Annotated in this window: 20 protein-coding genes (2 of these 20 cut by a window edge); all 20 read left to right on the forward strand. The window is 43.0% G+C overall.

What is annotated here, in order from left to right; all coding sequences use genetic code 11:
* Tightly spaced (at most 56 nt apart), the 20 genes in view from UNH61_RS10550 to UNH61_RS10645 form a layout consistent with a single transcriptional unit that may run on beyond the window.
* Positions 1–3,203, forward strand: partial view of a non-ribosomal peptide synthetase gene (locus tag UNH61_RS10550; protein ID WP_326992068.1) — the 3' portion only. It extends 2,047 nt beyond the left edge of the window; 3,203 of the gene's 5,250 nt are visible here — the last part of the coding sequence; its start codon lies off the left edge, out of view; its stop codon occupies positions 3,201–3,203.
* Positions 3,204–3,225: 22 nt separating this feature from the next.
* Entirely contained in the window at positions 3,226–4,833 is a 1,608-nt protein-coding gene (locus UNH61_RS10555; RefSeq protein ID WP_326992069.1) for an MBL fold metallo-hydrolase, read from the forward strand.
* Between the two features lie 52 nt (positions 4,834–4,885).
* On the forward strand, positions 4,886–13,933 hold the full coding sequence (locus tag UNH61_RS10560; protein WP_326992070.1) for a non-ribosomal peptide synthetase: 9,048 nt from the start codon (positions 4,886–4,888) through the stop codon (positions 13,931–13,933).
* Positions 13,930–15,774, forward strand: a complete 1,845-nt coding sequence (locus UNH61_RS10565; protein WP_326992071.1) for an amino acid adenylation domain-containing protein — start codon at positions 13,930–13,932, stop codon at positions 15,772–15,774. The genes UNH61_RS10560 and UNH61_RS10565 overlap by 4 nt, the downstream gene beginning before the upstream one ends.
* A gap of 49 nt (positions 15,775–15,823) precedes the next feature.
* The gene (locus UNH61_RS10570) at positions 15,824–21,601 is read left to right on the forward strand and encodes a polyketide synthase (RefSeq protein WP_326992072.1); all 5,778 of its coding nucleotides are present in this window, start codon (positions 15,824–15,826) and stop codon (positions 21,599–21,601) included.
* A 21-nt stretch (positions 21,602–21,622) separates the two neighbouring features.
* Entirely contained in the window at positions 21,623–22,339 is a 717-nt protein-coding gene (locus tag UNH61_RS10575) for a methyltransferase domain-containing protein (protein ID WP_326992073.1), read from the forward strand.
* A gap of 18 nt (positions 22,340–22,357) precedes the next feature.
* Positions 22,358–29,530 carry a non-ribosomal peptide synthetase gene (locus tag UNH61_RS10580; protein ID WP_326992074.1) on the forward strand — a complete coding sequence of 2,391 codons (7,173 nt, stop codon included), beginning with the start codon at positions 22,358–22,360 and terminating at the stop codon, positions 29,528–29,530.
* 31 nt (positions 29,531–29,561) lie between these two features.
* Complete coding sequence (locus UNH61_RS10585) at positions 29,562–35,309, forward strand: SDR family NAD(P)-dependent oxidoreductase (RefSeq protein ID WP_326992075.1); 5,748 nt, start codon at positions 29,562–29,564, stop codon at positions 35,307–35,309.
* A 28-nt stretch (positions 35,310–35,337) separates the two neighbouring features.
* The gene (locus UNH61_RS10590) at positions 35,338–36,312 is read left to right on the forward strand and encodes a TauD/TfdA family dioxygenase (RefSeq protein WP_326992076.1); all 975 of its coding nucleotides are present in this window, start codon (positions 35,338–35,340) and stop codon (positions 36,310–36,312) included.
* A gap of 23 nt (positions 36,313–36,335) precedes the next feature.
* Positions 36,336–38,984 (forward strand): non-ribosomal peptide synthetase, encoded by a 2,649-nt coding sequence (locus tag UNH61_RS10595; protein ID WP_326992077.1) that lies wholly within the window; start codon positions 36,336–36,338, stop codon positions 38,982–38,984.
* A gap of 21 nt (positions 38,985–39,005) precedes the next feature.
* Positions 39,006–42,260, forward strand: coding sequence for an amino acid adenylation domain-containing protein (locus tag UNH61_RS10600; RefSeq protein WP_326992078.1), 3,255 nt, complete (start codon positions 39,006–39,008; stop codon positions 42,258–42,260).
* Positions 42,253–48,969 (forward strand): SDR family NAD(P)-dependent oxidoreductase, encoded by a 6,717-nt coding sequence (locus UNH61_RS10605; protein WP_326992079.1) that lies wholly within the window; start codon positions 42,253–42,255, stop codon positions 48,967–48,969. Before UNH61_RS10600 ends, UNH61_RS10605 begins: the two co-directional genes overlap by 8 nt.
* A 47-nt stretch (positions 48,970–49,016) precedes the next feature.
* Positions 49,017–50,795 carry a non-ribosomal peptide synthetase gene (locus UNH61_RS10610; protein ID WP_326992080.1) on the forward strand — a complete coding sequence of 593 codons (1,779 nt, stop codon included), beginning with the start codon at positions 49,017–49,019 and terminating at the stop codon, positions 50,793–50,795.
* Between the two features lie 56 nt (positions 50,796–50,851).
* Positions 50,852–51,967 (forward strand): 3-dehydroquinate synthase II, encoded by a 1,116-nt coding sequence (locus tag UNH61_RS10615; protein ID WP_326992081.1) that lies wholly within the window; start codon positions 50,852–50,854, stop codon positions 51,965–51,967.
* 31 nt (positions 51,968–51,998) lie between these two features.
* On the forward strand, positions 51,999–52,799 hold the full coding sequence (locus UNH61_RS10620) for a 2-amino-3,7-dideoxy-D-threo-hept-6-ulosonate synthase (RefSeq protein WP_326992082.1): 801 nt from the start codon (positions 51,999–52,001) through the stop codon (positions 52,797–52,799).
* Positions 52,796–55,879, forward strand: coding sequence for a cyclic peptide export ABC transporter (locus UNH61_RS10625; protein WP_326992083.1), 3,084 nt, complete (start codon positions 52,796–52,798; stop codon positions 55,877–55,879). The genes UNH61_RS10620 and UNH61_RS10625 overlap by 4 nt, the downstream gene beginning before the upstream one ends.
* A 25-nt stretch (positions 55,880–55,904) precedes the next feature.
* The gene (locus tag UNH61_RS10630) at positions 55,905–56,279 is read left to right on the forward strand and encodes a hypothetical protein (RefSeq protein ID WP_326992084.1); all 375 of its coding nucleotides are present in this window, start codon (positions 55,905–55,907) and stop codon (positions 56,277–56,279) included.
* A 50-nt stretch (positions 56,280–56,329) separates the two neighbouring features.
* Positions 56,330–56,608, forward strand: coding sequence for a hypothetical protein (locus tag UNH61_RS10635; protein ID WP_326992086.1), 279 nt, complete (start codon positions 56,330–56,332; stop codon positions 56,606–56,608).
* A 24-nt stretch (positions 56,609–56,632) separates the two neighbouring features.
* Entirely contained in the window at positions 56,633–56,971 is a 339-nt protein-coding gene (locus tag UNH61_RS10640; RefSeq protein WP_326992087.1) for a hypothetical protein, read from the forward strand.
* Positions 56,972–57,001: 30 nt separating this feature from the next.
* A protein-coding gene (locus UNH61_RS10645; RefSeq protein WP_326992088.1) for a thioesterase domain-containing protein crosses the window boundary here: on the forward strand, positions 57,002–57,671 show its 5' portion. Its footprint extends 44 nt past the window's final position; 670 of the gene's 714 nt are visible here — the first part of the coding sequence; its start codon is at positions 57,002–57,004; its stop codon lies beyond the right edge, outside the window.

The raw sequence follows: 57,671 nt of genomic DNA on the forward strand, positions 1-57,671 counted from the left end.
AGGTAGCCGTTGATAGAACACAATCCGGTACTGCCATTCTCCGTGCTTATTATATCGGAGATAGTACAATTGACGAAGGAGCCCTCAGCGATTTTCTGCTGACAGTTTTACCTGCCTACATGGTCCCGGTAAGTTTTACCCGGCTGGAAAGATTTCCCTTGACAATTAATGGAAAACTGGATCAACATGCGTTGCCATTGACCGATGATGAAGGAAGTAGAGCATTGGATGTAGCACCAGGCGAGAAAGAAAAGATTATAATAGGATTAATGTCAGAAATACTTGGTACTGGCACAATGGGAGTAAATGAGAACTTTTTCAGAAAAGGAGGTGACTCAATCAAAACCATACAGCTTTCGGCTAAGTTGTTGAAAGCGGGATTCAGGGTTAGTGTTAAAGATATATATTATCATCCTGTTCCTGCAGATCTGGCTTTGCTGTTGCAGCCAGTAGAAAAGCATGTCGGGCAGGGCAGGGTAGAAGGATATGCTGTGCTGAATGCAACGCAACATTGGTTCTTTGAAAATTTCACTATACAACACCATTATAATCAATCACTGCTGTTGCATATCCGGAATGGATGTGATGAATATACATTACAGACCGTATTTGCCGGTATACTGGAACATCATGATGCACTAAGAATGGTGGTGAAGTATAAATCAGGACAGCCTTTTTTGCATCAGCCCGCATTCGTGAAGAATATCGTACCAGGAGTAAGTGATCTGCGACAAATCGCTGATGCGGTTGAACAGATGGAAGAGCAGGCGATGGCACTACAGGCGGGTTTTAGTCTTACGGCAGGACCGCTGATAAAAATGCACCTCTTTAAAATGGATGACGGCGACCGCCTGCTGATCGTAATCCATCACTTGTTAGTGGATGGTATTTCGTGGCGTATATTGCTGGAGGACTTAGAGAGTGCTTACTTGCAAGCGATAAAAGGAGAAAGAATAATATTTCCACCCAAAACAAATGCTTTCCTTGTATGGAACAATGCATTATCGGATTATGCGGCAGGTAATGCAATGAAAAAAGAGCTGGAATACTGGCAGCGGCTGGATCTCAGTAAACTTATATCCATTGCACCGGATGTATTAGGGGATGCGATGCCTGTGAATAAGTATATAGCAACTTTTTCTCTCAATACTGTGCATACTCAGCAGTTGCTGACAACAGCCAATCGTGTCTATAGTACGGAGATTAACGATTTGCTATTATCCGCGCTTGCTATTTCTTTAGGAGAGCTGTTTGGCAGTGGCCAGTTTCCTGTCAATATGGAGGGCCATGGCCGGGAGAATATACCTGCAGACATTAATATCAGTCGTACCATAGGATGGTTTACCAGTATATATCCTGTCATATTGCGGAGTCATAACTCCTGTAATATCGGCAATGTAATACGGGAAATAAAGGAACAGTTGAGAAGTATCCCTTCGAAAGGGGTGGGATATGGGCTGTTGAAATATATGCAGGGAAAGGATAATCACCATCCTGTTTTTCAACTCCGCCCTCAGATAAGTTTTAATTACCTGGGAGGTTTTGACGATGTTGTACAAAATGAGCTGTTTGTTCCGGCTGCAGAGAGTAAGGGGGATAACAGCAGTGCTGAGAACCCAATGATTTATGACTTTGATGTCCAGGGAATGCATATTAAAGGGCAGCTTTCTTTTACCATTGTTGGTAATGGGAATCGCTTTAACCGGCAAACAGTTGAGAGTATGGCACTATCCTGCAAACAGGCACTTATAAATATTATTGACCATTGCATTGGAAAGACAACATCAGAAAGAACGCCTAGTGACTTTACATATAAGAAACTTACTGAAGAACAGCTTTCCTCATTGACTGAAAGATTTGTGTTCCGGGATATTTACCCGCTTACCCCCATGCAAAAGGCATTATTTTTTCATACACTGTCAAATCCTGATTCTTTTGCCTATAATACACAGTTTTCGTTTTCTATAAATGGAGATTTTCAACCTTCTGTATTTAAAAAATGCTTTTCATTAATATTGAAAAGATATGAGAATCTACGTGCGAATTTTGTCATGAGTGGGCTGTCTTCCCCACTACAGCTCATTGCAGAAGAAAAAGAGATGGTGTTTGAGGAAAAAGACATTTCCGGAATCGCAAATATAGCTGCGTTTATGGATGACTTTAAGAAAGACATGATTAGAAGTCCATATGATTTTGAGCAGGATTTGTTGATGCGTGTATTTGTTTTTAAAACCGGGATAGCGCAGTACGAAGTGATATGGTATTATCATCACCTATTGCTCGACGGCTGGTGCCTGAATATACTATTCCGCGAGATACTCGCTGCTTATTATCAGCTCGCCAATAACCAGCAGCCTGAGCTTCCTGAACCTCCTTCTTACCGGGATTATATACTATGGATGCAGGAGAAGGATTTCAGTGAGTCAGCAACATATTGGAAGAATTATATAAAAGGGTATACATCCGCGGAAACACTGCTAAAGAAAAGATTAGTTACGCCGGTTGCGGGTAATCCAAAGGATGTATCAGTTACCAGCCATTTCGATGAAACGGTAGTCAGAAAAATGACGGCTATCGCGCAAGAAGAACATTGTACGCTTTATACACTTATTCAGGCTGCCTGGAGTCTATTAATGTCGCGTATGAGCAACCAGAACGATATTATATTTGGGCAGGTGGTGTCCGGGAGACCAAATATATTGGACGTAGGTGATATGGTTGGGCTTTTTATTAATACAATCCCCAAAAGAGTAATCATAGATGAATCTCTCACACTTAGAGATTTAATCCACCAGTTACTGAATGATGATATAGCATCCATGGAACATCATACTTTTCCATTGGGAGATATTCGTTCGGGAAGGAGTGTATTGTTTGACCATGTTATTGTTTTTGAGAATCAGTACCAGCTAATGGAAATAGAAGAGGAAATGGCGGTTTTGGATTTTAAAATTACGCATACAGAAAGCTATGATCCAAATGAGTATGACCTTTCTGTGTTTATAGCATTAAAGAATAATGAATTGATTTTTGAAATCAGATATAACGGATCGGCTTATTTAACCAAAGATATAGAAGATCTGCAACATGATCTGCAACGTATCATTACTTTACTTACGACAGATATTAATTGCCGGATTGCCGGAATTTTTGTAGCCCTTGCAGCAAATAACCTGGTGCTGCCCGACATTTCTTTGAGCTGATATCTGCAAAATGATATTACATATGGATGTTTATCTAAAACCTAATACCGTCATGGAGCCCCTGTTTGATCAATGGTATGCCTGGCCACACCTGATCTCGCCAGCCACTGCTGCAATGAATGTAACCGGCAGGCACTTGAGGATTATGCAATCTTTTTTGAAAGCGCCTGAATTGCATGCTACAGCTGTCAGAACTCCTAAAATGAAGGGCGGCCCATTTATGGATGTGAAAATTGAACGAATGGAGGAAGTAAGGCAGTTAATGGAAGATACCTATCAGAAAAGAGAATACCAAATAGCTTTTTCAACGGCGATCAGGGAGTTGGATCAACTTTTGAAAAGCCATAAAAGTGGGTATAGCATGGAATATCTGTACGAATTAGTGCCGGAAATTCTGAAAGGATATGTAGAGTTGGTATATGATCTAAATAATCATCCGGCATACCGGCTTTTTGAGTCGTTATTGTATCGCAGCAGGCTATATGACCCGCTGGCGCAGAGTATAGCGCTATGGGTAACAAACAATGATGAACGCCCTTTTGTATTGAGTACCCCACGGCTAAAAAATGATACTGATACGCTGCACTTTCAGATTCCTTTCTCTCACGCGGTGATTGATGAACTTGGGAAAATGAAGCGACAGGCAGCAGATCCGGAAGGAATAAAGAAGATGTTGGGTGTTGCACCAGATGATGAAACACTTTTTGCTTCTTTCTTTACAACAGATCCACCACCTGTATATAAACATTACAAAGGAGATAAAATCAGAATACGATACTTCGGACATGCCTGTATACTGGCAGAAACAAAAGATGTAAGCCTGCTTATAGATCCACTAATCAGTTATTATGGCTATGATGTAGAACGAACGAGGTTTTCAGATGCAGATCTGCCAGATGTAATTGATTATGTACTGATCACCCATAATCATCAGGATCATATTTTATTTGAGACTTTGCTGCCAATCCGCCATAGAATAAGGAACCTGGTTGTACCTGCCACTACCGCAGGGTCGTTGCAGGATCCCAATCTGAAGTTGATGTTTAATCAGTTGGGATTTAGGAATGTACTGGAAATTCATGAATTAGAATCAATTCAGTTTGAAGATATTACAATAACCGGGATACCATTTATAGGTGAGCATGGCGACCTTAATATTCATGCAAAGATGTGTCATCATGTGAGGGCGGGGGAATTTTCAATGTTATTTGTTGCAGATGCCTGTAACATTGAACCCCGATTATATCAACATATCAGAGAAGTTATTGGGAAGGTAGATGTTGTTTTCCTGGGGATGGAGTGTGATGGAGCGCCGCTAACCTGGTTATATGGGCCACTGCTGACAACATCTATGAACATGATCAATGATCAGTCAAGGCGTCTTGCCGGTTCCAATTTTGAAAGGGGAAAGGCATTGATAGAAGCTTTCGATCCGAAGGAAGTATATGTTTACGCCATGGGTATGGAGCCCTGGCTTGAATTTATCAGCAGTATCAGATATACCGCCACATCAACGCCTATTATTGAATCTGATAAACTGGTTGCACATTGCCGCAGACAGGGAAAAGTAGCAGAAAGATTGTTCGGTGAAAAGGAACTTTTTTATGAAAAATTCAATGTAACACAATAAGCATTACCACGTTTTTGTATCAAGTGTTATATACACTATTAACTGTTACAGTATGAAATTTGAAGCGTCTTATCACCAGGAGAGACTGTGGTTCATCGATAGATTTGAAAGAGGGAATATCTATGATAACAGCCCGGTATATCATAATGTACCCATTATATTATACTTGCATGGAGTAGTGGATCACGGAATTATGGAGTTAGCAGTCCGGGAACTAATACAACGGCATGATGCGCTTAGGACTGTTTTTGAACAATCGGATAATTTGCCATATCAGCAGGTGGATGAGCATGTCGCTTTTCAGCTTGGTACCTGTGTAGTAGATAATGCGGATGAAGATCTGTTGACATATGCATTGTCGCTGGCATTGCAACCAATGTCTTTTTTAGGTGAACCCTTGATCCGCGGTTGGATGGTCACATCAGTTTCACAGCAACAGCTACTGGTGATCAGTATTCACCATAGTATCATAGACAAACCTTCTGTATATCTGCTTATAAGGGAACTGACAGTGTTATATCAAGCCAGGATCAATTGTACTGAAGCTCTCTTGCCGGCTCCGCTGTTACAATACAGTGCTTTTTCAAATTGGCAGAAGAACCTCGGAGTATCGGCCACGAATGCACTGTTATCCTATTGGAAAAGAAAACTGAAAGGAAAGCTACAGGTGGTTGAGCTACCTCTGGACCGGCCACGGTCTCTGATTCATACATACACAGCTGCAAGACAAACATTTCGCCTGGATCCGTTGTTCGAAGACGAAATGAAACAGGCTTGTCAGGCTACCGGTGTTACACCCCGCGTGTTTTTGCTGGCTGCATTTAAATTGCTGCTGAAAAACTATTCCGGTGTAGCAGAAATTGTAGTCGGTATTCCCGGCGTAAACAGAGTACAGCAGGCGCTGAAAGATACGATAGGTCCCATTTCAAATCTTCTTGTGCTACGCACTTTTGTGGAGGAGCAGCTTACATTTTCAGATCTTGCAACCACTATTACTGATACTGAACAAGAAGCAATGCAGTTTCAGAGTATGCCCTTTGACCAGCTCGTAAAAGAGCTGGCGCCCAAAATAGATATGGGACGTACGGCACTGTTTGATATATTATTTCAGTATGAAGAAGAGCATGCTATAATTTATGACACAGCATCTCTGCGCCTGGAGTACATAGAAACCAACCAGGGATGGGGTAAGTATGACCTGAATCTGCTGATACAAAAGCAAGCTGATGGTCATACCGGAATATTAACATATAACAGTGATTATTTTGATAATGATACAATCAACAGGATGATAAAGCATTATCTGAAACTGTTGAAAAATGCAGCTAATGAACCTGCTACTCAAATAGGCCGGTTGTCACTTTTGTCGATCGAAGAAAGCGAAGAAATAATCTCTGCTTTCAATACCACAGGTATTAATTACCCCGAGAGTTCCACCATCATTGATCTTTTTAATCTACAGGTAGATAGATACCCTGCAAAGATAGCCCTTACGGACGGGGACATACGTTTGACCTATGCAGAACTGGATGTACGCGCTAATCAGGTTGCCCATGCATTACGCAGAAGGGGAGTAGGCCCTGAAGACGTTGTTGCACTGGCATTGGAACATCGTATGGAGATGATTGTTGCTATTCTCGGAACGTTGAAGACGGGGGCTGCCTATCTGCCATTGGATCGTCACTACCCGGATGCAAGAACAAAATTTATGATAGAAGACAGTGGCTGCCGGATGATAGTGAGCACCAATAGATATAATTGTGCTGTAATTGACAAAGATGCTGCGCTTTTATTGGACCGGGATATTCGCGACGAGGATACCGGAAAGATAGAAAACACAGCGACACCCGATAGCCTGGCCTACATTATCTATACATCGGGAACAACTGGGAAGCCCAAGGGAGTAATGATTGAAAACAAGAATGTGGTTAGATTGTTTTTTAATAACCACGCCTTATTTGACTTCAATGAAAATGACGTTTGGAGCCTGTTCCATTCATGCTGCTTTGATTTTTCAGTTTGGGAAATGTACGGGGCATTGTTGTTTGGCGGAGAACTGGTAATTGTTCCAAAGGTAGTAGCAAGGGATACGCCTGCATTCCTCCAATTTCTCCGGGAACATCAGATAACAATATTAAATCAAACACCTACCGCTTTCTATAACCTGAGTGAAACTATTCCTGAAGGAGATCAATCCCTGAAGATCAGGTATGTTATTTTTGGTGGAGAAGCATTGGTACCTGCTAAACTTTCCAAGTGGAAGCGGATTTATCCGGCAACCCGCCTGATTAATATGTACGGGATTACAGAAACCACCGTCCATGTGACTTATAAGGAGATTACCGATCAGGAGATCCGGATCGGAAAAAGCAATATTGGAAAGCCAATTCCCACTACTACGGTATATATTCTGGATAGTCAGCAGCAGCTGGCACCTGTGGGTATAACAGGCGAGATATACGTCGGCGGAAAAGGCGTAGGTCGTGGATATAAAGGGAACACTGAACTCACTTCCAGCCGGTTTGTTGATAACCCGTTTTCTCCAGGGGAAAAATTGTATCGTTCCGGTGACAGTGGAAGATGGTTAAAAAACGGGGACATAGAATATTATGGCCGTATAGATCAACAGGTACAGTTGCATGGATTTCGTATCGAACCTGCAGAAATTGAATCGCGGCTTGCGGCCTATCAGGGCGTGAAAGACGCCGTAGTGGTTTTATGGAACCGGGAGGAACAGCAATCACTTTGTGCATATTATGTGGCGGAAGAAGAGGTTGATGTACCTGCACTGCGTTTATTCTTGTCGGCCTTCCTGCCGGACTATATGATACCCTCTTATTTTGTATGGTTGGAAAGTATACCATTAACAGTAAATGGAAAGGTAGATAGACAAGCATTGCCAGCACCTTCCATCACACTGGAGAAGGATAGGGCCGCCCCTGGAAATGAATTGGAGCGGCAATTGGTAAAGATATATGAAGAGGTGCTTGGTGTGGCGAATATTAGTATTAATGATAATTTTTTCTTTTTAGGCGGCGATTCGATTAAAACGATACAAGTATCATCCCGATTGCATAAGGAGGGTTATGAACTAAAAGTGCAGGATATCTTCAGGTACCCGGAAATAAAAGACTTGTCTGCCTGTATCCGCAAGAAAAGTAGCTCTTTAGATCAGCATATTGTTGCAGGAAGTGTTCTTTTGTCTCCCATACAACGCTGGTTTTTTACTGCTGATAATACAGACAGGCACTATTTTAACCAGGCTGTTGTATTGAAGTTTGATTATCACGTACATGAAGATACTGCAGTGGCTGTTTTTACAAAATTGACTGCACATCATGATGCCCTGCGAATGACCTTCCATACCCGAGGAGAGGAAATTATTCAGGAAACACAACGGGAAGGACGACCTTTTTCATTGGAAATATCAGATTTGTCAGCAGTAGCGGAAGGCAAACACGAAGCTACAATTACTGCAAAGGTGAATGAGGTACAAGGTAGCATTGATCTGGAGAACGGCCCCCTGGTTAAACTGGTTTTATGCTATACAGGCCATAGTACCCGGTTGTTTATCATCATTCATCACCTGGTGGTTGATGGTATTTCGTGGCGCATTCTACTGGAGGATATTGATACCCTTTTTCGACAGCAGCTGGAAAATAGAATAATGCAGCTGCCTGTTAAAACTACTGCTTTTAGTGAGTGGACAACACGTTTGCATGAGTATGTAACAACCCGGCAGTTTGAAAAAGCAAGGGAGTACTGGAGCAAAAAAGCATCAGGCAGGACAGAGATAGTTCCGCTGGATTTTGAAGGAACAGCATCGCGACTTGAAGATGGAATTGGGGCATATTTTATTTTGCCAACAGAACTTACTTCGAAGTTGTTAACTATTGCGAACCTGGCCTACCATACCAATGTGCAGGATTTATTGTTGACTGCATTTACAACAGCATTGGAAGCAGTATTTGGTATATCAGAAATCAGTATTGCTTTGGAGGGACATGGACGGGAGGGTATTGGTGTAGATGCAGATATAAGTCGCACCGTTGGATGGTTTACAACTATTTATCCCGTAAAGCTTTCGTCAGTTCCAGGTAATCTGGGACAGCAAATCAGGATAAATAAAGAATGCCTGCACAGGGTACCCAACGGCGGCATTGATTTCGGAATCTGTAAATATTTTATTAGTGACGCAGACTGTTTACAGCAAAAAGATCCGTCTGTCCGGTTTAATTACCTGGGGCAGTTTGACTCAGACACTTCTGCATTGTCATTTGATGTGAGCAGTGAGACTGGTACAACGGCGAGCTATAAACGAAAATGGCTATATGCGTTAGACGTATCAGCCATTGTAACAGGAGGGCGTTTGCACGTACGGACATCTTTCAGTAAAAAACAATATCAGCAAAGTACCATCGATAGTCTTATGGCTGCTTATGAAAAAGCGCTTAAAGATGTAATCAGCCATTGTATGGCGATTGAAAATCCCGTTTGTACACCGATTGATTTTACATACAGTGAGTTAAGTATTAGCGAGGTAGATACTCTTCAACAGCGATATGATCTGCAGGATATGTATCCTTTGTCACCAATGCAGGAAGGAATGCTTTTTCATTCGCTGCTGGATCCCGCATCTTACCTGGTCCAATTCTCTTATACATTAAAGGGGAGTATTGATATAGCAGCTATGAAGGAGGCATTTGGCCAGCTCGTGCAGCGCCATGATGTGTTACGTACTGTTTTTATCTATGAAGGGCTGGAAAGGCCGTTGCAACTGGTATTGAAACAGTTAAATGGAACTTGTGAATTTACTGATGTAAGGGAGGAAGTGCGCCTGCGTGGGAGACCGGAGGTAATAGACCTGTACCGTCAGCAGGAACGTGGTAAGCATTTCCGTCTTGACAAAGATCTGTTAATCCGTATTCATATTTTACGCACCGGCAGCGACGATTACGAATTCATTTGGTGTTATCATCATATACTGATGGACGGGTGGTGTACTAATATATTGATCCGTGAGTTTACAAAGCTCTATGAGGCAGCTACTACCGGTAGTAATGCCATACTTCCTACCCTTACGCCATATGTAAATTATATCGCCTGGCTGGAACAACAGAATACACAATTGTCAGGAAGCTATTGGGAAAAATACCTGTTTTCTTACGATGGCCCCACCGGTTTTCCGAAATCGGGGACAGCAGGGCAAACAGAAGGCAAGCGTCACGTGGAGGAAGAAGTGATGGTGCTTGGGATACCTTTGGTGAACAGGATGAAGACTATTGCCAATGAAACAGGCGTAACATTAAATACATTGATGCAAACCGCCTGGGGAATTTTGTTGTCAAGATATAATAATACCAATGATGTGGTATTTGGCGCGGTTGTGTCAGGAAGGGCTGCCGAGATAGGCGGTGTGGAAAGTATGATTGGTTTGTTCATTAACACAATTCCGGTGAGAATAGTGCTGGAGGAAGGCGGAACAGTGGCATCTCAGCTTCGGAGGGTACAGGAACGCGCCTTGGAGAGCCTCCGATATGAATATTATCCTCTTGTTACTATTCAGACAGAGCTATTTAATGGTAGAGAACTGATTAATCATATTATGGCATTTGAAAATTTTCCTGTGCTGGACCAGATAACTGGTTCGTCGAAAATAACAGCTACTACAGGATATCAGGTGACAGATGTGGAAGTTTTTGAACAAACTAATTACGACCTGACTATCGTCATTGTACCAGGGGAAGAGATAACGGTCAAATGTTGGTTTAACCCAGGTACTTACAACAGAGAATTAGTTGCTACAATATTACAGCAGTTGTCCAGGATTATAGTGCAGATGACCGGAGATACTCAACGGCAACTTAAAAGTATTTGCATACTGGATGATACGGAGTTGGACTTGTTGGTTTATGACTTCAATAATACTGCTAAAGATTACAATCGTCATATTACTATTCATGAATTATTTGAACAGCAGGTTATAAAAACACCCCATGCTGCTGCGCTTATTTACGAAGACCAATTGCTGACATATCGGGAACTAAACGCACGTGCCAACCGGATGGCAAGGCAGATAACAGCAAACAATACTGAAGCAGGAGAACTGGTGGCTATTCTCATGAACCGTTCGCCGGAAATGATCATCAGCCTTTTCGCAATCCTGAAATCAGGTGGAACTTACGTGCCTATAGAGCCACATCTTCCGGATGCCCGGATTATTCGATTGCTGGCTTCATTAGGATGCAGGAAACTGGTAATAGACAAGCAGCAAATCGAAAGATTAGCCGGTATCAGAAAAGCCGTCCCTAATCTGGAACAGGTATATTGCTTTGATTTGCCGCAAACGGATACCCATTGTGCTAATATTGAAGCAGATACCGGTAAGTATGGCAATGACAACCTCAATAGACCAGTAAGTGCGGATGATGTCGCATATGTTATTTTTACATCAGGTTCTTCCGGAATGCCGAAGGGAGTTGTTGTCAGACATCAGCCGGTGATTAACCTGATAGAATGGGTAAATAATACCTATCACATAGGACGGTATGATAAGGTATTGTTTGTATCATCATTAAGTTTTGATTTGTCAGTTTATGATATTTTTGGTTTACTGGCCGCCGGCGGAACGGTACAAATAGTTCCCAATGCAGATATCGGTGATCCCGGAAAGTTATTGCGGCAGATATATAAATACGGGATTACTTATTGGGATTCTGCTCCCGCAGCACTTCAGCAATTAACCCCCTGGCTGGAAGAAGAACAAACGAAGGATAATTCGTTAAGACTGGTATTCCTTAGTGGCGACTGGATTCCGCTGGGTTTACCCACTGGCATAAAGAAAGTTTTCCGAAAAGCGGAGGTAATTGCGCTTGGGGGAGCCACAGAAGCAACTGTTTGGTCTAATTATTATCCGGTGCATGCAATAGATCCACAATGGAAAAGTATCCCTTATGGTAAGCCAATGCAAAATGCGAAATATTATATCCTTGATAAGGATTTGCAACCATGCCCGATTGGAGTGCCAGGAGATCTTTTTATAGGAGGAGAATGCATTGCCGATGGATACCTCAATGAAGTAGAACTGACTGCCTTCCGGTTCATAATTAATCCTTTTTGTGTAGGCGAAAAAATGTATCGTACAGGAGATACTGCCAGGTGGTATGCAGACGGGAATATTGAATTTCTTGGAAGGAAGGATGCGCAGGTAAAGATCCGCGGACATCGTATTGAATTGGGAGAAATTCAGTATCAAATGCGGCAGGTCCCCGGCGTGAAAGAAGCGCGCGTTTTTGTTCAACAAAATCAGGCAGCAGATAGGTTCCTTTGCGCTTATTTTATCTCAGATCAGACAATAGAAGCGGGGTATCTGAGAACGCGGTTGCAGGGAGAATTACCTGCCTATATGGTCCCCGTTCATTTTATACAGATTCCGGCATTTCCTGTTACCGTTAATGGAAAATTGAACATGGCAGCACTGCCGAATCCGGTTGAATGTAATAGCGGACGAAGTATTATTCAACCACGTAATCAGATAGAGCAACAATTGCTACAGAGTTGGGCGCATGTTTTTAAGATGTCTGAAGATGCCATTAGTATACATGATAATTTTTTTGAACTCGGAGGGCATTCCATTAAAGCCGCGGTGTTAGTGTCGTATATCAATAGAAAGATGAATACCGATTTGCCATTACGAACCGTCTTTTCAGCGCCCACCATTGCAGAACTTTCACTACACTGTAAGCCCACGCAGGCGAGCAATTTAATAGCACTTAGAAAGGCTGAGAAAAAAGAATACTATAAAACAACATCCACTCAGCAGCAACTTTTTCTGGTACAGAAAATATACCCGCAATCAACCGCATATAACCTTACCTATGTTTATGACATGGATGATGCTATGTCGCTGGAAAAGTTAACTGTGGTAGTTAATATGCTGATCAGAAGACATGAAGCACTGAGAACTTCTTTTCAGCTGCGGAAAGGCCGATTGATACAATTCATAGCGCCGGAGCTTCAGATTAAAATTGAGAATATACCCATACAGGCTGATGATATTGCAGCGTTTAGAAAGCAATTAAAGAAACAGTTGGAGAACTTCATACGCCCATTTGACATGAACATGGCTCCGTTGATTAGGATTGGATATGTTGATGGATTAAGAAAAGTGGCTTTAGTGGATATGCATCATATAATATCTGATCATATATCGCAGCAGATACTGGCAAAAGAATTAACCAGTCTTTTACAGGGGAATGGATTGCAGGTACAACAGTTTCAGTATAAGGATATTGCTGAAGCAAGGGGCACAAAACAGTTCCGGAAGCATTTTGAAAAAATGGAGAATTACTGGGTTGCTAAGCTAAGTGGCACGCTACCTGAAATTAATCTCTTAGATAGAACCCGCCCGGCTGTCAAGTCTTTCGAAGGAGCGAGAATTGACTTCATTATTGAAGAAGAAGATACACAATGGCTCAAAGCATATGCGTATAATGAGAAAACAACGCTAAATGTCTTGATCCTAACACTTTTTAATGTATTGATAGCCGCTGTTAGTGGGATGGAAGAAGTGCTTATAGGATTTAATATGTCGGGAAGGAACAGTCAGGAAGTGGAAAATGTAGTGGGTGCGCTACTGAATACATTGGTCTTGCACACCTTCCCGCTTTTAGACAGACGTTTCAACGATTATTTTAAAACAGTCAGCGCCACATTCATTGAAGCCGTGGAACACCAGGAATTTACTATGGACGATTTGCTGGCGGCCCTTAATCTACCGCGTGATACTTCCCGTAACCCTCTTTTTGAAATTATGTATGATTTTCATGAACTGAAGAGTGAAGATGAAAATAATATTTCTTTACAATTAGACAATGTACTGGAAAATAATGCTTCGAAATTTGATCTTTATTTACGGATTAGTGCAGGCGCTAAATTATATGGATCCTTTTATTACGCCAGTGCTGTTCTTGATGAAGAGACTATTCTCCGATATGTTGATGTTTTTCGGAAATGTATTGCCAACATACGGGAAAACAAAGATATACTGTTGAGAGATATGGATGTTTTTGTAATAAATAAAAATATAATGTCATTATGATGAGCATGGAAAAGATCATGATGAATCAGCCGTTGCATTTTTTATTTGAAGAGGCGGTATTGAGATATCCTGAGCATACAGCTGTTATCTGTCAGCAGCAATCCATTTCTTATGCAGCGCTGGATAAAAAAGCGGAAGGAATAAAAAACTATCTCCTGTCGGCTGGGTTGCAAAAAGGAGCTCCTGTGGCGATAATGATGCCATCATCCGTTGAAGCAATTGCTGCGCTGTTGGGTGTTCTAAAGGCCGGTGGGGCTTTTCTGCCTATACATCCGGATATTCCGGCTAATCGGTTTAAATACCTCATGCAAAATAGCGGTTGTGAGTTCCTATTGTTTAAGAATATGCAGCGGCCGCTGCCAGCCGGCGTACATGCATTAGATCTTATGAAAGAGGAAACCTATACAGGGCATGTGCCTGTTCCGGCACCAGCTGTAGTAGGATCAGATCTTGCCTATATTTTATATACATCCGGGTCAACCGGTGATCCTAAAGGTGTGATGATTGAGCATCGCAGTATTGTTAATTATATTACCTGGGCTTCCCGTACCTACCTTCGAGGGGAGCAACTCAATTTTCCCTTGTTTACACCGTTAAGCTTCGATCTCACGCTGACTTCCATCTTTACACCATTGATCAGCGGAAGCACTATTATTGTTTTTGAGGAAGATCTGAGTAAGATCAATTTACATAGGATACTGGAGCATGAAAAAGTAGATATTGTGAAGCTGACGCCGTCACACCTGAAAATGATCAATCGTTTACAGATTACGCGTAGTGCAATAAGAAAGTTTATTGTTGGGGGAGAAGCGCTGGAAACGTCATTGGCGGCGAGTATCACCGGGCAGTTCCCGGATGTTGAAATCTATAATGAATACGGCCCAACGGAGACTACCGTTGGTACTATGGTTTACAAGTATCGTCATGGGGTAGATGATACCCCAACGGTTCCACTGGGGGTCGCAATCGATCACACACAGGTATTTGTACTTGATAGCCAGCTGATACCTGTACCTGAAGGAGAACAGGGCGAAATATACATTAGTGGTGCGGGATTAGCGAGAGGATATGTTGATTCACCGGAACTTACCCGTCATCGGTTTATAGATAATCCATATGCACCTGGCGAGCGGCTATATATTACAGGCGATATTGCTACTGTGTTACCCGATAATCTGATAGAATTTGGAGGCAGAAGCGATGACCTGATAAAAATCAACGGTTATAGAATTGAACCGGAGGAGATCCGGAAAGTACTTTCCAGGGTGGCTGGTATCACCGACTGCTACATTACAGCGATGAAAATCGCCACAGAAGAGCTGGCACTCTGTGCCTATTATATTTCAGAAAGAGAGATGTCAATAAAGGAAATGAAGAGGATGTTGTCAGAGTATGTTCCGCAATACATGGTACCTGTTCATTTTATCAGGGTTAGGGAGTTTACACTTACTTCTAACGGGAAACTGGATAAGCATTTGTTACCTAAGCCGGAATCTCTGGCGGTAGAGGAAATTATTCAACCTGTGCATGAAATGGAAAAACTTTTAGCCGGTTATTGGAAAGAAGTATTGGACCTGGAGGAAGTAGGTGTCTGCAACAGTTTTTTTGATATAGGCGGCAACTCGCTTAAGGTTATTGAAGTCTGTCAGTTGTTGAAAGCGCACGTCGGTGAATCAGAGGAAGATCTTATTCTGCTGTTTTTCAAGTATCCTACTATTCGCTCATTTGCTGCTTACTTTCGTTCAAAAGCTTCAATCGGCGAGGAAGAGGGGCAACCTGAGGATCTCTTAATATCTCAAAGCCGATTCGCAAAAATACGCAAAAGCGGACTGGAGGATTGATAAAATAAGTTAACACCACCACCACATCTATCATCAATAAATAGTTCCCATGAATGAGCAACTGACAGGTCTGGAAGTGGCTGTGATAGGTATGTCCTGCCGATTTCCGGGTGCTGATAATGTAGACGCCTATTGGGAAAACCTGAAAAATGGAATTTCCTCTCTTTCTTTTCTGAACGATGAGGAAATAAATGCCATGCCGAAGGACTATGCCAGTCATCCACAGTTTGTAAAATCCAAAGGAGGCCGGATAGATGGAGCATTGCAATTTGATGCTGCATTTTTTGGCTATACTCCTAATGAGGCAGCGCTTATGGATCCGCAGACCCGCATTATGCATGAACTGGTATGGGAAGCCCTGGAGGCTGCAGGATACAACAGCTTGGATTATAAAGGACGAATTGGCTTTTTTGTTACAGCCGGCGAGCACACTCTCTGGGAAGTGAAAGCGCATTGTTCTCCTCTGTGCGATGTAGTCAGCCGTTTTATGGCAGACAAAGTGGCTCAAAAGGACTATATGGGAAGTCTTATAGCTTATAAGTTAAACCTCACCGGTCCGGTGGTATCGCTTTCTACTGCCTGTTCTTCCTCGTTGGTAGCAGTGCATATGGCAACCAGGGCATTGTTGGAGGGAGAGTGCAGAATAGCAATGGCCGGTGGTATTTCAGTTTCATTGAATATACCCAATGGATACTACCATGAGAAAGATATGGTGCTATCTTCTGATGGCTACTGTCGCGCATTTGATGAAAAGGCGGATGGAACAGTAAATGGTCAGGGTGGGGCTGTAGTGGTGTTAAAAAGATATGAGGAGGCGTTGGCAGATGGAGATAATATTATGGCAGTGATAAAAGGCACCGCTGTTAATAACGATGGGGCGCAGAAAATCGGATATGCCGCACCAGGCATTAAAGGGCAGGAAGCGGTAGTTCGCAGTGCACTTCGTATGGCCGCTGTAGCACCTGAAACCATCAGTTATGTTGAAACACATGGTACAGGTACAAGTCTTGGTGATCTGATTGAAATCGAAGCATTGACAAAAGCATTCAATACCACCCGAAAGCAATATTGTGCAATTGGCGCTGTTAAAACGAATATAGGACATACGGACACTGCCGCCGGTTTGGCAGGATTTATTAAAACAGTCTTACAACTCAGGCATCGCTTATTGGTACCAAGCCTTCACTTTGAAAAGCCTAACCCTAAAATAAATTTTGCCAATTCGCCCTTTTATGTACATACTACACTTGAAAAATGGAATAGTGAAATATATCCATTGAGAGCAGGCGTGAGTTCATTTGGTATAGGGGGCACAAATGCCCACGTTGTACTCGAAGAATACCTGGCGGTGAAACATGATGCCGTGCCGTCTTCTTATCATGTGTTGTCTGTTGCAGCGCAATCTGCAACTGCGTTACAGCAACAGTTAGCCAATATTGCTGTTGCGTTGCGACAATGTCCGGAGAAATCACTGGAAGATATTTGTTATACCCTGCATACAGGGCGACGACATTTTAGCCATCGCTATTCCGTGGTGGCAAAAAACCGGGAAGAGATATGGGAGAAGATCAACACAGCTAATGTGGTAACAGCTGGCAATGTGGCCCGGGAAACTCCTTTAACTGTATTACTGTTTCCTGGTCAGGGTTATCAGTATATCAATATGGGAAGGCAGTTATATGAACAAATAACAACTTTCAGGGAAGCGGTTGACACGTGCGCAGAAATACTGGAGACGCATTTGCAGGAGGATATCCGTATATATATATCAGGCGATATTGGTATAGAGAAGGAAGAGGTTATTTACCATCAACACATTGCCCAACCACTGATGTTTGTTATCTCTTACGCACTCACTTGTGTACTGCAGCAGTGGGGGATAAAGCCGGATGCTATATTGGGACAAAGCATAGGTGAATATGTGGCAGCTTTTTGGGCTGGAGTATTTGAATTAGAGGAAGTATTGCTTTTGGTGGCAGTGCGCGGAAAATTAATGGAACAACTACCGCGCGGAGTAATGTTGTATGTACCGATGCCAGAATACGACCTGCAGAATATGCTGGACCCGGAACTTGCGATTGCCACCGTTAATGAACCCGGTTGTCTGGTAGCTGGTGAAGAAACAGCAATATCAGAACTGGAGCGTAAGTTAAAGCAACTTCGTATTATAACCATGCGCCTTGAAATTTCCCACGCCGGGCATTCTCGTTTGCTGGATGGGATGCTCGATGAATTTGCGTTGGCATTGCGAAGAATAACGTTGAAAACCCCCACTATTCCTTTTGTGTCCAACATTACCGGTGATTGGATTAGCGCTGCCACGGCTGTTGATCCGCAGTACTGGATAGATCACATTAGGAAAACAGTAAGATTATCTGATGGCCTTAAGAAAATTGCAGCTGTGGAAAATGCTGTATATATTGAAGCCGGACCGGGAAATACACTTGGTAGCAGTCTTGCAAGGTTCTATGAACAACAGAAAACACCATTGAGGGTGATGTCCTTGTTGCAACGCGCGAATAGTTCACATGATGATGTGCAATATCTGTATACTAAATTGTCGCAGTTGTGGGCCTTCGGTGTAAATATAGACTGGACAGCCTTTTATGGCCAACAGCAACAAAAAAAAGTGGCGTTACCTACTTATCCGTTTGATAGGAAAGTATTTACACTTGACGAACTGCCGGCTTCTTTTGGAGTGCCCGATCCTGGTCAGCGAAAGAACGATTTCAGAGAGTGTTTTTACATGCCGGGATGGAAAAGAAAGCTTATTGAGGTACCCATTATAGAAACAAATAATGAGATCTTATTTATCAATAAGCCAGGGAGATCCGGGGCTTCTTTTGCTGAGTGCCTGCAGAATTATGTATCCGATGTTACGATTGTAGACGATTGGGAAACAGTCGTGAATCTTCCCGGAGTAATCGTCTATTTTGTCCCCGGGGAATTTATTGAGGATATTACTCTTTCTTATTTCCAGGACATTCAGCAACGATATTTTTATGAGCTGTTGAAAATAGCCAGAATTGCAGGGAAGCAGAATCGAAGTACGCGTTTGTTTTTACTTACAGAAGGACTGCATGATGTGATAGGAAATGAAAATATTAATCCGGTACCGTCCACATTATTGGGGTTGCTAAAAAGTATTAATCAGGAATATGCGGGACTTCGCTGTTATAATATTGACTGGAGTGATTTTAATGACAATGTGGATGAAAAGGTGAAACAGCTGTTGGCAGAGATAAATGACAATGCACCCGAGAAGATGATAGCCTACCGCGGTAGTTATCGTTGGGTACAAACACTGGAGCCGATGTCAGCACAACAGCTGATTGATCAGCCTTCGCGTATTCGTAGAGGTGGCGTTTACCTGCTGGCCGGAGGGCTTGGAAATGTTGGATTTGTGATCGCTGAATACCTCGCTACGCAATACGGAGCAGATCTTATTATCACTGGTAGGCAGGCGTTACCGGCGCGTAATACCTGGGATGCTGTAATTGGTGACAAACAAATCAACCAACAACTAAAATACAGGATTTCTAAGATCAGAAAATTAGAGGCCACGGGTGTAAACGTCCGCTATCATGCTGCGGATGCCGCGGATGAAGATCAAATGAAAGAGGTGATTGCAGACGCTTTGGCCAATGAGGGAACAATACACGGTGTTATTTATGCGGTAACAGATATTGGCCGGCATCAAAAAAGTTTGATAGCCGATATTGAGCCGTCACAGGTTGAAACACAGTTTCGTACTAAAGGAGATGGGCTGTTAATTCTGGATAGGTTGACGAAAGACCTGCCAATGGACTTCTTTCTCCTGCTCTCCTCTGTATCCGCTATATTTGGCGGCCTGGGGTATGCTGCGTACACATCTGCGAATATCTTTATGGACGCATTTGTACACTATCAAAGAAAAAAAGGACATACGCGCTATATTAGTTTTAATGCCCCGGGATGGACTTATTACGATGATGACCTTTGTATACAGGCTTACGAAAAATCCGGCTACAATGAAAGAATGACCTTTTCCGAAGGAGTACTAGCCGTGGAAACTGTTCTGAAAGCCGTGGGGAATGGACAAGTATTTATTTATTTGAGTGATCTTGAATACAAGATAAATAACTGGGTGAATGTTGGTACGCAGGAGTTAACCCCCTTTACCACAGTGGAGAGAAAAGGAATCAGGCGTCCGGATTTACTTACTGCATATATCGAACCTGGAAATGAAACGGAACGAAAACTTGCAGCATTATGGGAGGAAGTCTTTGGTTTTGACGTACTGGGCATTAGGGACGATTTCTTTGAAATTGGAGGAGACTCTCTGAAAGCGATTAAACTGATCGCTAAAATAGAACATGTATTTCATAAAAATGTGCTCCTGAATGAGTTTCTTAGTGCCAGAACTATTGAACAGATAGCGCAGATTATAAGTGACAAAGAGAAGGGGCATTATAGGAACATTCCATTGTCAGAAAAAAGAGCGTATTATGAGCTGTCTTCTGCGCAGAAACGTCTTTATTTCCTTCAGAAGGCAAATCCCGACAGTATTTCTTATAATGAACAGATTGTAATAAGCATTCGGGGAAGTATTACTCCACCGGATATTAAATATGCTTTGCAGCAACTTTCAGCCAGACATGAGGCGATAAGAACATGTTTTATCGAATTGGATGGTATCCCGTATCAGGTAGTGAAGGATATGGTGGATATAGAGGTTGTATATCGTAATAGCAGGGAGGATGTTCATCAGTGCCTGCAGGAATTTATACGGCCTTTTAACCTGCAGCATGCGCCCTTTCTGAGGATGTTGGTGTTAACATCAAAGTCGGGAGAGACTATAATTATGCTGGATCTCCATCATCTTATAATAGATGGTATTTCTTTCAATATATTTAAAAGAGAATTATTATCCCTGCTGAAACATCTGACCCCGCCACCCGTTAGGCTACAATATAGAGATTTTAGCGAATGGCAACGGCGATATATAAAAAGGAAACAGTTGCAAGTGCAGCAAAATTACTGGCAAAAATTGGTGGATGACGGTGCATTCAGCGAGCTTTTACTCCCGGATGATAATCTCGTGTATGCAACTGGCGATCGCAACGCCGGAATAATAGAGTTGCTGGTGGATGAGAAGGATACCAATGCCTTCCGGAATATGCTGAAGGATAATGATGTTACATTGTTTAATGGAATCCTTGCATTGCTGAATGTACTGTTTTACAGGATAACAGGAAATCGGGAAGTATGTATCCTTAGCCCGGTACTGGGAAGAAGAAGGGAAGAACTGCAGGATACGATTGGTATATTTATCAACCTGGTGATACTGAGGAATTATATACCGCCAGATATCCTGTTTTCTTCTTTTATGAAATCAGTTTATGATAATACCATAGCTGCTTTTGAACAGGATGAGTATCCGTTTGAAGAACTTATCAAAGCGTTGAAGAAAAGAGATGCCGGCTTCAGATTACCAGAGTTTAACGTATTGTTTACCATAAAAGACCTCAATGAGCAAATGCCCGTTGTTGAAGACGAGCTGTCATGGGAACTTAGCTATTACAATGCGGACATTTATCAGCCAAAATATAAACTGGAAATCGTTTTTTCGGAACAGGATACACAATTGCAGCTGCTCTTTATATACGATAAACATGCGCTTAAGGAAACTACCATTTTGAGGATAAGAGATTATTTTACTTCATTGTTTGCAGCCGTTCTAAAGGATGCTGATATTCCTGTCAGTCTGCTTCAGTTGGAGCATAATATCAATGAAGTCATATCGGAAGAAGCGGATCTGTCATTTGGAGACTTCGATTATAATTGAGTTAACTAATTATCTCTGAACATGTATTTAGTAAAAGGATGTGTTGTTAATGATGAAAATGGGTTTGACTGGGACAGCTATTTTCTCAATAAGTCTGAGAAAAGAAAAGTGGTACCGCTGGAATTGGAAAGCCTGTTTGCCTCCACCCGCTCTCATCTGAAGGAGAATCATGCCCGTTTTGGCTTTGTATTCCAGAAATTCATGAGATTACTATTGAATGGTATCAGGTTCTCTTCTCCTCCACTTATTCTGGAGTTGGGGGCTGCTACCGGTTTTTTGACAAAGTGGCTGGTGGATAATTCTGGAGGAACGGGTACACTTGTAGATAAATCTGATGAGGCATATGCAGCTTTTGTGGATACCGGGGATGGTAACAATGCATCGATGGTATATGTCCGTGAAGACATCTTTCAATTACAACTACCGCCACAATATGATATTGTTTGCAGCTTTGGGGTAATAGAACATTTTCCTGATAAGAAAGAAGTTATAGCTACGCATAAGAAGTTTCTGTCGGAAAATGGATATGTACTTATTATTATCCCTCTGGATAGCCCGCTGACAAGAACCTTTTACGAAGTTAACTTTGAGCTGAATCAGGGATACCGCGAACTGCTTACAGTCACAGAATTTCTGGAAGTATTAGCTGCTGAAAACCTTGAAGTGGTTAATATGGCAAGAAGCGAGGGATATGTTTATGACATCGTTGGTGCGCTTTGCCGCATTACTTCGAGATAATCCGTTAAATCTGGTAGTATGGATGATATTATGCTGAATATAATTACTTCTCAAAAAGAAAGGGAAGCGATGTTTTGGCGCCAGCAGGTGCCGGTCGGGGAAATAGCATCAGGTATTCAGTGGGCAAAAGCAGCAATGGAAGAACGTAATGTTGGGGTCAGGCAAAGTTATTCCTTTGCGATTCCGAAGGCAGATTATGCTGATATTCTGAAAATATGTAAAAACAAACCTGAGAATGTGCACGTATTGCTGGTAACAGTAATGAGTTTGCTGTTTTTTAAGTATCACAGCAATCGGCTCGTTGTGGTGTTTACACCGGCATATAAGCATAGTGCCGGCGCTGATTGGTTGAACACCGTTATTCCGGTGATAACGGATGTGCAGGAGCAATACTCTTTTTTTCAGTTACTGGCATTGGTACAGTCGAATTTGATGAAGGCTATACAGCACCAGAATTTCCCTGTGCAACATATATGGAATAAAATAAGAGAGGAACAGAATTCATTCGGACAAGCCCTGGTTGCCTATGATGGAGTACATAATATGGACATGGTGAATGAGTGTATTAGTGATGTCGGCTTTCTTTTTCATAAAGATAAGGAGGAGCTGACGCTCGATATCGTATGTAAAATTGCACATACGGAGCAATATATAAATCATATAGGTGCACATGTACTGAAATTGATAGGCAGCTTACGTGAGCTCCGGGATACACCCGTTTGCCAGGTGGATATCATCGGATCCGCGGAACGGAAACGACTGGTATGCGAACTTAATAGTTGTAATGTTGCCGGCATTGGGCAAAAAACAATTGGAGATTATTTGTATATGCATGCTGACATCCGGCCTGATCATATCGCATTTGCATCGGATAACAGGGAGCTTAGCTATGGCATGTTGGCAAACGATGTAAACAGTGTTGCAGCCTATCTCCGACGGAATGGGGTGACAGAGGGGGTTCCAGTGGCAATTTTGTTAGAAAGAGATATTGCATTGCCGGCAGTCATACTTGCAGTATGGCAGTTAGGAGCCATATATATACCACTTGATGTTAAGCTGCCTGCTGCCAGGATATTACTGTTGCTACAGGATGCACAGGCCATTCTGCTGACAAAGGAATCATTGTTGCCCGCAGAGGTTAAAGAGGCATATAGTGATCACTGCATTTACCTTGAAGAAGTTCCGGAAGAAACAGGAGCTGCGGAGATGCCTGGTAAGGCAACAAATCCGGAGGATACTATCGCCTATATCATATATACTTCCGGGTCTACTGGCCGGCCCAAGGGCGTGCTGGTAACCCAGGCGGGTATGATGAATCATCTGCTTGCCAAAATAGCCGCTTTCAGCATTGGAGTAAATAGTGTAGTGGCACAGCATACCACACAGATTTTTGATATTAGCATCTGGCAGTTTTTTGCCGCGTTGGTGGCAGGAGGAAAAACGATTATCATCGCCGACGATGTAGTACACAGTCCTGCACAGTTTATAGAGCAGTTAAACCATCACACCGTTACACATTTGCAGGTGGTACCTGGTTACCTGGCGATGCTGGTGGATTTCATGGCAGCACATTCCCGCAGCTGGACTCATTTGCAGTATCTTATATCTACGGGAGAAGAACTACAGGTTAGCCTGGCCCGGCAATGCCGGCAACTGTTCCCCGACATCATTATGGCAAATGGCTACGGACCAACCGAGGCAGCAGATAATATTCTCCATTATATTATAAAAGACTTGTCTTTTAAAACAGTGCCTATTGGGAAACCACTGCAGAATATGTCGGTATATATTGTGGATCCCTATATGCAGCTGTGTACAGAGGGCGTGAAAGGGGAAATTTGTGTGTCCGGTCCGGGCGTTGGTAAAGGTTACCTGAATCAACCTCAAAGAACGAGTGTAGCATTTGTACCTGATCCATTTGCCGATATGGATATTACCAAACCTCTCTATAGAACAGGTGATATTGGTGCGTGGCTTCCCGACGGCAATCTCTGCTTTCATGGCCGTAAAGACAACCAGGTAAAACTCAATGGATTTAGAATAGAATTGGGAGAGATAGAGCATGTGCTTATCACCCATCCGGTTGTAAAGGAAGCAGCTGTGTTACTACAAAATAATAAGTATAACAGCACTTTCCTTTGTGCTTATATTACGGTACACGAAAATGTATCATCCGAAATATTGAAGACATACCTGCAGCAGCGGTTGCCTGTGTATATGTTGCCGGCAGTTTTTGTGTCAATTGCAGACTTTCCACGGTTAATAAATGGTAAGATTAACCGGAGTGAGCTAAAAACCTTTTTGCCCGATGAGGCCACAGACGTGGTGGCACCGCGATCAGATCTGGAACAGATAATGGCTACGGTATGGGGAAAACTCTTTGGTAAAAAGGAAATAGGTATTCATGATAATTTTTTTAAGCTGGGAGGAGATTCCATTAAGGCGATTCAGTTGTCGTCCCGTTTGCTCAATGAAAATATTAGCATTACCATAAAGGATGTCTTTAATTATCCAACTATTTCGGGCCTGGCTGAGCAGGCGGTAATGATAACGCAACCAGCTTCGCAGGATGTGGTGGAAGGAATAGTGCCACTTACGCCTTTACAAAAGCATTTTTTCTTACATCTTGGAATTTATCGCGATCATTTTAACCAGGCGGTAATGTTATCGCTTAAAGCACCGCTTACAACAGATGAGTTATCGACTGTTGCCCGGAAGTTACAAATGCATCATGATAGCCTCAGAATGGTATTTCAAATTGATGAAAACGGAATACTTCAGGAAAACAAAGGACTGGATTATCCAATAAGTGTTACCACATACGATCTGAGGCATGAAGAAAACTATCAGCAGGTTTCCAGGAATATAGCAGATCGTATACAGTCTTCCATTAACCTGACCACCGGCCCGATGATGAAAATGGCGTTGTTAAAGCGTAACGATGGCGACAAGCTGTTGATAGTTATTCATCACATGGTAACTGACGGTGTTTCCTGGCGTATTTTGTTGGAGGATTTGGATTTGCTGCTGGAACAACAGAAAGAGAAACTTCCGCTTTCGTTACCTGGTAAGACTGATTCTTTTAAAACCTGGTCAACCCGGTTAGATATCTATACAACCAGTACCGCTTTTGAGAGAGCCAGCATGTATTGGAAAAACAACGTACAAACCGCCATTCCATTCCTGGTAAAGGACTATTCGTTTGGTACTAACCAGATAAAAGATATCAGACAGATTACTTTGACGCTCAATCCTTCTGAAACCTTATCGTTATTAACGCAATCTGGGCAAGCTTTTGGAGCGAACACTCAGGAGCTGCTGTTGGTAGCATTAATGTTAGCTGTAAACAAAGGATTCGGATTTACAAGATTAAAGGTGGATCTGGAAGGCCACGGCCGTGAAACGGTATTGGATGGAGTAAATATACATCGTACTATCGGTTGGTTTACCAGTATTTATCCTGTTGTATTAGAGATGCCGGAGGAAGACAGTATCGAAGCTTCTATTGTCCACAACAAAGCACTGCTCAGAAGAATACCCGACAACGGTTTTCATTATGCACTGGTTGACAGGGGGCATTTGTTTAGCGCGCCGATTGTTTTTAATTATCTGGGACAATTCGATACAGATATAAGCACAAAGCATTTTAGCATGGCTGGTGAATCAATAGGACGGCCCATTGCTCCGGAAGCAAGCAGGTCGCACCCATTCGAAATAGTAGCTGTGGTGAAGGACAAACAATTGTCAGTTAGCATTTATTACAGCGGTTCACAATACAATAGGGAAAAGATTGACCTGTTGATGGCCTGCTACAAAGAGAGCCTAACTGCGTTGATTGCTTGTTGCGAAGGATTAACTAAAACGTATTTGACCCCGGCGGATCTGCATTACAAAGGTTTGACCGTTCGGGAACTCGATGCTTTGCAGCGGCAATATGCAATACAGGATATCTATCCGTTGTCGCCTGCACAGGAGGGAATTTTATATCATGCTTTACTACATCCTTCTTCCCCGGATTATTTTGTACAGTGTGCTTACCGGATAGAAGGTATGGTTGATCCGGAGTGCATCAGGCAGGCATTTGAGAAGTTAGTAGCAAAATATGATATCCTCAGAACGTCTTTCTTATATACACATGACAAACAACCACTGCAAATAGTCCTGAGAGACAGGAAGGGAGGATATGAATGGATAGATGTAACAAAACAGGTAGCTTTAAACGGATGGGCAGCTGTAATAAAAGCACATCGCCTTGCTGACCGTGAACGTAATTTCGATGTCAGCAATGATACATTAATTCGTTTAACAGTACTGCAGGCGTCAACGGATAACTACGAGTTCATTTGGAGCTTTCACCATATATTGATGGATGGCTGGTGTATGGCCCTGTTGGTGAATGAATTCCTGTCGTTTTATCTCACATTCCAGGCAAAGGAGGATCCGGTTTTTATACCTGTTAAGCAATATGTGGGCTATATCAGCTGGCTCGGAAAACAAGACAGGGAATTTGCTGCTGCATACTGGCGGGATTATATTTCCGGTTTTGAGCAGGCAACAGTACTGCCTGGTAGGTTGCCGGAGGGAATGGGCGAACGGAGAACAGCAAAAGATCTGTCATTTAAAATCGCAGAAAATGTTACTGCAGAATTGAAAGAATTGTCTGCCCGGACGGAGGTTACCCTTTATATATTATTGCAAACGGCCTGGGGGATATTGTTAACCTATTACAATAATAGCAGGGATGCAATTTTTGGCAGCGTAGTGTCCGGCCGTCCTCCTGAAGTGGCGGGGATTGAGAATATGATTGGGTTGTTTGTCAATACAATTCCGGTGCGCATTGTTTTCGAGGCGGATACCAGGCTTTTTGACTTGTATAAGAGGCAGCAGCGCGAAGCTTTGGAAAGTAACCGGTATGATTTTTATCCGCTTGCGAAGATACAATCTGAAAGTCATGTAGGTAATCAATTGGTTAATCATATTCTGGTATATGAAAATTATCCTGTATCGGAAGAAATAGCAACTCTCTGGAATACCGCTGAAGGAGGAAGCCCCAATCAATTCAGACTGGTGGATATGGAAGTATCGGAACAGACCAATTATGACCTGAGTGTTATTGTAAGGGCAGATACTGATATATTCATCCGTTTCCAGTACGATGAAAGTAAGTTTAGCAATGCGATAGTGCCTGAGATGGCAGCGCGATTCAGACAGATATTGCAGCAACTGGCTTCTGCCGGCAATACAAATGTTGGTGCAATAGATCCGTTGCTGGAAAAGGAAAAGACGCTTCTTTATACCAATCCGGGTAATAACGGTAATGAATATCCGCTGAAACAAACAGTAACCAGCCTGTTCAGCGAACAAGTAAAGCAACACGCGGAAAAGAAAGCGGTAGTATACAATGGAGTTGCTATCACCTTTAAAGAGTTGGATGAGCGTTCTTCCCGGCTATCATCTTTTCTGCTGCAGCGGCCGGACATGCATGGAAGTATCATTGGGATATTGATGGATCGTTCAATTGACACAGTTGTGGCGATTATGGGCATTCTTAAGGCCGGGGCGGCTTATCTGCCGGTGTCTTCCCGTCTACCCCGGAACAGGATAAAATATATGCTGTCGGACAGCGGTTGCAACAGGGTAGTCACCTCCGGGCATCTGAAGGCGCTCTTAGAAGGTCAGTGTGAGGCAATCGTCCTGGAAGAATTGCCAGCGGCCGCCAGTGAAAAGGGAGAAACGGAAATAAAGACGCAATCTTCTACTGACCTGATTTACGTGATCTATACGTCAGGATCATCTGGTAACCCAAAAGGCGTCCAGGTAACACATAAGAATGTAGTGAACCTGATATATGGCTTAAATGAGAAAATATTTTCTACCTATGGTCCCGGCGTCAGGATGGCGCTGGTATCACCTTTTGATTTTGATGCCTCCGTACAACATCTTTTTGGTGCATTGTTGCTGGGGCATACTGTATTTATCGTGCCGGAAGAAGCCCGGGCGAATGGCTATCTGCTCATGGAGTTTTTCATGGCGAATAATATCACGCTCACCGATGGTACTCCCACACATTTACGATTGTGTCTGGAGACGGGGCAACCATTTGCGCCGTCATTGCAACACTTCCTGATTGCCGGGGAGGAGTTGCCCAGGAAAATAGTAAGCGAATTCTACAGCAGGGGAAACACAGCCCGGATAACTAACTTATACGGACCTACGGAAACCTGTGTCGACAGTACTTTTTTTCATATTATACCGGAAGAAATAGACCGATGGCAAAAAGTTCCTATTGGAGAGCCCCTGCCTAACCAGTCGGCGTACATTTTAGATAAAGATCTGCGTCCATTGCCTCCGGGTATTTCCGGAGAGATTTACATAGGTGGCGAGGGTATAGCCAAAGGCTATCTCAACAATGAACAGTTGACTAATGAAAAGTTTGTATCCAGCCCGTTTGTGCCAGGAGCACGCCTTTATAGAACTGGTGACCTGGGACAACGGTGCGCGACAGGACACTTGTTTTATGAAGGGCGAATCGACAATCAGGTAAAGATCCGTGGTTTTAGAATTGAACCTGGTGAAATTGAAAAACAGCTACAGAAGCTGGAGGGTATACGCGAGGTGGTTGTAGTGACAAAAGAGCTCAACGATTCTACCCGCCTCATTGCCTTCTACTTATCGGCTCAGCATTATAGTACTGCGGTAATGAGAGATTTTTGCGAAAAGCTCCTGCCATACTATATGATTCCGTCTTATTTTATCAAAATAGATAGTATACCATTGACCGCTAACAATAAAACGGATATCAGGGCACTGCTGGCTTATGATATTACCAGCCATTTGAAGCGTGATATCATTGCTCCCCGTAATCAATCAGAAGCACAGATTGCGACTATCTGGGCCAGGGTACTGGGAATGGAGAAGGTGGGTGTGGACGACAGTTTTTTTGAAATTGGTGGTAATTCCCTGGACCTGGTAAGAATATATGGTATGATGAAAACCGAAATGAATTTCCAGGGATCGTTGGTCAGATTAGTGGAATATCCAACAATACGTTTGCTGGCAGCATTTATTACAGGAAATGCCTCTGGCACAGATAGCCTGAATGGAGACGAGATGGTGATTGCCAGACAAAAAAAACTGCAGCAGCGCTCACTACGCAATATTGCCGGCGAGGATAGTATATCCATAAATTAATAACTTTTTATCAACCGCTAATCATCTTCTTATGACAGAAGCTTTGTATAACGGATTGGAAATAGCAGTAGTAGGCATGTCGTGTCGGATGCCTGGCGCAGCGGATATACAGTCGTTCTGGAATAATATCATTGCAAAAAAAGAAAGTATAACTTTCCTGGATGAAGCAACACTTAATAAACTGAATGTATCGTCAAAGCAAAGAAATGATCCAGATTACGTTAATTGTGCCGGAGGGGTGTTGGAGGGGAAAGAAGGATTTGATGCGGAGTTTTTCAAGATAAAGCCTGCCGAAGCAATGCTCATGGATCCACAGATCAGGGTATTTCTGGAAACAGCCTGGCATGCATTGGAAGATGCCGGCTATAATCCTGCCGGCAACGATAAGATAACGGGCATTTACGCTGCGTCCAAGTCCGGCTTCTACTGGCAGGCGAAGACTTTTTTCAGCGAAGAGATACAGCATCTGGGAGGATATGCTGCTTCCACATTGGCAAACAGAGACTTTTTGTCTGTGACAGCCGCTTATCTGCTTGACCTGAAAGGTCCGGGTATCATGTTGAACACCAGTTGCTCCAGTTCTTTGGTAGCCATTCACCTGGCCTGTCAGGCACTTAATAATGGGGAGTGTAACATGGCGCTTGCAGGTGGGGTAAACATACTCGCGCTTGATAATAAAGGATACCTTCATCAGGAGGGAATGATCTATAGTGCAGATGGTCATTGTCGGGCATTCGATAAAGATGCCAGCGGTACGGTCGAAGGGGAGGGGGTTGGAGTAGTGGTGCTAAAAACACTCGAAGATGCACTTAAGGACAGAGATCATATCTATGCAATTATTAAGGGCTCTGCTGTTAATAACGATGGGAACCGGAAACTGGGTTTCACAGCCCCGAGCGTTCAGGGCCAACGTCAGGTAATCAGTATGTGCCATCAGGTAGCAGGCGTGTCGCCGGAGTCGATCGGTTACATAGAGGCACATGGAACCGGTACCGCTATTGGTGATCCGATAGAAATAGAAGCCTTATCACTGGCATTCCGTACTTCTTCTCGCAGGAATTTTTGCGGAATTGGTTCCGTGAAGTCTAATATTGGTCACCTTGATGCCGCAGCAGGGGTGGCAGGATTTATCAAAACAGTCCTGGCGCTTTATCATAAGAAAATCCCACCCACTATAAATTTTACAGCGCCTAATCCCAAAATCAACTTTGATGATTCTCCATTTTTTGTCTGTGATCAGGTAAAGAGTTGGAACGTAACAGATCATCCATTCCGGGCTGGTGTAAGCTCCTTCGGAATTGGCGGTACCAATGCACATTTGTTGCTCGAAGAAGCACCTGCCGCAGATTTTTCACCATGCCCGCGGAAGTATAACGTAGTTACATTTTCAGCCGCTTCAGAAACGGCACTTGAAAAAAGTTTTACTAATCTGGTTACTTATCTGGCAGGTAATGCTGATCTATCCTTTCATGACATTTGCTATACTTTACAGGTAGGCAGAAAAGCATTGCCATACAGGATGGCATTTGTTTGTGAAGATTTACCTGCCATCATCAGCAGGCCGTTTGTACCGGCAGGAAAGGTCAGGACGGAAGAACACAACGTCATATTTATGTTTGCCGGTCAGGGAAATCATTACCACCGAATGAGCCTGGAACTTTATCAAACAGAAGAAATATTCCGGATCAGGGCAGATGAATGTTTTGCTATACTGCATGAGTTAACTGGTCGTAATTTCAGCGCGTTGCTTTTTGAGGATGTATCAGGAAAATCTGATATCACTGCTACTGAGTTTGCACAGCCTTTGCTGTTCGTTGTGGAATATGCTTTAGCTTGTACTTTAATGGAATGGGGGATTCAACCGGATGCTATGATCGGCCATAGTATTGGGGAATATGTAGCGGCCTGTCTGTCCGGTGTTTTTGAACTGAGGGATTGCCTGGAAATTGTATCCCTGCGTGGAAGACTAATGCAATCCATGCAGCCGGGTAATATGATCAGCGTTGAGTTGCCACCAGCTGCTGTTCATGAATTTATGGGTAGCGATATTGACCTGGCTGTGATAAATAGTGAGCGCTCCATAGTATTGTCCGGTAGTAATAGCGCTATCGAAGTTTGTAAGAATCACCTGCTGGCAGCAGGATATCAGCCAATCGATCTGCACACATCACACGCATTCCATTCCCGGATGATGGAAGATACACTGGCTGATTTTGCGGCTGGTATAGCCGCAGTGAAGCTCCGTCCTCCTGCCATCCCATTTGTATCAGGTCTTTATGGTACATGGATCTCAGGGGATGATGCCTGTGATCCCGCGTACTGGGTAAAGCAGTTACGCAATACGGTGCAGTTTGCAAAAGGAATGGATACTTTAATGAACAGTAATTATAACACCTTTATTGAGATAGGACCGGGTAATTCACTAAAACGACTGGTGAACAATCATCCGCACAAGAAGAAAAGTACCAGCGTCTATTCCACATTAAGACATGTTAATAATACTATCAGCGACCAGGAGTATCTACTTGCTAATTTGGCGGAAATGTGGACTAACGGCCTTCCCGTAAAATGGAGCCGGTTTTGTAAGGACGTGCCTTACAGCCGGGTGTCGCTACCCGGTTACCCATTTGAACATGCTGCCTTTTGGCTGGCAGATGATATATTCGACCGGTATTTTAGCAAAAGAGAAAATGATGTGACAATACAGAGGAACATCACCGACTGGTTTTATGCACCGGTATGGAAGCAAACTATTATCGATAATATAATACAGCCAGAAGGCGTTTACCTGATTTTTTTACCCGATGGAGAAATATATGATGACTACGTCCAAACATTGTGTCATCATAACACGACTTTTTTTGTCCGGCCTGCAACTGCTTTTAAACAGGATAATGAAAATACCTGGTGGATAAATCCGGATAGCAAAGAAGATTATGCCCGCTTGTGGAAGACCCTTCCGGTAATGCCAGACAAAGTTCTCTACTTCTGGAGCTGTGGCATAGTAAATAATGATACTACCAATAATATAAGATGCGGATTTTCCCTGCCATTGGTTTTTATACAGTTCCTGGTCAATAGCGGTATAACTAAAAATATATCCATATCATTTATTACACAGGGGATGTATAACATATCTGGTAGTGAAATAATTCAGCCTTTCTTTTCATTGTTGCTTGGAATTGTGAAAGTAGGACCGCAGGAAATAGTAAATCTGAAGTTCCGTATAGTCGATATTGATAGGGCGACCCTGAAGCAGCGTACAGCTAATAACTTATTGCCGGTGCTGCAACAAGGTGTTTTTTTGGATGATGTCATCGTTTTTAGGAATAACCGCAGTTGGGTACAATATTGGGAAGCCATGAAAATCCCGCCAACGGAGGTTACCGTCATACGCAAAAATGGGAACTACCTGATTACGGGAGGAACCGGAAAGATAGGGACAGCGTTGGCAGCATGGTTGATGGAAAAATATGAAGCTAATGTTGTATTGCTGGCCGGACCACATCGACGGATGGATAATAGTGCCGTCAGCGGTACGGGAAGAGGCACCTGCGTTATTAAACACGGGCAGCTGTCTGATGAACTGCAAATGAGAAACATCATTGAAGAAGCAGAGACTGAAAATGGCCACATTGATGGTGTATTTCACCTGGCGGGAATAACAACACAACAACCAATAGAAGATATTACTCAGGAAAGTTCTTTCCGGCATTTCGATGCCAAAGTAGCCGGCACGGAAGTGCTGTATAACATTTTTAAAGACAGAAAGCCGGACTTCGTATTGCTGGCATCTTCGCTATCGGCGATACTCGGAGGACTGGGATATACCTCCTATGCTGCTGCAAATGCCTACCTGGATGCATTTGCAGGGTGGGCGCTATCGAAAGGTGAAAAATGGATCAGTATTAATTTTGATGGCTGGAATTTTGATCCACAGCAACAGCTGCGGGCAATCAGCCCGGGAGAGGGGGTAGAGGTCATTGCGCGCGCGCTGGCGACGAATGGACTTTCACAACTGGCGGTGTCTGTGACAGCGCTGGAAAAGAGAGTGAAACAATGGGTTACGGGAAAGTCAACAATAGATGTGAAGATAAAAAAGACCGCCGGCCGGCCCCGACCTTCATTAAAACAGCCATTTGTGCTACCATGTACTCAGACAGAGTTGCAGCTCGCGGGGATAATGAATGCCTGTTTTGGCTATGCCGAAATAGGAATCGATGATAATTTCTTCGATCTTGGCGGAGACTCTTTGCTCGCAATTTCTATTATCGCAAAGATCCATGAGCAGATGGGCGTGAGGTTATCAGTGCAGTCATTTTATGAAACTGCCAGCATCCGGAATCTGGCAACCATCATATCGGGAGTGGCTTCTTCTGTTCACAAAGCATTGCCGCGAGCGGAAAAACGTGAACATTATGCACTGTCTGCCATCCAGCAGCGCATATTCTTCGCCAACATGCTTAGCCCGGATAGTACTAATTATAACCTCACGTCATTTTATCATATCAGGGAAAAAGTAGAAGATGGTAAGCTGGAGGAGATTTTTTTATCGTTGGTGAAGCGCCATGAAATCCTGCGGACATCTTTTGTAATGATCGACCGGGAACCACGGCAGGTGATCAATGATATTTTGCATTTTACCGTGGAAAAATACCATGCTGGTGAACCAGCTGATGTCGATATACTGCACCAATGCCGTTCTGTAATACAGGCATTTGTAAGGCCTTTTGTATTGACTGAAAAGTCTTTGTTGCGGGTTGGAACTATCGAATTTACAGATAATACGTTATTGCTTATGCTGGATTTTCATCACATCGTTGCAGATGCAGTGACTATTAATGTAATACTTAACGAAATGGTGGAGTTTTTTGGCGGAAGTATACCGCTCCCCATCATTTTGCACTACAAAGATTTTAGCGAATGGCATAACCGGTTACTACAATCGGGTATGTTGGAAAAGGAAGAGCAGTACTGGCTTAACAGGCTTCGTGGAGAAATTCCTTATTTGCAGTTACCGGTGGATTTCCCCCGCGCTGCAGCACATCAATACGAAGCAGATACTTATTACTTTAGCATAGATGATCCGCTGTATAAAAAAATAAAAGAAATCGGCACGGAGTATGGCACAGGCATATTTATTTTTATGCTTGCTGCAACAGTTGTTTTATTGCAGAAATATACAGGGGAAAAGGATATTGTTATTGGATCTGAAACCGGTGGCCGGCAGCATGCAGATATTCAGCAAACAACCGGTATGTTTGTAGGTTTACTGCCGTTACGCAACCAGGTAGATCCGGATATGACTTTCGAAGCTTTTCTGCGTGCCGTGAAAGAAAATACCCTGAAGGATTTTGATCATCAGTCATTTCAGTTTAATGAGTTGATCAGGAAATTGAATAAAATACGGGTGGATATGAATCCGCTATTCAATATTATTGTTAGTCTTGATAATATTTCTACTACATTATCAGAGAATGCAGAAAGTCTGAAAGCAGGATTAGATGCCAGGATGCTTGAATATCGGCAGCATTTGTCCATTTGGGATATGCGTTTTGGCATCATTGATACCGGTGCAGGTATCAGTATCAGATTGGATTACGCGAATTATTTGTATGCAGCGGCAACGGTGTCATTGCTGGCTGAAAGATTACAGGAAGTAATAAAGCAGGTAGTTACTGATAAAACCGTGAAGATTAAAGATATTGTATTGGGTACCTCAATCAATAATATTGCCGGGGCAGCTGCCCGCCGTGAGGAAATAGAATTTGATTTCTGATAAGCTTTTATCTCCCAAACTTTTTTATATGTTGACTGATATCATTCATGGCCAGCTGATGTCCCAACCACCAGCGGTTAGCGGGCAGGCGCCCGTTATTATTACACCGTCCGTTTCCGGAACTACGTACGCTGCCCTACTCGAACGTGAAAACAAAGATTTTTTGAAACAATGCTTGCTGAAGAATGGTGCTTTGCTTATCAGAAACTTCAGAGGATTGGATAGTGTTGATGCTTTCCACGAAACTTTTCAGGCATTATGCGGGAATATGCTGAAGTACCAGTTTCAGACATCACCCCGGACAGAAGTCGATAGAAATATTTATACTTCTACAGATCATCCGGCCAGCCAGGTTATTCATATGCATACGGAGTCGTCTTATTCAACAGCGTGGCCCGGATATATCGGTTTTTTTTGCGCGCTTCCTGCAGAGGAAGGAGGTGAAACACCTGTTGCCAATGAAATGAGTATCATAAATGATGTCGGAGAAGGTATCATCAGAGGATTCAGAAATAAGGGGATAAAGTATGTCCGCAACTTTGTAAAAGGGTTAGGGCTTTCCTGGCAAAAAGCCTATCAGGTGTCTGCGCCGGCGGAAGTGGAAGAGTTATTGACACGGGAGGGGGCCGCTTATAGCTGGTTCGGTGATGGCTATCTGAGAGTAGAATGGACATTGCCGGCTTTCAGACGTCACCCGGTTAGCGGAAACGAAGTGTGGTTCAATCATATGTACTTCGGCCACATGTCTTTATACGATAAAAAAGTTCGCAGTGTAGTTCCTGAAGAATATTTGCCTTTCCTTACTTATTATGGCGATGGTAGCGTTATTGAGCAGGAAGTGATTGACCGGTTTTCAATCGCATACAGTAAATTTTCCTATGTTTTTCGCTGGCAGGCGGGAGACCTGCTGTTATTGGAAAATATGCTGTTTTCTCATGGAAGGCATGCTTATACCGGCAGCAGGAAAATACTGGTTGGGATGGCAAATGAAATATCGTTTTAACCCATCATACAATATTATCTGGCATGAAAGACGGTTTTAATGCAGAGTTAAATATAATAGCGGGCCAGTCGCTCGAAGAAAAGCGTTTCTGGCTGGACCGCCTCGCGGATTTCAATTCAAGAACGGTAATCAGTTATGATATAACAAATCATCAACAGGAAAGGAGTATCAGGGAATACTCATATCGTTTGACCGACAGAACAGTAGTATCGCTGCTTAAGCTGAGCAAAGCTGATGATGCCGGGCTGCAGATCCTGCTGGCCGCATCCGTAGCAGTGTTCTTGCATAAATATACTTGTTGCAGGAAAGTAGTTTTAGCTACAGCGATTGATAAACAAGATACCAATGACGCATTTATCAATACATTATTACCATTGATAATAGATCTGTGCGGGAAGACTTCTTTCAGAGATGTTGTCATGCTGACGAAGGAGATTATAAGGGATGCCGTAAAGCATCAGAATTACCCCTTACATACGCTGTTCAAAGAATTGGGACTGCCTGAAAATGAGGAGGAACACCCATTATTCGATGTGGGTGTCCTGCTTGGGAATATACAGGATCTAAGATACCTGCAGGATGCAAAGCTTAGCTTTATTTTTTTGTTTGAAAGAATCGGAGATATCATTGCCTGTAGTATACAGTACAATGAATCAAGATACGGGGAAACAGCTATTACTTATATAGTAAAGCTGTTCGAAGGATTTCTGGATAGGATGTTGCAGAATGTATATTGTCCGATAGCAGAACTTCCGTTGCTGGATGACGCTGGTCGAAGTGAGGTACAGCTTAAAATGGCACCGGAAACAGGTGATTTCCCCCTTTGTGAAGCCATACCAGATCTTTTCCGTGCTCAGGTAGCTGCAAGCCGCTTTGAAATTGCTGTTGCCTGTCAGAATAACGAAGTTACCTATGATTGGCTGGATCGCCGGACGGATCAGCTTGCGTGGGAGATCAGCCGGCGGATACCGCGGGGGGGCATCGTTATTTTATTACTGGAACGTTCAATTGATACTGTCGTAGCGATGCTGGGAACGTTAAAGGCCGGGGCCGTTTTCTTGCCCGTAGAAATCGGTATGCCTGCCGCCCGGATACGCTATATTATGGAAGACAGCCAGGCTGCACTCATCCTCACACATAGTGGCGTATTACGGGAGATGGAAAGCAAAGGGTTCTCCTATACCAGCGAAATCCTTTGCATGGATACTCATGATTTTCGCGGAACGCCCGGTGAATTGCCGTCCGTGGATGCGGGTAGTCCGGCTTATATTATTTATACATCAGGCTCCATAGGGTACCCCAAAGGTGTACTGATGCAGCACAAAAGCTGTGTTAATTTGCTTTATGGCATGCAGAACAGGATATTTGGAAAGTACAGTCGCGGCCAGGTGATGGGACTCGTATCTCCATTTGTATTTGACGCTTGTATGCAGCTTACTTTCGGCGCACTGTTGTTTGGACACCGCCTGCAGATCATAACAAACGAGGAAAAAGCAGATGGCAGAAAATTGCTCCAAAGCTACGATAAGTATAAAGTGACCATTACTGATGGAACCCCCGCTCACCTCCAGCTTGTATTGCAGTCGGGCTGTATTCCTGCTTCAGGCCAGACTTTGAGGCATATTATTTACGGCGGTGATACATTGTATAAATCAAAGGTGAAAACCTACTTTGAATTAACCGGATCACAAACCCCGATCATAATTACTAACGTATACGGCCCGACGGAATGTGCCATAAATGCTACCAGTTTTGATATTGATGCGAATATGATCGATACCGTTGATGAAATCCCAATCGGCCGCCCTTTGCCCAATTATCGTGCATATGTTTTAAATGAACACGGAGATATCTGCCCGGCCGGAGTAGCAGGTGAGCTGTGTATTGCGGGAGAAGGCCTTGCCATTGGATATCTCAATAATATACAACTGACTCATGATAAAATAAAGTATATCCCATTATTGAAAGATACTGTATACTTTACCGGAGACATTGTAGTGTTGAAACACGATGGGCAGTTATATTTCTCAGGTAGAAAAGACAGGCAGATTAAGGTCAGGGGATACCGCATTGAAATAGGAGAAATAGAAAAACATTTGAATGCCCATCCGCAAATCAGCAGATCGGCACTGCTTGCGAAAAAAGATCAGGAGGCTACCATACTGGTCGCTTACTATTCCGCCGAAAATGTTACGCCAGACGACCTGAGAGAGTACCTGGAGAAAAGAATTCCACGGTTTATGATACCGTCTTACCTGATACAACTAAAGGAGCTGCCGTTACTTCCCAATGGAAAAATTAACCATAAGGTCTTACCTGATCCACTTACTATTATGCGCTCAGGGCCAGATAACGCTGCTCCGGAAAATGAAATGGAACAACAGCTGCTGGAAATATGGAAATCTAATCTGCAATTAAGTAGCATTGGTGTAAACGAGCATTATTTTAATATCGGTGGAGACTCTATCAAGACAATTTCATTACTATATGATATTAATGAAGCGTTTAACGTACACTTCAGCATTGTAGACCTATACAGGTATGATACTATCCGGAAGTTTGCAGCCGCATTGACGCAGGCAGAAAGGCCGGCCATAGAGAAAGATTATAATAACGAAGTGGAATCGGAAATGGATCTGCTGAAGAAAGATATTCTGAACGGCTTCGAATAACACACCCTAATCTGATTGATAATGATGTCAAAAGCTATTGTAAGCAAAGAGCAGATAGCAGATATCTTTCCTATGAGTGATATCTCTTTCGGAATGGTGTATCATTCTCTGCAACATCCTGAGGAAGCAGTTTATCACGACCAGATCGTCTTTAACATTCAACTGACGGCTTTCGATCCCGTTTTATTTTATGACGCCTTGCAGCTTGTTGCTGACAGGCATGAGAATCTGCGCTCCAACTATAATGTCTTTGATTACGATACTCCCGTTCAGCTGGTGTTTAAGCAGATGGTACCCGATTTTGAACATCAGGATATCTGCTCTCTTTCAGAAAAAGAACAGGAGCAGTTTATCAATGAACGGATGAATGCTGATAAACTTCATCCATTTACGTTGGCCACCCAAACACCGCTGTGGAGAGTACGTACTTTCTTACTGGATAACACCAACCTGATGGTCATCTGGATAAATCATCATGCAGTTATTGATGGGTGGAGTACCAGCCTGGTTATGAAAGATCTCCATGAGGCTTATATGGGCTTGAAGTCAAATGGATGGTTTGCTTTTGGAAGGCTCAGGAGTTCCTACCGCGATTATGTAAAGGCTGAGCTGGCGCTTAAACGAAATGAAACTGTCAGGCAATTCTGGGAGGAAGAATTAATGGATCTGCAGCGATTGAAGCTGCCAGGTAGTTACCGGGAGGGAGACCAATTGAAAAATTATTTCCGCACCTATGACAAAGATACGTATACCAGCGTCAGAGATGCCGCGAAACGAAACGGGTCAAGTGTAAAGAATATTTGTTTCGCAGCATATATTTATACGATATACATGATCACACATCAAAAGGATCTGGTGGCTGGGCTTATTTCTCATAATCGGCCGGTATTGGAAGATGGTGATAAAATTGTTGGTTGTTTTTTAAATACAGTACCATTCCGGATAGATTGGCCACAAAATATTACCTGGAGGGAATTGTTGGGATTAATTGATGAAAAGTTGCTGAAAATCAGGCAATATGAAGGGCTTTCTTTGAAGGAAATAGGTAATTTACCAGGATTGGCAGACAGTAAAACAGTTCCTCTCGTCAATACATTTTTTAATTACATAGATTTTTATATTTATAAAGAAATCAAAGAAGCCTCACCCGGCAATACAGCGGTTCCCAGAGCAGTGCATGTTGGCTCTTATGAAAAAACAAATACTTACCTGGATTTCATGCTGGATGCCGGGGGGGAGAAGTTGAACCTGGTTATCCGCTATTATGAATCAGTGGTTCCCGATAGGCTGATCGCTGTTATGTCGCAATACTTTTATGAAGTATTGCATCGTATCGCTGATACACCAGATGAAATATGTACGAAGGGAAGCATTTTATCTACAGTTGAGAAAGAAGAGCTCCTGCAGCATTTTAAAGGCCCGGAAAGAGAATATCCGCGTGACAAAACGATCATGGATCTATTCAGGGAGCAGGCAGCAAAATCACCGCAACAGTTGGCTGTACTGCTTGATAATATTTCCTGTTCCTATGAAACACTTGACAGAAAATCAGATCAGCTGGCGGCTATGTTATTGGCCGCTGGCGTGAAGCCTGGAAGCGTAGTAGCAGTGATGATGGAGCGTTCCATTGAACTGATAATAGGTTTGTTTGCCATTATGAAAGCAGGGGCTATTTACCTGCCCATAGATCCGGGTTATCCCCCGGAGCGCATCAGGTATCTGCTGGAAGATAGTGCAACTGAAATGTTATTGACTAACACCGAAAATGAATACGCCTGGATCAACAGCGATTGCCAGATAATGAATATAGCACATCCTGATTGCTATATAGAGGAGCGCAGACTGTTCAGACAGGACGTAATCCCGACAGCAGCAGCATATATTATATATACTTCGGGATCCACAGGTAGGCCCAAAGGTGTGGTAATAAACCATCAGACCCTGGTAAACAGGATTTACTGGATGCAGGCGGCATATGCACTTGGCCAGGAAGATAGGATATTACATAAGACTCCTGTTTCATTTGACGTGTCTATGTGGGAGTTATGTTGGTGGGCCATTTCGGGTGCATCGCTGGTACTGTTGACACCAGGTGCGGAACGTAATCCGCAGTTAATCAGTAAAACAATTAATGAACATAAGGTATCTGTCATACATTTTGTGCCGTCTATGCTGGATGTATTTCTGGATTTCATTAAGGGAAGTACGCAGTACCAACTTTTTCCATCATTGCGCCTTGTATTTTCCAGCGGAGAGGCACTTAAGAAAGTAGCCGTATCGGAGTTTTACCAGCTATTTACTGACTGTGAATTGATTAATTTATACGGTCCTACTGAAGCCACAGTGGATGTTACTTACTATAACTGCCGTCGCCGCCGTGATGATGAAATTATTCCGATTGGTAAACCCATAAATAATATCTCGCTGTATATACTGAGTAAGAACCGGGAGTTGCAGCCACTGGGGGTATCCGGTGATCTCTACATTTGTGGCGGATTGGGATTAGGATATTTGAACAAGCCTGATTTAACACATGCAGCATTTGTTAATGTACAGATTCGCGAGGAAGAAAGGTTATACAAAACCGGTGATATTGCCCGTTGGCTGGAAGATGGGGAGCTGGAGTTTATTGGCCGGGAGGATGATCAGTTAAAGATTCGTGGAGTGAGAATAGAGCCTGGAGAAATCGAAAAAGTATTGCGCCGGCATCCGAATATCCAGGATGTGATTATTATTGGTAGCAGGCAACAGAAAGAAGATACAAAATTAAGCGCGTTTATTATCAGCAGCCAGACTGTTTCGTTTTCCGAAATAACTGCCTTTATGGCGGATAGGCTACCCTCCTACATGATCCCAACGCACTTTTACCAACTGGATAGTTTTCCTATAAAAAATAATGGAAAAATAGATCGCCCGCAGTTGTTCAGACAGGCAAAAAGAATCTCATCGAAGGAGGTGTTTGTCTTACCTGTAAATGAAGAAGAAGTAGCAATAGCAACTATCTGGAAGCAAGTGCTGGGCTTAGAAGAGATAAGCATTAATGATAATTTTTTTCAGATTGGTGGAGACTCAATAAGCATATTAAAAGTATTTAACAGGCTGAATAAAGCCTTTTCAAAACAATTGACGGTTGTAGATCTTTTTAGATATACTACTATCAGCAGTTTGGCAGCATATTATATAACAGGTAAAAATGATCACTCAGAACAGAATAAAGAAGAGGAAGCCTTCGATATTCTTTTGAGCTCTACTAAAAACCTAGAGATAAATGACTGATAAAACCCAATATATACAAAGCCTTACCGGTACGGAAATAGCCATTGTAGGCCTGGCTTTGCGGTTTCCGGGAGCTGATAACAGCGAGCAGTTCTGGGAGCATCTCGTGAGTGGAGATGAAATGGTAAAACATTTCAGCAATGAGGACCTGGATAAGCTTGGCATCAGCGAAAGGATGTATAATAAGCCGGGGTATGTAAAAGTAGTAGCAAAGGCCCCTTCCTACAAAGACTATTTTGATAATCATTTTTTTTCCTATACTCCCGAAGAGGCCCGGATAATGGATCCTCAGACACGTATTTTTCATGAGCTCTGTTGGGAAGCTTTGGAATCGGCAGGTTTTGCAAAAGATATCATTAAAAGCAAGATCGGCATATTCGGTGGTGGTTCGAGCAGTTTCAGTCATGAACTTATGAATAATCTGACGGGAAGAACTCCCGAAATTGGTCATTTTAATGCGATTCGCCTGGCTAATAAAGACTATATGTGTTCAAGAGTTGCCTACGCATTGAATTTAACCGGGCCATGTTATTCGATCAATACAACCTGTTCTACTTCTATGTCGGCTATACACCTGGCTACCAGGGCTATTCTTACGGGTGATTGTAAAATGGCACTCGCCGGCGGTGTTTGTATCTTTTCCGATAAAGCGAGGGGATATTTGTATGAAGAGGGTGGTGTATTGTCTAAAGATGGTCATTGTAGAGCATTTGATGCTGCTTCCTCTGGTGCTTATTTCGCAGAAGGTGCCGGCGTAGTGGTTTTAAAAAGACTGAAAGAAGCAGTCGAGGACGGTGATACGATCCAGGCTATTATAAAAGGATCTGCAGTAAATAATGACGGGCATCGTAAAGTTGGTTATACAGCTCCCAGTGTTGAAGGCCAGAAAGAAGTGATCCGCCTTGCGCATAAGTTGGCGCGTGTAAGCCCCTCGACGATTAGTATGATAGAGGCCCACGGCACAGGTACACCATTGGGGGATCCTATTGAAATCGAAGCCCTGAGGCAGGCATTCGATTCTACTGAAAGAAATTATTGTGCCATAGGATCAGTAAAAACGAATATCGGACATCTCGACACAGCCGCGGGTATTGCCGGGCTGATAAAAACGATACTGGCACTTAAATACAGATCTATTCCGGCAAGTCTTCATTTTCATACACCTAACCCTAAAATTGATTTTACCGACAGCCCCTTTTACGTAAATAACATTTGCCGCAAATGGGAAAATATTCAGTTGCCAAGACGTGCAGGCGTCAGCTCATTTGGAATTGGTGGTACAAATGTGCATTTAGTGCTCGAAGAAGCTCCAACTTTCCAGAAATTGCCACAGGTAATGGACAGTCTGCAGCTGCTGCCTTTATCAGCCAAAACGAAAAAGGCTTTACAGCAATCCCAACGTAACCTGGGTATATTTTTGTCCGCTCAGGAGGATATATCTATCGGTGATGTCTCCTATACATTGCAGGAAGGCCGGGAAGAATTCAATCATCGCATGTTCATTCTGGCATCGGGGGGCACCGATGCTGCCAACATACTCGGTGGTCAGGGTGACGAAATACATACGCGTAAAACGTCGGAATCAAAAAGAGTACCCGTTTTCATGTATCCTGGCCAGGGGTCGCAGTATGTAGGTATGGCAGGAGAGCTATATGACAAACTATCCGTGTTCAGAACTGCTGTTGATAAATGTTTGCAGCTGCTATCTACCTCTCTGGCAACGGATATAAAACGTGTAATAATGGCAGCTGGCGATATAGACGTTACAGAAACACGCCTTACCCAACCGTTATTATTTGTAATACAGTATGCATTGTCTTCTGTTTTGATTACACTGGGAGTCAAACCGGTAGTGATGATTGGCCATAGCCTCGGAGAATATGTGGCGGCTTGTATCAGTGGGGTATTTTGCCTGGAAGATGCGCTGAAGATCGTCGAAAAAAGAGGATTGCTCATGCAGCAATCACAGGTAGGAAGTATGATAGCTGTAAGTCTCAACGAAGAAGAGATTCAACCTTACCTGTTATCAGGAGTTGCTCTTGCAGCAGTTAATGGCCGTCGTCATTGTGTTTTATCCGGTAGCCACGAAAATATTGCCACTGTGGAAAAACTACTGGAAGCAGATAATGTAGTACAAAAAAAATTACATACCGACAGGGCTTTTCATTCCGAGTTGATGAATGAAGTGCTGGAGGAATTTGAAGAATTACTAACGGGGGTAAAATTCAGCCGGCCGGAAATACCATTTATATCTGGTCTTACCGGCACATATATTACAGCAACAGAGGCTACGGATGCCCTATACTGGGTGCAACATTTGCGTCACACCATCCGCTTTGGTGATGGGCTCCAGGCATTGGAGTCGCTGAAAGATAAAATCTTTATAGAGGTAGGAACCAGCAAAGCATTGAGCAGCTATGTACGTGAAAGTGCAGAGGGAAAAGGAAATCCGGAGATAGTTTCATTACTGCGTCATCCGAGAGAAAAGGTTTCGGATATGGCTTTCTTTTTAAAAGCAGTAGGGAGCCTTTGGCTGTCTGGGCATAAAATAAACTGGATGTCGTGCCGGACGGGTGAAAAGGCAGGGAAAATACCATTGCCTACATATCCATTTGAACGAAAACGGTTTGGTGACGATAAAGATGTAGCTGACCTGATTAGAGAGCTATTGCAGAATAATCAAACAGATAATGTTCCTGGAAATGCTTTTGTACCTTCATGGAAAAGAACCGGAAGGCTTCCCGTTGGCAACATTGATAAACGGCCGGTGTTGTTTACCGGCAAAAATAATTGGTTAAATAAACTACTGTCATCTTCTTTCCTGCAACAGCAAGTGTCGCCGGTGGTAGTACGATATAGCAATAGAAATGAGCAAATAAACGACCTGTACGATATCAATACTGATGATCTCAATGCCGTTGACACATTGTTTGGTAACTTCAAAGCAAGTGGATTTATACCACGATTGATATTGCTGGATATATTATACGTTGCAGCCCCGGGAGATGGTCTTAAAGAAGAAGCCTATTCACATGCAATGAGCAGTTTGTTACAGGTGATAGCGATTTGTAAGTCATTTAATGCTATTTTCCCTGGTGAAGAAACCGCGCTTAGAATAGTGCTGAATAATGCCTGCGAAATTATTGGTAATGATTTACTGTTACCGGTACATGCAGGGCTTCATAGTCTTGCAGGCGTTATAAATAGCGAATATCAGAATATTTCGTGCTCCGTAATCGATATCGATCTCCTGCCTAAGGAAGAATCTGCCGCTTTATTATTTGATGAACTGTTGATCCTTCCCGAAGAGAAACCAACGGTTTGTACTACAGGTATCAGAAATGGATTCCGGTGGCTGCCCTTTCGCGAACCTATTGTTTGGGGTAGAACCAACGCTACCGAATCTGAATTACCAACACACGTACTTATTACCGGCGGATTGGGAGGTATAGGACTAGCTGTAGCGGAATATTTTGCCGGCAGATCTGTAGAGAATATTACATTGGTAAGCAGAACTGAACTGCCCGATCCTGCCTCATGGGATCACTGGATGGCTGTAAATCCGGAGATGGATCCGGTTTGCGTCAAGATCCGCAGGATACTTCACCTGAAATCTTATGGGATAAACATATGGCATTTTTCCGCTGATGTAGCGGATAAAGAAAGAGTGGAAGAAGTTGTCGCCACTGCTGCGTCATTGTCAGGCTGCCCTGTCGACGCCGTTATACATGCCGCAGGAATCCCTTCCCGCAGGATAATTGAAAGGACTACTACTGCGGAAATGGATCGTCAATGGAAGGCGAAAGTAAAAGGTCTAATGGTCCTTAATCAATTGTTCGCTGAAGAACGATTGCTGTTCTTTATTAATTTTTCAAGTATCAGTTCGATCGACCCCGGTATTGCACAGGCGGGATACAGCACTGCCAATGCTGTACTGGACGCATATATTTATGCCAACGGATTAAAACAATGTGCAAATGTCAAAACTATTAACTGGGACACCTGGAAGGAAGTGGGTATGGCGGTGGAAAGCAGTGGAGATAAATACAGTTATCTGCAGCAGGTAAAATTGTACCCTGCGCATCCGCTGATACAATATGTTGCAACAGATATAGAGGAAGACGTGGTTTTTGTATCAAATTTTAGACCTGAGGCAATGTGGATACTGGATGAACACCGGGTATTTTCCGGGCTGCCGGTTTTTCCGGGAACTGGTTATATAGAATTGATACAGGCGGTGGTAAGTGCCATGGGATACAATAGATCAATAATAATCAGCAATCTCTTCCTGACGGACCCAATGGTATTTCAGACAGGTGATTCTAAAGTAGTAAAGACAATAGTAACAGTGAGAGACCATTGTTTGGGTGTGAAAATTATTAGTCGTACTGCAAACCATGAAACGGCAGAAGTACATCATGCAAGTGCGGAAGTAAGTGTTCTGCAGGCTCCCGTAATGGTGAACAGGCAATTGTCCGATCTGATCGATCTTCTTGAAAAGAAAACGTGGATTAACCAACAAGAACTGACCAGTACGGAGTTTGGTCCAAGATGGAATAACCTGCAATGGATAAGCCTCGGGGAGGGTGAAGGAATGGCCGGATTGCAGTTGCCTGCAATGTATTCCGGGGATATAGGCCCATATAAATTGCATCCCGCTTTAATGGATATCGCAATTGCGTTTCTTTATTTTCATGTTAAAGAAGATAAACAGTATCTGCCGTACTGTTATGAAGAAATTATTATCACCGGTACACTTACACAATATATCATCAGCCACGCAGTATTGCGTAGCGACAGGACACAGGGGCTTGTTTTTGATATTACTATATGGAATGAACAGGAGGAAGTAGTAGTGGTAGTATCTGGATTAACATTTGTGCCATATATCCCGGGTAAATCATCAGGAAGCGAAAAGAAATCCATTTCCGGGAAATCAAAGACACCTGGTGAATCACTCTCCTTACATGGTTTGTCCACAGCAGAATACCTGGATATATTTCAAAATTTTCTCTATCACAATTATCCACATGTTGCCATTCGAACAAGTCGCCCACCAGCGAAAAATTCAATCGCATCATCTCCGGAAACAGAAGAAGCCGGAATGGATGAAATGAGTGAAAGAGAAGATATGTCAACTCCTTATGTTGCAGCGGTTACTGCTACTGAAAAACAGCTAACCCTCGAATGGGAGAAGTTCTTTGGCATTAACCGGCTGGGAACGGCGGATGATTTTTTCGAGCTGGGGGGTGATTCAATTATGGTTTCCATCATTTTATCGAGGATCAATAAACTATTTGCGGTACGTATTTCGCTGACGCAGTTTTTTAATAATGCTACCATAGCAAAATTGGGTGCTATTATTGATAAGACAACCCAATCGGGGCCTTTGCCTATAAATAAGGCAGAGAAAAAGGAATATTATACATTGTCGGCAGCACAAAGACGCATTTATATACTGGAACGCATGTTTCCGCAAAGCACCTTATATAATATTACAGAGGCATTTGTGGTGGAGGGAGGGCTGGAGTTGGAAAAATTGAAGGCGGCTTTGCAACTTTTGCTGGATAGGCATGAAAGCCTGAGGACCAGCATCGTTATGGTAAATAAAATGCCTTATCAACGGATACATGACAACGTAACGGCTGCTATCAGCTATTACACGGCTGAGGAAAATGAAGTGGCTGAAAAACTATATGAGTTCAGAAAGCCGTTCGATATGAGTAATGCGCCGTTTATCCGGGTGGGAGTTTTTGAGGTAAACAAAAACAGGCATCATGTTGTGATTGATTTGTTGCACCTGATAGCAGATGGGTCATCCCTGCTATTAATCATCAACGAATTTTTGAGCCTTTATAACGGAAATAAGTTATCCGTTGTGCCCCGGCAATATAAGGATTTCGCGGAGTGGCAGTCTCGTTTATTGAAGACGTCACGCATACAAGTGCAGCAACAGTATTGGGAGCAGCAGTTGTCTGGCCAGCTGCGGGGCATACAGTTGCCTTATGATTTCACAAAAACCAATACAACATCAATAGCGGCCGCGAATTATACATTCTCTTTCTCGCCGGAGATATCAGACAAGCTAAAGGTTTTTTCCCGAAAAGCAGATGTAACCTACTTTATGACGTGGACAGCCTTGCTGAATGTGTTTTTTTATCGCCTTTCCGGGCAGGAAGATATTCTTCTGGCTATTCCACATGCCGGAAGAGATAACGATGATTTTGTAAATGTGGTAGGTATGTTTATCAATACAGTAATCCTTCGTAATCACCCTGCTGCGGAGAAATCATTTGTAACGGTTTTGTCGGAAGTTAAAACGAGTACGCTGAACGCCTTTGAGAACCTGGATTTTCAATATGAGTTTATCCTGGAAATGTTGCGCAAATCCCATCAACGAACAGATCAGCTATTGAACGTTTTTTTTAACTACAGAAATATGTTCGTTAACGCGGACGAGGGAGTGGCAGGCAGTGAGCAATTATCCGTCAATTCCGCAGGTATAGAAGATAACTTTGCAAAGTTTGACCTGTCTTTGTATGCCTATGATTTTAAATCTGTATTCTCATTCACCTGTAATTATAATAAAAGCCTTTTCGCACCTGAAACTATCAGTTACCTGATGAACCAGTTTGTTGATCTGGTCACTGCAGTAATAGAAAACCCTTCGAGGCCTATTGGCGAATACCGCGTGTTGGACCGTACGTAGGCGTCGGTGTGAGAGAAGCATCTAACTTTAAAAAAAAGTGTTCTATTATGGAAAAAACTGTTCATCTGGTACATGAGCTGGAGCGATTCGCTGCTGCACATGAAAACGAAATAGCTGCTTCCGATGGATTGAATCATCTTACGTATGCCGCGTTTCATAGTTATGCAAACGGGATAGCTGCCAGATTGCATAGCTTTCGCATTCCGGTAGGTACAGCGTCGGAAGAGTATTTTACCGTTGGCCTTTATTTTGATCAGTGCCTGGAAATGTTACCGGCGATACTGGGGATCCTCAAATCAGGCAATGTGTACGTGCCACTGGATGTTCATTTTCCTGAGAAGAGAATTGATGAAATAATCGATGATGCTGGTATCCGGGTCTTGCTGACGGATGATGCCTACATGGAAAAAGCATCTTTATTTGCAAAAGACAGGCAGTTAACAGTGTTGAATATTGCGGATATTGATACTATGGCTGTATTCGTCCATCCCGATGGTTTTCCGGCGGAACAACCTGCATATCTGATGTATACATCCGGTTCGTCGGGTCGGCCAAAGGGGGTGATACAAACTCAGGAGAATATATTGTTTTTCTGTACTGCTTTTGCAGCGCTCATGGAAATTGGTATTGGTGATCGTCTCGCGTTGACCACTTCATTCAGCCACACAGTATCTGTGCTGGATATTTTTGGTGCCCTTCTAACTGGCGCCTGTATAGTGGTCTATGATGTAAGAAAAGAGCCGGATGTAAGATGGCTGTTGCCTGCATTCTCCGAACAGGGGATTACAGTTTTTCATTCGATACCGGCTTTGTTCAGGCTTTTGTTCGGCGATAAAACGGCCGCCGCACAAACGGGAAAAATAAGATTGGTGATTCTGGGAGGAGAAGATATCAGTAAGCGGGATTTTGAGATCTATAAAGCCGCTTTTCCCGACAGCAGCAGGATGGTAAATCTATATGGTTCTTCTGAGTTACTGATGGCTTTTTATCAGGATCTGTATACTACCACCGTATTGCCAAGAGAACGTATACCAGTTGGCATCCCTGTAAAGGGAATCACCTTTGAGATTTTGAATGAGTATGATAAAGCGCAGGGGATTTTAAACGTCGGAGAAATTGTTCTCAGTAGCCGCTATCTCTCTTCCGGATACTGGAAGAGGCCTGAACTTACGGCTATTAAGGCTGTTCCGGGAACATCGCTCAGGGTTTACCGAACCGGTGATCTTGGAAGAATGTTGCCAGATGGTGCCATGGAGTATGTCGGACGTAATGATACACAGATAAAGGTAAATGGCTATCGAATAGAACTTCAGGAGATCGAATTAGCCGTCAATACTTTTCCGGATATCAGGAAAGCAGTCGTAAAAGCCTTTGAACGTGAAAACGGGCAATACGGAATACACTGCTTTTATACGGCAGCAGATGATCAGGTCGATGAAGCCACGTTACGCAACCACGTGCTGGCTGTATTACCACAATATATGCTGCCGGAACGTTTTATTCACATAAAGGAATTCCCGCTGACTGCCTCCGGAAAAGTAAATCGGGCAGCACTGGATTTAGCATTTTATGATTCACCGGATAAAATGTCCACTCCGCAGTTAACAGAAACAGAAAAAGTGGTGTCGGCTATTTGGACAGAAATTCTGGGGTATGATTCCTTCGATGTCACAGACAAATTTTTTGAAGTAGGTGGAAACTCTTTAACCATTATTCAGTTGCAGGAAAAACTGGATGCCGTTTATCCGGATTCGTTATCATTTAATCAGGTATTTGACCATCAAACTATCGCCGGCATTGCAGCGTTGTTGGAAAAACGGTTATAAGGCAGCACAACAACTTTCTCATAGCAATTATATTAAACTCACCTAAAAAAAAAAGTATGTCCGGTAAAAAAAATGGTAAGGAGAAGATCGTCTGGGTAGATGGACGGGACCTGGCAGCTAACACCGAAATCCTTTTGCTGGTCTACCATCTGAACTTTACTTGCATTCTGATCAGAAGGAGGGATCTGGACAAGTTTAAAGCGCCTAAAAGGATGAACTTTGTGATTGAAATAGAAAAGAAAGAAGATCTCAAAGAGCTTCCAGCGCAATGCATTGTTTTTTCCTCTTCGTCAGAATTACTCAACCTGGCGGCTAAGGCCGGTCATAAAACGGCGGTTTTATGCAAAATCGAAGACGAAGCATCCATGAATTTTGCCTGGAAGGAAGGGATGAATTATGACTACCTTATCGCTGAATTTACCTCTGCCACCAATATTCCGCTGGAGCTGCTGATTGCAAAACTCCAGCCCACGAACACCGTGCTGATTAAGAAAATATATTCTGTACAGGAAGCAGATGTAGTATTTGGTGTAATGGAAGCTGGTAGTGATGGAGTATTGTTTACCAGTGAAATAGTCAGTGATTTTGTTAAACTGGACCAGCTTTTACAGAAACAGAGTGTAGGTAAACTCAAGTTAGTGAAGGCATTAGTTACATCAGTACAACACGCGGGTATGGGGTTCCGGGCCTGTGTGGATACAACCAGTCTGCTCAGACAAAATGAAGGAATGCTGATAGGGTCTACCAGTGACGGCGGACTGCTGGTAAGTTCAGAAACCCACTATCTCCCTTATATGGATCTACGCCCATTCCGGGTTAATGCGGGCGCTGTTCATTCCTATATCTGGTGCCCTGATTCCAAAACGGCCTACATCACAGAATTAAAAGGTGGTTCGAGAGTTACCTGCGTGGATACAGAAGGAAATACACGCGAAGTGGTAGTCGGACGTGTGAAAACAGAGGTGCGTCCGCTATTGAAAATAGAAGTAATGGCCGAGAATAGATTGATAAATGCATTTGTGCAGGACGATTGGCATATCAGGATTTTTGGAGGAAAAGGGGAGCCGCTAAATGCATCCTGCATTAAAGAAGGAGATGAGTTGCTGGCATATATCTGTGAAAGGGGAAGACATGTAGGTATTAAGATTGATGAGAGTATCGAGGAAAAGTAATTCGCCTTAAATGACAATATAAATTCACTTTATGAACGGTAAATTGCTAAGATTAAATCATGTTTTCAAAGGCCATGAGAAAAAAGCCTGTATTGTGCCAATTGATCATGGTACTACATTAGGTCCGATTCCCGGTCTGAGGAATTGTACAGGTCTTATCGGGCAACTGATAGACGGAGGTGCGGACGCTATCGTATTACATAAAGGTATCCTGGCGCGTGCGCTCAGCGAGTGCGAGCTGTTACGTGGCACTTACCTGCTGCATTTATCGGCGTCAACCTGCCTGGGTAATTCGCAATCTTATAAGGTCACTGTAGGAAGTGTTGAGGAGGGCCTGCAAATGGGAGCCTCGGGAATTTCTATTCATGTGAACCTTGGAACAGCCGAAGAGCCCGAAATGCTCCGGGAGTTTGGGCGAATTGCTACAGAATGTTATCGCTGGGGAATGCCGTTGCTGGCTATGATGTATGTAGACAACTGTAAGCATGACACCCGGAAGATTGCGCACGCCGCAAGGTTAGCCCAGGAAATTGGCGCGGATATGGTGAAAGTTGACTACCCTGGTTCCGGCGACAAACTACAAGAGGTAATCCAGGGGGTACAAATTCCGGTGCTGATTGCAGGTGGTTCCAAAAGTGACAGCCCCGGTGATATCCTTATGATGATATATCATGCTATGCTGGCTGGCGCTTCCGGCGTATCGATTGGGAGAAATATTTTTCAGCATAGTAACCCCGGGTTAATGACACGGATGGTGAGCAATCTGGTTCATCATGGCTGGCAGGTAGAAGAATGTATCGAAAGCCTGAACAGGGAACTATTGGAAATATGAACAAAGGGAAATTTATACTGCTCCGTGATGCAGGCCGGACGTTATTCTTTTTACTCTGCACTTTGTTGTTGGGGCAACACGCTTCGGCAACCTATTCCGGAACAATCGATAGTCTTGTACGGGAGCAGATGAAAGAAGGCAAAATACCAGGGCTTACATTGGTAATTATACAGGATGGCCGGGAAAGTATTTATACGTTCGGCTATGCAGATATGCGTACAAAAAAAAAAGTAGTACCTGCAACTCTTTTTGAGCTGGCCTCCTGCAGCAAGGCGTTTACCGCGCTGGCTATATTACGCCTTTCAAGAGAAGGGAAAATAAAGCTGCAGGATCCGGTTTCGGTTTATCTGCCCTGGTTGAAATTTTTTTACAAAGGAAAACCGGCGGTTGTAACTATTGCCCAATTGCTGCACCATACAAGCGGAATTCCCTGGTATACAATTTCAGATATTCCTCCCGGCAATGAGCCTGATGCATTGGAGAAAACTGTGCAGCAGTTTAATAATATCTCGCTTCAGGCAATACCCGGAGAGGCGTTTCACTATGCTACGGTTAATTATGATATTTTAGGTCTCATCATCGCCATCGTCAGCGGCGTATCTTATGAAACATATCTGACAAATCAGGTACTGTCACCATTGGGGCTGCATCATACCTTTGTGGGGCGCGACCAGGTATCTGGCGGATATTCAATAGCTCAGGGGCATAAAATTAGCTTTTTTAAAGCAAGAGCTTATCAACCGCCGTGGTTTAAAGGAAATAATCCTGCAGGATATATAGTCACGGATGGTCCGGATATGGTACGGTGGCTGAATTTGCAGATGGGGCTTATTCATACGGAACTGGATACCGAGATTGCGGTGTCACACCTTCGTGACGAAAGCGTACCACCTGGCAGCAATCTTTCTTATGCAGATGGATGGCTCGTTTCCCTGCGTGGCGATAGCATAATTTATCATGATGGAGTAAACCCCAACTTTACCTCTTATGTAGGTTTTATTACCAGGAAGAAATCCGGAGTGGTCGTTCTGGCTAACTCAAACAGTACCTTTACCCGTGTATTGGGAAATCAGCTTTTATCTCTGCTGGATAAAGGCACAGTACCAACCGATATTTATCCGGAAGGGGATAATGATAAATCATTTGCAACGATATCAATCGCCTTGTTTTTCTATCTGTTAATTACTTTGCTATTTACCGGATATATTGTTAGCGGTATTGTCAGGAAGAAAAGAAAATACAAGGAGTGGCGCAGAAAAGAGAGCATATCGGTACTGTTGCTCTTTGCCGCTGTATTGCCGTGTTTGGCAGGTATTTATTTGATTCCTCAGGCTTATATGCATTTTTCCTGGCAGGCAATCAGAGTGTGGGGGCCTGATAGTCTGCAGGTAATGATGGTACTCTTGCTGTCATGTATAGGGTTTTCCTGCGGTAATGCAGTACTGAGTCTTTTATTTCCTGATCCGGATAAGTATCTCAAAGTGATTCCTCAAACGCTGATCGTGAGCATCTTATCAGGAATAGCCAACATGGTATTGATACTGCTGATCTCTTCAGCAGCTGGAAATAGGGAGAATCTCCCCTTTATCCTTTTCTATTTTGCACTCTCCGTGATGATATATCTTACAGGAAGAAGTTATATACAGCGGACACTCATTGGATTTACACGAAAACTGGTGCATGAGATACGGATTGATATGGTAGGAAAGATATTGTCATCTTCCTATGAGAAATTTGAGAAAATAGAAAATGGACGCGTACTTGCTACTATCAACGGTGATATTTACGTGATAGGAAATATCGCCTATATGGCCATTTCGCTGGCTACAAGTATCATCACCGTGACCGGCGCGTTCCTTTATCTTTCAGTCATTGCTTTCTGGGCTACTATGGTTACTGCAGTACTGGTATGCCTGATTTCAACTGTATATTATTTCTTTAGCAAAAGTACTCGCCCTTTGTTCGAAGAGGCCAGGGATGCCGGTAATGTGCTAATGGATTTTATGACGGATCTTATTACCGGCTACAAAGAGATTAGCCTGAACAGAAGAAAGAAACTGGAATTCCGTGAAGATATCAGCGATTGCTCCGAAGGGCTTCGTGCAAAAATAATGAAGGCGGAAACCAATTTTATTTACGCATTCCTCGTAGGTGAATTGCTGTTGATCTTGTTATTAGGGACTTCCGCCTTTGCACTGCCTGTGTTATTTCCAGCCATTAAACTACCGGTCATCATGAGTTTTATTATGATACTGTTATATCTTATTGGACCTATCAATGGTATTTTAAGATCTATACCGGAAATAATGCAATTCAAAATTGCCTGGGACAGAATAAAAGTATTCCTGGAAGAACTACCCTCAGACTTGTCAATTGACGAACCAATGCTCCTTACTATCACAGGTAAGCCGGATAGCTTTCAGGCAGACGGAGTCCGATTCCTGTACGACACAGGAACCACGCCGTCTTTTAGTGTAGGCCCGGTGTCATTTGAACTGAACAAAGGTGAAATTCTATTTATTACAGGTGGCAACGGGAGTGGGAAAAGTACATTGGCTAAAATGCTCACCGGACTTTATAAGCCATCAACCGGTGTTATCAGGATCAATAATCAGGTAGTCCCTGCTGTCGAGCTGGGAGAATATTTCTCCGTAGTCTTCTCACCGGTACATCTTTTCAAAAAGTTATATTCAGTAACGATAGATGGAAGAGAGAAGGAGATTTTTCGATATCTGGAAGAGTTGGATCTCAGTCATAAAGTAAGTATCCGTAACATGACATTTGATACACTTGACTTGTCGAATGGACAATTAAAAAGATTAGCGCTGCTGCAGTGTTATCTGGAAGATAAACCCATTTATCTGTTTGATGAATGGGCCGCTGACCAGGACCCGGAATACCGGAAATTTTTCTATCGTACCCTGCTTCCAAAAATGAAATTACAGAATAAGATTATTATCGCTATTACTCACGATGATCACTACTTCGATGTTGCTGATAAGATCCTGAAGCTAAATATGGGTAAAGTGGAGAGCCTCATGACGAAAGGTTTAACTGACACACTTGCCCCTGCAAAATAGTAATTAACAAATAAAATAAACATCTATGGAAACATCGACTCTTGAAAGAACGGAGATCTTTCACACAGATTTTAATCTGGATAAGAAGGATAATCTCCATGATATCCCGGAAAACGCCGCTGTTTTTGGAATTTTTGCAATCGTAGACAATGAACCGGTAAACTGCCGGTACATAGGATATACAAAAAATCTACGGCTGGAAATCCGGAATATGTTCGAAAATCCATCGTCCGAAGGCCTTAAACATTTCATGCAGGGCCCCTGGATTCAGTTACTGATGTACGAGCTTAAACCAATTGCAACAGAAGAAGAAATACAGCAGCTACAGTCTGAGTGGGAAGGCCGTTATAAGCCGAATATTGATGCTGATGGCGAGTATCCTGGCTATTACGATTACTGATGGTCTCGTAAAAACAACAACCTATTGATTCACATAAATTTTATATCAGCATGATACAACTTGGAAATGTCCGGGAAATTAATACAGTAAAGCAGCATCTGGACCAGCTGAAATCCGAAGGGGTAATTACGCAATGGGAATTGCCATATGAACAAATCCTTACGCGTCTTACGGCCGCCATATTTTTTGTTTCGCTGGCAGACCAGGACGACGAATCTGTGTGGAAAGAGATGGAGAAATATCCAATGTTTTCCTATCGTAAAAATGAAGAAAAGCAACTGTCACTACTGGACTGGAGTATGACCTTTAATAAAGGCTTTGAGCTTTGATCTGGTTATTAAAAGAATATACAAATGAAAGATGAGTTAATTGAAATACTATCCGTTCCCGGACCGGTGGCCTGTATTCGGCCTGAAAAATCATGGCAGGCATTGCAACAATGTATTCATAGAAACTATGTACATCTTTTATTTGAAAAGTCCGGTACAGAATTGAGTATGCAGTTATTTCAGCCGGAATGCAGGCTGGAGACGCCCGATTCCGGGGTAGGCATGATACGGTTGGTTGGCATGCTGACTGTTAATTACCAACAGGTAAAATGTGTCGCTGACATCAATTCGGCCAGCTGTGAAGGCACGGGATATTTAACAATCGTCAGTCCGGACACCTATCAGCAAATGTTCTGCAAATAATACTTCGATCGCCCTGTAAAAGACACACTAATGAGTCAATTAAGATTGTTCTGCTTTCCTTATGCCGGCGGATCGGCAATGATTTATCAGAAATGGAGCCGCTACCTGCTGCCGGATATATTACTCAGGCCTGTAGAGCTTGCGGGTAGGGGGAAAAGGATAAATGAAGAAATGTATGATAACGTCCAGGTGGCTGCGGATGATGTATTTCATATAATCAAAGATGAGATCGTAATGGGGCCATATGCTTTTTTCGGACACAGTATGGGCGGTATGTTTGCCTATGAGGTGGCACAAAAAATACGGACAGAAGGTCTGCCAGGACCTTCTCACATTTTCTTCTCAGCCCGAAGACCACCACATCTTGGTAAAGACGAGGAAAAGAAATATCACCTGATGGAAACGGATGTTTTCAAAAGAGAGATCATTAACCTGGGAGGAACGCCGGCAGAATTCTTTGACCATCCCGAGCTGATGGAACTTTATCTGCCATTGTTGAAAAACGATTTTAAACTCTCGGAAACGGATCTCTTTGATGGAACTATATATCCACTAGACTGCAGTATTACAGTTCTTTCGGGAAAGGAGGATGAGCTGACTGATGCTGATTGCGAAGCATGGGAAAGGCATACCAACCAGGAATGTACTATCCATTATTTTGAAGGGGGGCATTTTTTTATCAAAGATTATATAGAAGGTA

The organism is Chitinophaga sp. 180180018-3 (genome assembly GCF_037893185.1).
In the GTDB taxonomy this organism is placed as follows: Bacteria; Bacteroidota; Bacteroidia; order Chitinophagales; family Chitinophagaceae; genus Chitinophaga.

Bases quoted from the DNA above. Each gene is read 5' to 3' on its own strand.
- UNH61_RS10625 (WP_326992083.1), top strand. From the start codon at position 52,796: ATGAACAAAGGGAAATTTATACTGCTCCGTGATGCAGGCCGGACGTTA.
- UNH61_RS10585 (WP_326992075.1), top strand. From the start codon at position 29,562: ATGACAGAAGCTTTGTATAACGGATTGGAAATAGCAGTAGTAGGCATG.
- UNH61_RS10630 (WP_326992084.1), top strand. From the start codon at position 55,905: ATGGAAACATCGACTCTTGAAAGAACGGAGATCTTTCACACAGATTTT.
- UNH61_RS10620 (WP_326992082.1), top strand. From the start codon at position 51,999: ATGAACGGTAAATTGCTAAGATTAAATCATGTTTTCAAAGGCCATGAG.
- UNH61_RS10565 (WP_326992071.1), top strand. From the start codon at position 13,930: ATGATGAGCATGGAAAAGATCATGATGAATCAGCCGTTGCATTTTTTA.
- UNH61_RS10590 (WP_326992076.1), top strand. From the start codon at position 35,338: ATGTTGACTGATATCATTCATGGCCAGCTGATGTCCCAACCACCAGCG.
- UNH61_RS10615 (WP_326992081.1), top strand. From the start codon at position 50,852: ATGTCCGGTAAAAAAAATGGTAAGGAGAAGATCGTCTGGGTAGATGGA.
- UNH61_RS10595 (WP_326992077.1), top strand. From the start codon at position 36,336: ATGAAAGACGGTTTTAATGCAGAGTTAAATATAATAGCGGGCCAGTCG.
- UNH61_RS10640 (WP_326992087.1), top strand. From the start codon at position 56,633: ATGAAAGATGAGTTAATTGAAATACTATCCGTTCCCGGACCGGTGGCC.
- UNH61_RS10570 (WP_326992072.1), top strand. From the start codon at position 15,824: ATGAATGAGCAACTGACAGGTCTGGAAGTGGCTGTGATAGGTATGTCC.
- UNH61_RS10560 (WP_326992070.1), top strand. From the start codon at position 4,886: ATGAAATTTGAAGCGTCTTATCACCAGGAGAGACTGTGGTTCATCGAT.
- UNH61_RS10605 (WP_326992079.1), top strand. From the start codon at position 42,253: ATGACTGATAAAACCCAATATATACAAAGCCTTACCGGTACGGAAATA.
- UNH61_RS10580 (WP_326992074.1), top strand. From the start codon at position 22,358: ATGGATGATATTATGCTGAATATAATTACTTCTCAAAAAGAAAGGGAA.
- UNH61_RS10600 (WP_326992078.1), top strand. From the start codon at position 39,006: ATGATGTCAAAAGCTATTGTAAGCAAAGAGCAGATAGCAGATATCTTT.
- UNH61_RS10555 (WP_326992069.1), top strand. From the start codon at position 3,226: ATGGATGTTTATCTAAAACCTAATACCGTCATGGAGCCCCTGTTTGAT.
- UNH61_RS10635 (WP_326992086.1), top strand. From the start codon at position 56,330: ATGATACAACTTGGAAATGTCCGGGAAATTAATACAGTAAAGCAGCAT.
- UNH61_RS10575 (WP_326992073.1), top strand. From the start codon at position 21,623: ATGTATTTAGTAAAAGGATGTGTTGTTAATGATGAAAATGGGTTTGAC.
- UNH61_RS10610 (WP_326992080.1), top strand. From the start codon at position 49,017: ATGGAAAAAACTGTTCATCTGGTACATGAGCTGGAGCGATTCGCTGCT.